The organism is Prosthecodimorpha hirschii, from assembly GCF_001305515.1.
GTDB lineage: Bacteria > Pseudomonadota > Alphaproteobacteria > Rhizobiales > Ancalomicrobiaceae > Prosthecodimorpha > Prosthecodimorpha hirschii.
This window is the reverse complement of record NZ_LJYW01000001.1, coordinates 4597156-4652676: the sequence shown is the minus strand read 5'-3', so window position 1 is coordinate 4652676 and position 55521 is coordinate 4597156. Positions and strand designations below refer to the sequence as shown.

The window sequence follows — 55521 nt, the reverse complement described above, 5'->3', positions numbered from 1 at the left end:
TCACGGCGCCGGCGATCACGCCATGGACGGCCATGCCGGTGCGGGCGATTCCAGCCCAGGCAATGACGGCCAGGGCGATCACGGCCTGGGCGATGCGGGCGGATATCATGCCCCGCATGGCGATGCCGGGGGCCAGCACGAGGCCGGGCCGGCCACTCATGGCCCGGAGCCGGCCGGAGACGCCGGGCCGGGCGGCGACAGCGACGGAGGCGAGCACCATGGCACGGACACCCACGGATCGTCGGCGCCGGACTTCGCCGGCTTCCACGGCGGAGACGCAGGCGGCGGCCCCATCGATTCCGGCGCCGGATCGCCCGGCGGCTGGTGAGGACGGGGACGACGGCCACCTGCAGAACCGGGTCGACCCGCTCGGCGCGCTGTTCCGCAGCGCCGCCCGCGGCCTGTTCATGGGCAATCGCGGCGGCCGCATCCACGATCCCGGGACCCGCGAACTGGTGCCGGCGCGGCGCTGGGTCTCGAAAGCCTGGATCTGCTGCGAGATCGCCTTTCGCGAGCGCCGCCGCACGGTCTGGGGCGAGAGCTATACCGAACTCTTCTTCCTCGACGAGGTGACGGCGCTCGCCGCCGGCCACCGCCCGTGCTTCGAATGCCGGCGGCAGGCGGCGCAGGATTTCGCTGCCGCCTTCGCGCATGGCAACGGCCTCGCCGCGCCGCCCGCCGCCGGCCACATGGACGCCATCCTGCATCAGGAACGCGTCGGCACCGAGCCGGGCGACCGCCGCGAGAAGCGGCTCTACGTCGCCTTCATCGACACGCTGCCGGACGGGGCGGCGATCGCCTCGGACGGCCCCGACCGTCAGATCTTCGCGGTGCGCGGCCCCTATATGCTGCCCTGGTCGCCGCATGGCTGGGGTCCGCCGCTGCCGCGGCAGAAAAGTCGCCTCGTCACGCTGGTCACGCCGCCCTCGACCGTGATGGCCCTGAAGGCCGGCTACCGGCCGGTCTGGCATCCGAGCGCGGCGACCGAGGCCTTCGACCGCCACCATCCCGGCAGCGCCGCGGCCTGAGCGGGTCGATGGGATCGGACCTGCGCCGGAGCGATTCCGCCGGCGCTTCGGGGGCCGACCGGGGCCGTCTCGGGCCGGACGGGGCCGGATGGGGCTCGGCGCGCACGAGATTCGCGGCCGGGGAATGCCCAATCCCGCGTTTCGGCGTTTCCGTCCGGGCCGAGTGGCGCTAGAAGGGCCTCGACCCCATTCCCCTTGCCGACCCGGATCGCCTTTTCATGACATCGAACCAGACCACCGGTGCCCGCCTGCTCGTCCAGGCGCTCGAAGCCAATGCCGTCGAGCGCGTCTTCTGCGTGCCGGGCGAAAGCTACCTGGCGGTCCTCGATGCCCTGCACGACAGTCCGATCGACACCGTGGTCTGCCGGCACGAATCCGGCGCCGCCTTCATGGCGGACGCGACCGGGCGGCTGACCGGGCGGCCCGGCATCGCCTTCGTCACGCGCGGCCCCGGCGCCACCAACGCCTCGGCGGGCCTGCATGTGGCGCGGCAGGATTCGATCCCGCTGATCCTGTTCGTCGGCCAGATCGAGCGCAGCTTCCGGCACCGCGAGGCCTTCCAGGAACTCGACTACGGCGCCGTGTTCGGCTCGATCGCCAAATGGGTCGCCGAGATCGACAGCCCCGACCGCGTCCCCGAGATGGTCAGCCGCGCCTTCCACCAGGCGACCTCCGGCCGGCCCGGCCCGGTCGTGCTGGTGCTGCCCGAGGACATGCTGGTCGAGACCGCCGCCGCGGTGGCGGCCGAGCCGTGGGTCCAGGTCGAGACCCATCCGGGCCTCAATCTGATGTGGGACCTGCAGAAGCGGCTCTGGGCGGCCGAGCGGCCGCTCGCCATCCTGGGCGGTTCGCGCTGGAGCGAGAAGGCGGTGCGCCAGTTCGCCCGCTTCGCCGAGCGCTTCGACCTGCCGGTCGCCTGCTCGTTCCGCCGCCAGATGCTGTTCGATCATCTCGACCCGCATTATGCCGGCGATGTCGGCATCGGCCTCAACCCGAAGCTCAAGGCGCGCATCGACGAGAGCGACCTGCTGCTGATCGTCGGCGGGCGCATGTCGGAGATGCCGAGCCAGGGCTACACGCTGCTCGGCATCCCGGAGACCGGCAAGACCCTGGTCCATGTCCATGCCGACGCCGACGAACTCGGCCGCGTCTACCGGCCGACGCTCGCCATCAACGCCAGTCCGGCCGCCTTCGCCGGGGCGGCCGAGAGCCTGCAGCCGCCGCATGGCGAGATCGCCTGGTCGGGCTGGACGCGCGCCGCCCATGCCGACTACCGGGCGTGGTCGGAAACCCTGCCGGCCATTCCGGGCCCGGTCCAGACCGGCGCCGCGATCGCGCATCTGCGCGCGGTGCTCCCGGACGACGCGATCTTCTGCAACGGCGCCGGCAATTTCGCCACCTGGGTGCACCGCTTCTGGCGCTTCCGCCGCTACGCCACCCAGGCCGCGCCGACCTCCGGCTCGATGGGCTACGGCCTGCCGGCGGCCGTCGGCGCCAAGCTGCAGTTCCCCGACCGCCCGGTGATCTGCTTCGCCGGCGACGGCGACTTCCAGATGTCGATGCAGGAATTCGGCACCGCCGTGCAGTATGGCGCCAACATCGTCGTGGTGCTGGTCGACAACGGCATCTACGGCACCATCCGCATGCATCAGGAGCGCGAGTATCCGCGCCGGGTCCATGGCACCGATCTGGTCAATCCGGATTTCGCCGCGCTGGCCCGCTCCTACGGCGCGCTCGGCTTCACCATCGAGACGACCGACCAGATCGCCCCGGCGCTCGATGCCGCACTCGCCGCCGACCGCCCGGCGCTCCTGCACCTGAAGGTCGACCCGGAAGGCATCACGCCGACCACCACCATCGAGAAGCTGCGCGGCAGCCGCTGACGACCCGCATCGCGAGGCCGTGACGTCCACGGCGTGACGACTGCCGCCGCGACATTGCGGTCTCTGCAAAGACTGTCATGATGCCTCCCGGTCCGCAGCCCGGGGGGCTCTTCGATGATCGGCCGATCGTCCCGCTGCCGTCTTTCCGCCGCCGTTTTGGCCCCCGCCGTCCTGGCCGCCGCGCTGGCGCTGACCGGTCCGGCCCTGTCGGCGACGGAACCGGAGCCGGCGCCAACGCCCGCCGCTGCCGGAAGTCCGGCACCAGCGCCGACTCCGGCCCCCGCCCCGGCCCCAACACCGACCTTCGGTCCGGAGGAGATCATCAAGCGCGATCGCGCCACATGCCAGCGCGCCAGCGAACCGAACGCGTCGCGGATGCGGACCTGCGAGCTGGTGCTCGACAACCGCTCCGCCACTGACTACCAGCGCATCGACGCCGGCGAGGTCCTCCTGACGCTGCTGACCGAGCCGGCCGCCCAGCTACCGGTGATCAAGCAGATGCTGGAGATCTTGCCGGACAACAGCGACCTCCTGTGGCGCCAGTATCGCGCCCTGCTGGCGCTCGACCGGCCGCGCGAGACCTATACGATCCTCGACACGCTCGAAACCAACGAGCATCAGAAATACGCCGCCCGATTTGGACGGGCGCGTGCCCAGGCCTGGGCGGGAGAGTTCGACGCTTCCGTGGAGACCGTCCGGGCGCTGCGCTCGGCGTCGCCGGCCTATGCCTTCCCGCGCAACCTCCACGCCGCCATGGCGGCGGAGAATCTCGGCGTCTGCTGCGGTGACAAAGCCTGGACGGCGAGCGAACCGAAGACCATCGACGACTACATCGCCGCCGCGCCGGACAAGCGTCCGCACGAGACCGTCATGCTCTACGCCCTCCTGACCGGCAATGCGGCGCTGATCCAGCAGGAACGGGCCGACTTCGAAACGGAACTCGCCAAGGAGAAGGTCCCGACGGGCGCCATCCGGGCGATCTTCGACGGCGTGCAGGCCACGGCCGTGAACGACTGGGCGAAGGCGATCGAGGCGCTCGACCGCTACGATGCGGAATTGCTGAAGAACCCCGATTACAAGGCCGAAGCGATGAACGGGCCGGAGGGGAGGGAGGAGCAATATCACGACTGGCTACGGCTGTTGGTCGAGCTCGAGGCCGGCAAGGTGCCGCCGGGGGCCGACCTGGTCATCGCCGCGGCCGAAGGCATGGTCGGTATCGACAACCCGATCGGACGCCGGTCGCTCGGCTACACCCGCACCCTGCTGAAGCATGCGCAGGGCGACGGCGCCGGGGCCATGGCGGCCGCCGAGGCGATGATCCGCGACTCGGTCGGCAACCCGGCTTCACCAGATGCCACGCTCAACGTTCATCTCTACGAACTGGCCGCCCGCGTGGCGCTCGCCGCCGGCGCGCCCGGCGACGCGATCCGGTGGGCCGACTTGGCGCTGCGCGAGGATCCCCGCTGCGCGCCCTGCTATCTCGCCAAGGCGCGCGCCCTGCGCGCCCGCGGCGACATGGGCTCGGTCATCACCGAGGCCGGCCGTGCGGCGCGGCTCGAAGAGACGCCGGAGGCCTACCGGCTCGCCGCCGAGGCGCACCGGCGCACCGCGGCACTCGACCCGGCCGACCCGATCGCCCATCTCGCCCAGGCGATGCTCGAAATCCGCAAGGCGCAGACGCTCGCGCCGGCCGATCCGGCGGTGCGGGCCGAATTCGAGGCGATCGAGGCGGCCTTCCGCGCCGGTGGTGCGCCCGCCGCTGCCCCGGCACCGGCGCCGCCAACAGTCCCTTCGCCACCGCGCTCGCCAAGACCATGAGCAAGCCGGTCGTGGAGGTCCGCAAGCTGTTCGGCCTCGTCCGCGACGATGTGCTGGCCCTGACCGCCAACGGCCAGGAACCCCATGTCTACGGCACCCTCGGCGGCGCCGACTACTATCTCAACCGCGTCGAGAAGTGAGCGCGCCGTCCGGATCGACGGCCCGGCCCGCCGGAGGCCCCGGACGGCCCTGCCGGCTCAAGTCCTGAAGCGCCGCCGTCGGGTCGGCGGACGCGCCGACCTCCGGCTCGATGGGCTACGGCCTGCCGGCCGCCGTCGGCGCCAAGCTGCAGTTCCCCGACCGCCCGGTGATCTGCTTCGCCGGCGACGGCGACTTCCAGATGTCGATGCAGGAATTCGGCACTGCCGTGCAGTATGGCGCCAACATCGTCGTGGTGCTGGTCGACAACGGCATCTACGGCACCATCCGCATGCACCAGGAGCGCGAATATCCGCGCCGGGTCCATGGCACCGACCTCGTCAACCCGGATTTCGCCGCGCTGGCCCGCTCCTACGGCGCACTCGGCTTCACCATCGAGACGACCGACCAGATCGCCCCGGCGCTCGATGCCGCGCTCGCCGCCGACCGCCCGGCGCTGCTGCATCTGAAGGTCGATCCGGAAGGCATCACGCCGACCACCACCATCGAAAAGCTGCGCGGCAGCCGCTGACGCCCGCATCGCGAGGCGCGTGAGGTCCGCCGACGGCGCGCCGCCTGACGAGGCCACATTGCGGTTTATACATAGACTGTCATGATACCGCCCGGTCCGCAGCCCCGGGGGGTCTTCGATGATCGGCCGATCGTCCCGCTTCCGTCGTTTCTTCGCCGTTTTGGCCGCCGCCGTTTTGGCCCCCACTGTCCTGGCCCCCGCCGTCCTGGCCGCCGTGCTGGCGCTGGCCGGTCCGGCCCTGGCGGCGACGAAGCCGAAGCCCGCGCCGGCGCCCGCCGCCGCGGCAACCCCGGCGCCGACTCCGGCCCCTGCCCCGGCCCCGGCCCCGACACCGACCTTCGGTCCGAAGGAGATCATCGAGCGCGATCTCGCCACGTGCCAGCGCGCCAGCGAACCGAACGCGTCGCGGATGCGGACCTGCGAGCTGATGCTCGACAACCGCTCGGCCACCTACGACCAGCGCATCAAGGCCGGCGAAGCGCTCCTGTCCCTGCTGCCCGACCCGGCCGCCCAGCTTCCTGTGATCAAGCAGATGCTGGAGATCTGGCCGGACAACAGCGACCTCCTGTGGCGCCAGTATCGCGCCCTGCTGGCGCTCGACCGGCCGCGCGAGACCTATCCGATCCTCGACACGCTCGAAGCCAACGAGCATCAGAAATATGCCGCGCGAATGGGACGGGCGCGTGCCCAGGCCTGGGCGGGAGAGTTCGACGCTTCCGTGGAGACCGTCCGGGCGCTGCGCTCGGCATCACCCGCCTACACCTTTCCGCGCAACATCTACGCGGCCATGACCGTCCAGGGGACCGATGTCTGCTGCGGCATCCTGGCGTCGGTGGCGCGCGATCCGAAGGAGATCGCCGATTTCATCGCCACCGAATCGGACAAGCGTCCGCACGAACTGGTGACGGTGTTTGCGCTCCTGACCGGCAACACCGCCGTGATCCAGCAGGAGCGGGCCGACTTAGAAAAGGATCTGGCCAAGGACAAGATCCCGCCCTCGATCGTCCGCGCCGTCTTCGACGGGCTTCAGGCCACCGCCGAAAACGACTGGCCCAAAGCGGTCGCGGCCATCGACCGCTTCGATGCCGAACTGCAGAAGGTGCCCGATCTGAAGACCGAACTGATGGGGCGGGCGGAGGACGAGCAGTTCTATGCGGCGATCCGGCTGATGGCCTCGCTGGAGGCCGGCAAGGTGCTGCCCGGGGCCGAGCTCATCATCTCCACGATGGAGGCCTCGCTGACCACGGGCGATTCGCTCGGCCGCAGCCTGCTGGGCTATGGCCGCACCTTGCTGAAGCACGCGAGCGGCGATCGCGCCGGCGCTCTGGCCGCCGCCTCCACGATGATCCGCGACGCGACCGGCAAGGATCCGGCGTCACCGGATGCCGCGATCGAGGTCTATCTCTACGAACTGGCCGCTCGCGTCGCGCTGGCCGCCGGCGCGCCCGGCGATGCGATCCGGTGGGCCGATCGCGCCTTGCGCGAGGACCCGCGCTGCGCACCCTGCTACCTCGCCAAGGCCCAAGCGCTGCGGGCCCGCGGCGATGTCGGTTCGGTGATCACCGAGGCCGGCCGTGCGGCGCGGCTCGAAGAGACGCCGGAGGCCTACCGGCTCGCCGCCGAAGCGCATCGGCGCACCGCGGCACTCGACCCGGCCGACCCGATCGCCCATCTCGCCCAGGCGACGCTCGAAATCCGCAAGGCGCAGAAACTGGCCCCGGCGGACCCGGCCGTGCGGGCCGAGTTGGAGGCGATCGAAGCGGCCTTCCGCGCCGGTGGTGCGCCCGCCGCTGCCCCGGCACCGGCCCCGACACCGGCGCCCACCCCCGCCCCGGTCGTCGTGGCGGTCGCCCCGCCGCCGCCCCCGCCCGCCCCGGTCTCGCTGCTGCCGGCCTCGGTCGCCAAGGAGCGTCGCGTCGCTCTGGTGATCGCCAACGGCGCCTATACCCGCGTGCCGGGGCTCGAAAACCCGGCCAAGGACGCGAAGCTCGTCGCCGACAGCCTGAAGGCTGCCGGCTTCGACCTCGTGCAGACGGTCTCGGATGCCGACCGGTCGAAATTCCTGGCGGCCCTGACCGCCTTCGAGGACGAGGCCGACAAGGCCGACTGGGCGCTGGTCTATTATGCCGGCCACGGCATCGAGGTCGACGGGACCAACTGGCTGGTGCCCGTCGATGCCGGCTTGAAGAGCGACCGCAGCATCGGCGACGAGGCGGTCAGCCTGAACCGGGTGCTGGATACGGTGCAGAACGCCCGGCTGATGCGGATCGTGATCCTGGACGCCTGCCGGGACAATCCCTTCGCCCAGTCGATGAAACGTGTCGCGACCCGCTCGGTCGGCACCCGCGGTCTCGCCCGCCAGATCGAGCCGCCCGGCGGCACGCTGGTGGTCTATGCCGCCAAGGGCGGCCAGACCGCGCAGGACGGCGCCGGCGCCGCCAACAGTCCCTTCGCGACCGCGCTCGCCAAGACCATGAGCAAGCCGGTCGTCGAAGTCCGCAAGCTGTTCGGCCTCGTCCGCGACGACGTGCTGGCCCTGACCGCCAACGGCCAGGAGCCCCATGTCTACGGCACCCTCGGCGGCGCCGACTACTATCTCAACCGCGTCGAGAAGTGAGCGCGCCGTCCGGATCGACGGCCCGGCCCGCCGGAAGCCCCGGACGGCGCTGCCGGCTTAAGCCCTGAGGGGCCGCCGCCGGTTCGGCGGAGGCGCCGTCGGCCGCGCTATTCCGCCGCCAGCTGGTCGGCGACATCGACCGGCAGGGTGACGACCGCGATGCTCTCGTCGTCCGGCGAGCTCTTCACCGAGAAGCCGAGCGCGGTGCACATGGCCAGCATGGTGGTGTTCTCGCGCAGCACCTCGCCCTTGACCGTCTCCAGGCCGTCGGCACGCGCCCATTCGATCATCAGCTTCATCAGCTTCCAGCCGAGCCCCTGCCCCTTCAGGTCGGAGCGCAGCATGATGGCATATTCGCCGGTGCGGTGATCCGGATCGGCATGCAGGCGGACGACGCCGAGCAATTGCCCGGTCTCCTTCAGGATCGCCGCGAAGGCGATGGCGCGGCCGTAGTCGAGCTGGGTCAGCCGGGCCAGGAAGGCATGGGTGAATTCCTTGATCGGCGCGAAGAAGCGCAAGCGAAGGTCGCGCGCCGTGACATGCTCGAAGAAGTCCGGATAGAGCGCCTCGTCCTCGGGCCGGACCGGACGCACCAGCACCGGGCTGCCGTCCTTCAGCGCCATGTCCCGCTCCCATTCCTTCGGATAGGGGCGGATGGCCAGGCGCGGATGGCCGAGCCGGCCGGCCCGGGTCGGCAACGGCTCGACCCGGATGCGCGCGTCGAGCACGACGACGCCGTCCTGGTCGGCCAGGATCGGATTGAGATCGAGCTCGCGGATCTCCGGGATGTCGGCGGCGAGCTGGCTGAGCTTGACCAGCGTCAGCGCGATGGCGTCGACATCGGCGGCGGGCCGGTTGCGATAGCCGGCGAGCAGTCGCGCGACGCGGGTCTCGGCGATCATCCCGCGGGCGAGGTTCATGTCGAGCGGCACCAGATCGAGCGCGCGGTCGGCCAGCACCTCCACGGCGGTCCCGCCGCGGCCGAACACCGCGACTGGGCCGAAGACCGGATCGTCGGCGATGCCCATGATGAGTTCGAGCGCACCGGACCGCTCGACCATCGGCATCACCACGACGCCGTCGACGCGCTTGTCGGGATGGGCCTCGGCGATGCGCGTCATCATCTGGAAGGCGGCGCGGCGCACGCTGTCCTCGTCGGCGAGGCCGAGCCGGACGCCGTCGACATCGGATTTGAAGGCGATGTCCGGCGAGGCGATCTTGATCGCCACCTTGTCGCCGCGGGCGAGATGGGCGCGCGCCGCGCCGACCGCCGCATCGGCGTCGCGCGCCAGCACGGTCGGGGCGACCGGCACGCGGTAGGCGGCCAGCAGCGTCGCGACCTCGACGGCGGTCAGCCAGTGGCGCCCTTCGCCCAGCACCTTGGCGACCAGCCGGCGGGCGGCGTCGGGATCGGGCGTGAAATCGGCCGGCAGGCTCGGCGGCGTCGCCATCAGGCTTTCCTGGGCGGCGGCGTGGCGCATCAGGTGGACGGTCGAGAGGACCGCCTCTTCGGGCGTCGGATGGTAGGGCAGCCCGGCGCCGGTCACGATCTGGCGGGTCTCGGGATTCTCGTCCAGGAAGGCGGTCACGATCGCCTTCTTGCGGCCGAGCTTCTTGGCCTGCGCGGCCGCCGCGCCGACCACCGCGCGGGCGACCGCGGAGGACGGAACGAAGGCGTTCGGCGCATGGATCGGGATCACGGTGTCGATCGCCGGATCGGCCAGCAGCGCCGCGATCGCCGCCCCGAAAGTCTCCGGTGCGGCGTCGTCGGCGAGCACGATCGGGTCGGTCGCCAATGTGCCCGGCCGGATATGGGCGCCGAGCGCCGCCACGGTGGCCTCGCCGAGCGCGGCCAGACGGCCGCCCTGGCGGTCGAGCTCGTCGGCCGCGACGGTGGCGATCGAGCGGCCGTTGGCGACCAGGGCGACGCCCCGGCAGGCGGCGTTGCGCACCTTGGTCAGGGTCTCGACGGCGTCGAACAGTTCGTCGATCGAGGTCACCCTCAGCAGGCCGGCCCGGCGCAGGGCGGCATCGTAGACCGCGTCCGTGGTGGCGAGGCGGGCCGAATGGGTGCGGCCCTCCGGCCGGCGCTGCCGGCTCTTGCCCGAGCGGATCACCACGACCGGCTTGGTGCGGGCGCAGGCGCGCGCAGCGGACATGAACTTGGCCGGGCTGGAGATGGTTTCCAGATGCACCAGCACGGCGCGGGTGCGCGGGTCCTGGGTGAAGAAATCGAGCAGGTCGCCGCCGTCGACATCGGCCTTCTGGCCGAGCGAGACGACCGACGAGAAGCCGACCCCGTGCGCCGCTCCCCACGCCAACGTGGCGTTGACCATCGCGGCCGAGCGCGAGATCACGGCGAGATCGCCCTTGGCGACCGTGCGGGCGGCGAGGCTGGCATCGAGCCCGGCATGCGGCGCGATCACCCCCAGACTGCCGGGGCCGACGACGCGGATGGTGAAGGGTCGCGCGGCCTCGAGCGTGCGCCGGAGCAGGTCGGCCGGCCATTCGTCGTAGCCGCGGCCGAGAAACAGCACCGCGCGCGTGCCGAGCGCGCCGAGCCGCTCGACCGTTTCCGGTGCGCCTTCGGAGCCCGCGGCGATCACGGCGAGGTCGGCCGGGCCGGCAAAGTCGGCGAGCGAGGCCGCCGTCACGGAACTGCCCGGGAAGGGCGCGCCCTCCGGCTCCAGCCCGACCAGCGCGACCGGACCCCGGAACCCGCCGGCCGTCAGCCGCTCGACCAGCAGGCGTGCGGCATCGGCACCGATCCGGGCCGGGCCGATCACGGCGATGGATTTCGGGGTGAAGAGGCCTTCGAGATTGCGGACCGTCATGGCGCCCACGGGGGATCGAGGAACGGGAAGGCGCCGGAATGCCCCGGCACGCGGCCCGGAGGCCCAGCGTTGCCGACGATCTCCGGCATTCACCCTCCGGCCCGGGCCTCGCCGCCGGCATCGGCCGACAGGCGCGGACGGGCGGCATCCATCATGGACCGGACGCTTCGTTCCCGGAACCTCCCATCGGTAGCCGGACCGACCCGGACGGGCCGGCCGGCCCCGTGGGGCTGCCTTGTCGGCTTTTGGCGGCGGGCGCGTCCGGCCGGAGCCGGACCCGTCCACCGCAGGGGCTATTGACGGCGGGCGCGCGTCCGGACGGGCCGGTCGCGTCCGCCGCAGGGGATCAATGGGCCATCAGGACCGGCACGGTCATGTTGGCGAGGATGCCGCGGGTCGCGCCGCCGAACAGGAATTCGCGCACCCGGCTGTGGCCGTAGCCGCCCATGACCAGGAGGTCGAAGCCGCGGTCGGCGGCATGGTTGAGGAGCGCGTCGGAGACGCCGGTGGCCGGCGCCGGGATGGTCTCGACATCGACCGAGAAGCCGTGCCGGGCCAGGTAGGTGGCGAGATCGGCGCCGGGCTCGCCGGGCTGGTCGAGCGCGGTGCCGACCATCACGACGGTGATCGACTGGGCGATCGCCAGGAACGGCAGGGCATGGTGGACCGCACGGGCCGCGGTGCGGCTGCCGTCCCAGGCGATCATCACCTTGCCGGTCGGGATCGAGCCGCCGCGGGTGATGTAGGGCAGGATCAGGAGCGGCGCGGTGCCTTCGAACAGGGCGGCCTCGATCAGTTCCTCGCGCATCGCTTCGGGAGCGGAGGAATCCTGCTGGCCGACCACGACGAGGTCGGTCAGACGGCAATTGGCGAGCAGGCTGTCGGGCGCGCCGCCCATCAGCACCTCGACGATGCGGGTCTCGCGCGAGACGCCGGTCCGCTCGGCCAGCGCCTCGAAGCCGGCGGCCGCGCCCTGCGCCGTCCGGATCGCCTCGTCGCGCGCGGCCTCGATCAGCTCGACCGGGATCGGCGCGGCGACGAAGCCGGGCACGATCGGGTCGATGGCGAGCGCCACGCCGGTGACATGCGCCTGGAAGCGGGCGGCGAGGTCGACGGCGACCGCCGCGGAGGGACCGGCTTCGCGTCCGAGATCGAGCAGAAGCAGGATATCCTTGATGGCCATGGAAATTCTCCTCGTGTCGGGAAGCCGTTGGGACCGTCCGTCCGGGATCTGCCCCGACGCCGCGCACCATAGGCGCACCCACATGACGGTCGTTGATGCGCGTCAAATCTAAGGCCGCGGCACGCGCATCCAGCCCCGTCTTTTCCGATCGGCGCTATGCACGGAGTGCAGAGCCGCGGGGTACGGCACCGGGATACGGCACCGGCCCCGCCGTCAGACCGGCGCGAAGGCGCGGACGGCTTCGGCGATCGCCTCGTTGGGCTCGCGCGTCAGATCCTTGTCGAGCGTGCCGACCACCTTCTGCTGCAGCGCCTCCGGCGCCAGCGCCCGGAAGGCGCCGAGCGCGTGCGGCGCGGCGACGAAGACCAGACGGTCGAACTGCCCGGCCTTCTTGGCCTCGACCAGCCGGTCGATCACCGCCTCGATGAAGGCACGCTCCAGGCTTTCGCGCACCGGCGTATGCGGCTCGACGGCATGATGCTGGCCGCCGACGCTCTCGTAGGACCGTCCGGGCCGGTCGCTGCCGATCTCGGAGGCGAGGTCCCGGCTGCCGGCCATGGTGCCGTTTTCGATCTGCCGCAGCCCGGCACCGACCCCGAGCGCTTCCAGAATGCGCGCCCGCGCACCGTCGGCGACCACAACCCAAGTCGTTTCGCGTCGCATGATGTCCTCCTGCATGGTTGCAGGAAGATTATCCGGTCGCCGGCCGCCGCGCGTTGATCCCGCTCAAATGCTGAGCACTTGCCCAAACGTCAACCAGAACACCGGCACAAGCAGCACAATTCTGCCGCTCCCGGTAACGCCGGCGTCCAGGCAGGAACGGCAGCCGGCTCTTCATGAGCGCTACAAGACCCGCACCGCTTCCCGCTCGATGCGGGCGCGCAGGCGTGGGTGCAAGGCGTCCCGGGTGCTCAACTGCACCTCAATCTGCAATGCAGACTTCAGCAGATCCTCGAGCCGGACGAGTTCGACAAGACCGAAGCGCTCCGGCGCCACGTCGACGTAGGCGTCAAGGTCGCTGTCGTCCCGCGCCTCGTCGCGGGCGCGGGAACCAAAGATGTAGAGCGCAGTCGCCCCGAGAGCCCGAATGGCGTCGGCTTCGGCCAGAATGCCCTCGATCAGTTCGTCGCGTCGCATGGTGACCCCCTGCGACCCGCAGACTAGCGCAGGACGCGGCGGGACGACACCGCCAAACCGCGTCCGCGGACGATCGCACCGGCGTGGGTTCTCGACCCGTCAGAAGGTGCCCGGATAGCGGGCGCCGTCGATCAGGATGTTCTGGCCGGCGATGAAGCCGGCCTGGGCGGAGCACAGGAAGGCGCAGGCCTCGCCGAACTCTTCCGCGGTGCCGAAGCGGCCGGCCGGGTTGGCGGCGAGCATCGCCTCGCGCGTGGCCTCGACGGTGCGCCCCGAACGGGCGGCGTTGCCGGCGATGTTGGCGGTCAGCCGGTCGGTGTCGATATGACCGGGCAGCATGTTGTTGATGGTCACGTTGTGGCGGACCATCTGCCGGGCGATGCCGGCGACGAAGCCGGTCAGGCCGGCGCGGGCGCCGTTGGAGAGGCCGAGTTCGGGGATCGGCGCCTTCACGGCCGAGGAGGTGACGTTGACGATGCGGCCGAACTTGCGCGCCGCCATGCCGTCGACCACGGCGCGGATCAGCATGATCGGGGTGATCATGTTGGCCTCGACGGCCTTGGTCCAGGTCGCCTCGTCCCAGTCGTGGAAGTCGCCCGCGGGCGGGCCGCCGGCATTGTTGATGAGGATGTCGGGGTCGGGCATCGCCGCCAGGATGGCGGCGCGGCCCTCCTTGGTGGTCACGTCGCCGGCGACCGTATGGACGATCGCGCCGGTCGCCGCGCGGATGTCGGCGGCCGTCGCCTCCAGCGCCTCGACGCCGCGCGCGGTGATCAGCACTTCGACGCCCTCGCGCGCCAGCGACATCGCGCAGGCCCGTCCGATACCCTTCGACGCGGCGCAGACGATCGCCTTGCGGCCCTTGATGCCGAGATCCATGCTTGCCGTTCCTCTTCGCGTGTCCGTCCCGACGGAAGTCCTGCCGCCCGCACCGCCGGGGGCGGCGGGCGGACGGTCCCCGGCTCGCCTGCGCATGCCGCCCCGGGGGGGCGGCCGGTCCGGGCGTCCGGGCCGGAGCGGTATAGCACTGCGGCTCGGACCTGCGGAACCCGATGCCCGTGCAGTTCAGCCGACCGCCTTCAGCACCTCGCGGGCGATGACCAGGCGCTGGATCTCGCTGGTGCCCTCGTAGATGGTCGTGATGCGCGCATCGCGGGCGTGGCGCTCGAGCGGCAGGTCGCGGATGTAGCCGGCGCCGCCATGCAGCTGCAGCGCCGTATAGGTGGCGCGCTGCGCCGCCTCGGTGGCGAAGAGCTTGGCCATGGAGGCCTCGCGCGCGAAGGGCCGGCCGTTCTCCTTCAGCCAGGCCGCCTGCAGGATCAGGAGCCGGGCGGCCTCCAGCTCGGTCTCCCGGTCGGCGATCATCCACTGCACGCCCTGCATGTCGGCGATGGTGCGGTCGAACTGGCGGCGCTCCTTGACGTAGCGCTCGGCCGCCGTCATCGCCGCCCGGGCGATGCCGTAGGCGAGCGAGGCGACGCCGATGCGCCCGCCCGCCAACTCGCCGACCGCGGTGCGGAAGCCGTCATTGAGCCGGCCCATCAGGGCGGAGGCCGGCACCCGGCAGGCCTCGAAGCGGATCTCGTTGGTGGCCGAGCCGGTCTGGCCCATCTTGGTCTCGGCCTTGCCGACGACCAGCCCCGGCGTGCCGGCCTCGACCAGGAAGCAGGAGATGCCCTTGCCCTTCGGCGCCTCAGGATCGGTCACCGCCCAGACGATGTAGAGCCCGGCATATTCGCCGGACGTAATGTAGAGCTTGGCCCCGTCGAGCACCCATTCGTTGCCCTCCATGCGGGCGCGCGCAACCATCCCGGCCGGGTCGGAGCCGGCGCCGGCCTCGGTCAGGCAGAAGGCCGCGGCCGGATAGGTGCCGTCGCAGATCCGCGGCAGATAGGTCGCCCGCTGCTCCTCGGAGCCGACGGCCTGGATGACCTCGGCCGCCATGTTGGTCACCGAGGTGGTCACCGCCGTCGCCGCGCAGCCCGCCGCCAGTTCCTGGATGGCGAGCGCGAAGGCGATCGTGCCGGCTTCCGAGCCGCCGTAGTCGGCCCGGACATTGAGCCCCATGAAGCCCTGCGCGGCCAGTTCGCTGAGGTTGCCGAGGAACTCGGCGCGGCCCTCGCCGCGATCGAGCCGGGCGGCGAGCGGCTCCAGCCGATCGGCGGCGATGCGCCGGGCGGTTTCGGCGATCAGGGTCTGCTCTTCGGTCGGGGCGAAATCCATGGCTCGGCGGCTCCGCTCAGAACTCGTAGCCCATCAGGGCGATCTCGCGTGCGCAGTGGCGGCCGATCAGGCTGCGGGTGGCGTCGTCATAGTGCCGGCGATAGTCCCCATCCGGGCGCAACCCGCCCTTGGACCGCGGCAGGTCGACGGGCGCATCGATGCCGACGCGGGCGAGAATGTCGGCGAGATCGGCTTCGAGCGTCTCGTAGCGGCCGATCTTGTCGACCGCGACGGTGCCGTCGATCGAATAGATCGGGAAGCCGCGCACGCGCCGCCCCTCCACCGCCGTGAAGGTCTTGAAGTCGGGCCGCGTCGCCTCCGACTGGTGCCGGGTCGCCCAGTACCAGGAGGAGACCTGCCGGTCCCACGGATTGCGCTCGAAGGCGAACTTGAAATAGCCCGTCCAGACGTCGTGGCCGACATATTGGCGGACCAGCCGGGCCGGGATGTGGTTGAAGTAGTCGAAGCGCCGGTCCGGTCGGCCGATCCAGCGCCCGACGGGTCCGGGCAGTCGCGCACCCCAGCGCTTCCAGCCGAGCGGACCCGGCTCGCGCAGGTAGTTGGTGGGGCGGAGTGGCGCCCGCTTCGGCTCGTCTTCCGCACTGACCGGCGTCGCAATGTCGTCAGGGCCGAGAAACCGCGAGAGAAACAACTCGATCGAGGTGCCGGCCGCCTTGCCGGTCTTGAGGAAGATGAACCGATGCCGATGGGAGATGATCATGGAACCTGACCGCCGCGCGTTTCCCGAATGTCTAACCGATCGGGCTGCGGCACGATAGGGATTCGGGCGCTGCCGACCCATCAGCCGGCGTGATGGGACGGCTGCAAAACATGAACTGGACAGCGGGTCACCGCCGTTGCACTGATCCGGGCTTCGCCAGAGCCTGTCCCGATCGGGTGGGTGCGCCCGCACATGGGGGCAGGCTCCCATTTCAAGAGCCTGAACCGGTTTCCGCGCGACGGATCGCGCCGAACCGCTCCGGCTGCCGCCATCCGGGACGAAACCAGTGTCCGTGACCTCCGCCGCCGTTCCGATGCCGCGCGCCGCTGCCGAGCGCCGCCCCTTCGGCCGCATCGAACTGGCCCTCTATGCGGTGACGGTGTTCGCCTGGTCGACCAGTTGGATCGCGCTGCGCAACCAGCTCGGTGTCGTGGCGCCGGAAGTCTCCCTGGTCTGGCGCTTCCTGCTCGCGGCCGTCCTGATGTTCGGCTGGGTCGCCGCGCGCGGCCTGCCGCTCGCCTTCCCGGTCCGCATCCACGGCCGTTTCGCCCTGATGGGCCTGTTGATGTTCTCGACCAATTTCGCGCTCTTCTACCATGGCGGCCAGCATCTCGCCTCCGGGCTCCTGTCCGTGGTGTTCTCGCTGACCTCCGTCTTCAACCTGCTGCTCGGCTTCGCGATCGACGGCACCCGGCCCGGTCCGCGCGCGCTCGCCGGCGCGCTGCTCGGCTCCGCCGGCGTGGCGCTCCTGTTCTGGCCCGAGATCCACGGCCAGACCTTCGATCCGGAAGCCGCGCTCGGGCTCGGCCTCTGCGCGGCCGGAACGCTCTGCTTCTGCCTGGGCAATCAGGTCTCGGGCCGTGTCCAGGCGGCCGGCGTGCCGGTCCTCTCGGCCAATGCCTGGGGGATGGCCTACGGCACCTTGTTCCTGACCGTCGCGGCGGTCGCGCGCGGCGCCACCTTCACGGTCGAACCGAATGCGACCTATCTGGTCTCGCTGGTCTGGCTGTCGGTGGTCTCTTCGGTCGTCGCCTTCTGGGCCTATCTGAACCTGCTCGGCCGCATCGGCGCCGGGCGCGCCGGCTATGCGACGGTCCTGTTCCCGGTCTTCGCCCTGATCATCTCGACGCTGTTCGAGGGCTATCGGTGGAGCCTGCCGGCGCTGGCCGGGCTGGCGCTGGTCGCCTGCGGCAATGTCCTGGTGCTGCGCCGCCGCTGAGCGGAGGCGGCGGACCGGGTTCGGCGGTCCCTCCGATCGGACCCGACGGATCGCTTCGTCAGAACAGACTGCCCTGCTCGCCCGACCGGCTTTCGCGCCGGCGCGGCCGGGCTGCGGCGGCGGGTCTCGCCGGCGCTCCCGGCTCGGGGGCGGCGCCGACCGGGCCCGGCGGGCCGCCGGCATCGGCGCCGTCGACCGTCGCCCGGACCCGGCCGTCGGCGAATTCCAGCGCCACGCCGTCGCCCGGCGCCAGCGCGGCGGCCGAGCGCACCGGCCGGCCGTCCGGGCCGGCGACCAGGACGAAGCCGCGCGCCAGCACCGCCTTGTAGGAGAGCGTCGCCAGCAGGCGCCCGGCCGCGTCGAGCCGGTCGCGGCGGCGCTCGACCTGGCGCAGGAAGGCCGCATCGAGCCGCCGGCCGAGCCCGTCGGCCCGCTCCGCGCCGCGTTCGAGACGGGCGAACAGCGGCTCGGCCCGGAGCCGGCCGGAGAGCCGCGCCAGCGCCGCACTGCGCCGCTCGCCGAGCACCGCGACCGCCCGCAGGCTCCGGTCGCCGAGCCGGTCGAGCCGTTCCCGGCCGAGGCGCAGGGCGCGCGCCAGGAGATCGGGCGACAGGCGCGCCGAGGCGCGCGCGAAGCGGGTCGCGTGGATGCGCGTCGCCTCGCCCAGGGCCTGCGACAGACGGCCGGCCGCGAGGTCGAGCCGCTGGCGCCGGGTCGACAGGAAGGATTCGGGCGAGCCGAGCGCGCGGACGGCCGACCGCAGGGCATTGCGGCGCGCCTCCATCGAGCGGACGGTGGTCTGCCAGAGCCGGCCGTCGAGCGAGGCGATCTTGCCGATCAGCTCCGAGCGGACCGGCACGACCATCTCGGCCGCGCCGGTCGGGGTCGGCGCGCGCAGATCGGCGGCATGGTCGATCAGGGTCCAGTCGGTCTCGTGGCCGACCGCAGAGACGAGCGGGATGCGGCTCGCCGCGGCCGCGCGCACCACGATCTCCTCGTTGAAGCCCCACAGATCCTCCAGGCTGCCGCCGCCGCGCGCCACGATCAGCACGTCGGGGCGCGGGATGCGGCCGTCCGGGGCGAGCGCGTTGAAGCCCTCGATCGCCGCCGCCACCTCGCGCGCCGAGGTCTCGCCCTGCACGCGCACCGGCCAGACCAGGACGCGGGTCGGGAAGCGGTCGGCGAGGCGGTGCAGGATGTCGCGGATCACCGCGCCGGTCGGCGAGGTGACGACCCCGATGACGCGCGGCAGGAAGGGCAGCTTCTTCTTGCGGCCGGTATCGAACAGGCCTTCGGCGCCGAGCTTGCGGCGCCGTTCCTCCAAGAGCGCCATCAGGGCGCCGACGCCGGCCGGCTCCAGGCTGTCGATCACGATCTGGTATTTCGAACCGCCCGGGAAGGTCGTCACCCGGCCGGTCGCGATCACCTCCAGCCCCTCCTCGGGCTTGAAGCGCAGCCGCGCCATCGCCTGTCGCCAGATCACCGCCTCGATCTTGGCGCCCTCGTCCTTCAGCGCGAAATAGGCATGGCCGGAGGAATGCGGGCCGCGATAGCCGGAGATCTCGCCGCGCACGCGCACCTGGCCGAAGCCGTCCTCGATCGTCCGACGAATCGAGTAGCTGAGCTCGGAGACGGTGAATTCGGGGGTGTTCGGCAGCGGTTCGGCCAAGGGCGGGCTCCTTCCGGCCGAGGGTTGCCGGCTGGCCGGCCGTCCGTCAACCCGGAACCGCGGCAAACAGGGCCGGCGCCGCGCGCAGGCATGCGAGAACGGCCCGAACCGGTCCCGAGCGCATCAGGTCGCTATGCGCCACGAACCAGACCTCGCGCTCGATGATCGGCCGATCCGGCGGGACGGCGATCAGCCCGGCATCTGCCCGCCCCAGGAAATCGGGAAGGACCGCGATGCCGCCGCCCGCGCGCGCGGCGGCCTGCTGGATCTCCAGGCTGCTGGCCATGAACGCCATCGGGCGTCCGGCCGCAAAGGCTTCCAACGCGGCCTGCTGGGGCGGCGGAGCCGGCGTGCCGTCGTAGCCGATGAAGCGCCATTCGGCCGGCAGGCAGGCGGCGAGATAGCCTGGGCTCGCATAGAGGCGGAAGCCGATCCGGCCGAGCCGGGTGATGGTCAGGTCGCCGCTTTCGGGCCGCGTGAGCCGGATGGCCACGTCGGCCTCGCCGCGGTCGAGCGACGCGGTCCGCGCCTCGCCCACAATGCGGATCGTCAGACCGGGATGGCGCGCCTGCAGGCCGACCAGTGGAGCCGCCAGGATCGCCGCCGCCAAGGCTGGCGGTGCGCTCACCGTCACGGTGCCCTGCAGGTCGGTGCGCGTGGCCTCCGCCAGGCGCCGCGCCGCCTGCGCCTCCCCCTCCATGCGTGCGGCAATGGCGGCCAGGCGCAATCCCGCCTCGGTCAGGGTCCAGCGCCGGCCGCGCCGGTCGACCAGCGGCACCGCGAGGGTGCGCTCCAAGGACAGGATCCGGCGCGCCACCGTCGCATGTTCGATGCCCAGGCGCCGAGCCGCAGCCGAGAGCGAGCCGGCTTCGGCCAGGGCGGCGAAATGGCGAAGGTCATCCCAATCCATCGGGGAATTTTCTCACGGATCACGGGAAGCCATAGGGGATTTCCTCTCGGGTCGCCAGTTGCGAGACAGGGTCCGAGGAGGACCCGACCATGGACCGGAAAGTGGAATTGATATCCTTCGGCGGCATCGAGACCCTGCGTATGGCCGAATTCGAACCGCCCACCCCGGCTGCCGGCGAGATCCTGATCCGCCAGGACGCGATCGGCGTGAATTTCATCGACATCTATCAACGCACCGGGCTCTATCCCCTGCCCCTGCCGGCGGTGCTCGGCGTCGAAGCCACCGGCATCGTCGAAGCCGTGGGCGAGGCCGTGCACGGTCTCAGGGTCGGCGACCGCATCGCCTATGCGGGCCTTCCGGGGGGCTATGCGACGCGGCGGGTGCTGCCGGGCTGGCGCGCCGTGCCGCTGCCCGACGACATCGACGCGAAAGCGGCGGCGGGCGGGTTCCTGCGCGCCCTGACGGCTCACATGCTCCTCACCCGCGTTTTTGCCGCCGGCCCGGGCAAGACCCTGTTGGTCCATGCGGCGGCAGGCGGCCTCGGCAGCATCCTGACCCGCTGGGCAAGGCGCAGCGGCTGCATCGTGATCGGCACGGCAGGGTCGCCCGACAAGGCCGAGATCGCGCGGGCAAACGGCGCCGATCATGTCATCGTCGGCCGCGACGCCGATCTCGTCGGCGAGACGCGGCGGCTGACCGGCGGGACGGGCGTCGATTTCGCGATCGACGGCATCGGCGGAACCATGCTGGCCCGAACCTTGGACTGCGTCCGCAAGTTCGGCACGGTCGCGTCGGTCGGCCAGGCCGCCGGTCCCATTCCGCCGATCAGAGCGGAGGATCTGGGACCGATCCGATCCATCGCGCTGGCGCGGCCGAGCGTCATGGCCTACGCGGCCGAGCCGGAGACCTACCGCGCCGCCTCCGAGGCCGTCATCGGCGCCCTCCGGGACGGGACGATCGACGGCCGCATCGGGCGGGAATACCGGCTCGAGGACGCGCCGCGTGCGCAACGCGACCTGGAAACCGGCGCCACGGCGGGCTGTTCCATCCTGGTCCCGTGATCGCCGGGCCGGGTCCGGCAACCCGGCGAGGTCCGGTTCCGGACCGTCCGCGACCTCCATGCCTGCGACCGGCCCAGACTGGGCAGACATGCCCGGAAAGGCGCCAGTGGCCTGCCGGGCCGAACCCGGCTAAGACAAGCCGCGTTGCAAGTTTGAAGTCGAATCAGTCGCGTCATGCCGCCTCGCCAGGACTACCGCCTCCAACGCCTGTTCATCCGCCTGCCGCTCCGGGCCGGCGGACGGATCGACCTGACGCGCGAACAGGCGAACTACCTCCTGAACGTGCTGCGGCTCGATGTCGGCGCCGAGCTGCTGGTCTTCAACGGCCAGGACGGCGAATGGCGCGCACGGATCGTCGAGACCGGCCGGCGCCAGGGCGTGCTGGAATTCGTCGAGCAGACGCGGCCGCAGACCCAGTCGGCCGACCTGCACTATCTGTTCGCCCCGCTCAAGATGGCGCGGCTCGACTACATGGTGCAGAAGGCGGTCGAGATGGGCTGCGGCATGCTGCGCCCGGTCATCACCCGCCACACCCAGGTCTCCCGGATCAATCTGGAGCGGATGGAAGCCAACGTCATCGAGGCGGCCGAGCAGTGCGGCATCCTGGCGATCCCGCGCATCGCAGAACCGGTCGAGTTCAAGGCGCTGGTCGACACCTGGCCGGGGGCGGAGGCCGGACGGCGCATCCTGTTCTGCGACGAGGGCGAGGAGAATTCCGCCCCGGCGCCGGTCCTGGCGCGGCTGGCGCGCGGTCCCGTCGCGGTGCTGGTCGGCCCGGAAGGCGGCTTCTCCGAGGAGGAGCGGCTGGTGCTGCGCTCGAAGAGCTTCGTCACCCCGATCCCGCTCGGGCCGCGCATCCTGCGCGCCGATACCGCCGCGGTCGCCGCCATGGCGCTGGTCCAGGCCGCGATCGGCGACTGGGCGGAATAAACCCGCTTACACGCCGGCGGCGGAGCATCCGAAGTGAGGGCCGGTCGGCCGGCCGGCAGTCTCAGTTCGTGCCGCGGCCGAGGCTCGTGCGCACGGCCTCCAGACGGCGCTCGAAATCGGCCGATCGCGCCGGATAGTCCGGATGCCAGCCCTCGGGATAGACGGTGCGCAGATCGGCCCGGAGCGCCTCGATGGCGGCATGGTCGGCCGGGCTGTTCGCCTTGGCGCCGAGTTCCTTCAGGACGCGCACCACGTTGGCGATGCTGCGTTCGCGATGTTCGCGCCACAGGACGGCGCCCAGCCTCGTATCGAGGCGGGCTGGATCGGCCTCCGGCATCAGGCGCTCGATGCGCGGCTCGGACAGGACGGCCGCATCGATCAGCATGGCGACGATGAATATGTCGACCATGACCAGATAGACGGCGGAGAACAGCACGGTGGCCAGCCGCCAGGTCGGGCGCCGGGCGGCCAGGAAGGTCTTGCGCTTGTCGTTGCGGGCCGGCGCCTCGCGATCGGCCGTCTCGATCAGGTCGGTGACGTTCAGGACCTCGAGCCGCTGCGCATTCGCGGCGAGCAGCGTGCGGCCGGCCAGGATCACGGCGACCAGGCCTATGAACAGCGGCCCGTTGCCGCCCGGATGGCGCGGATCGACCGCCATCGACATGGCGACGGCGAGGAGGACCGAAAGGCCCGCCGCCCACAGCATGTAGCGGTTGCGGCCGGCCCACCAGACCGGCAGGAAGAAGGCGAGCGGCGAGAAGGACAGGACCAACCGGCCCGCCCGCTGGGCGCGGCGGTAGTAGCGCACCAGGGGATGATCCAGGTTGCCGAGAAAGGCTTCGAGATCGAAGGGTTCGAGCAGCGGGAACCCGGTCTCGTCGCGGCGCGGCGTCGGCGGCGGCCCGGTCAGCGCCTCGATGACCGCGACCAGCGGGCCGACCTCCGAGGCCCCGCCGACGATCCGGGCCAGACGGCGCACGTCGCGATCCCAGCCGAACGCCTCCGAGGCAAGGCGCAGCAGGACCCGGGTCCGTTCGGGCAGGACCGGGGCTGCATCGCCGCTGTTGCGGCCGCGGCCGAGATGGCGGTCGAAGCCGCGCGCCAGCTGGGTCTCGAAGGCGAGACGCTGGGCGATGTCGAGATCCTCCGCCGCCCCGATCAGCGCCTCCCAGGCCAGCGCATGCCCACCGCCCTGTCCGAACCACGGATCGTTCAACAGCCGGTCGGCCTCGGCGGTCAGCGCGGCAAACCGATCCGCGCTCGTATCGGGCTCCGGATCGAATTCGGGTTCGGGGTCGTCGTCGCCATCGGGGTCGCGGCCGGCCGGCTCGGGCACGGCGCGCGACGGCTTGGGTGGAGCCGCCGGGGATTCCGCTTCGGCCATGCGCAGAACGATGGTGTCGATCCGGTCTTCCAGCCGGGACGGTTCCGGCAGGGGAGGATCGACATCGTCACCAAGCCGGGAGATCAGCGTGCCCTCGGCCTCGGGCATGCGGCGGCCGTCCGGGTGGTCACTCTTCTGGTCCGCCAGCGGCGGACTGCCGCCCTCCCGGTCCGCCGCAGCCGGCCTGGCGCCCTCCCGGTCCGCCAGAGGCGGCCTGGCGCCCTCCCGGTCCGCCAGAGGCGGCCTGTCGCCGTCCGGGGCCGCCAGAGGCGGTCTGTCGTCTTCCGGGGCCGCCAGAGGCGGTCTGTCGTCTTCCGGGGCCGCCAGAGGCGGCCCGGCGACCCGGCCGTGGCTCACCGGTTCGGCCGGTGGCGTCAGGCCCGGATCGGATGCAGCGGCGGTTTCCATCGCCTCGATCGCATCCCCGTCGTCGTCATCGTCGTCGGGATCGGGATCGGGATCGGGACGGCCCCAGCCGTTGCGCGCCCATTGCAGGGCCACGTCGCGCGCCTCGACCAGACGCTGGAAGGCGGCCGGATCGTCGTCCGGGCGCGTCACCTTGAGCCGCGCCGCATAGGCGCGCTTCACGGCACGTTCGTCCGCGTCCACCGGAAGACCGAGCAGGTCGTGGGCCCACATGGATCAGTCGATGTCCCGGAACACGTCGGTCTCGAAGCGGTCGAGCAGCTTGGCGAAAGCCTCGCGATCGCGGTCCGGATGGGCGTTGGTCGGATCCTGGATCGCCATCATGAATTCGCGCAAGGCGCCGGAGACCAGTTCGCGCCGTTCGCCGAGCGATTCGGCGTAGATCCGCTCGGCCCGCTCGATCAGGAGCCGGTTCGGCGCCTGATCGCGCGGCGGCAGCTTCAGGGCGGCCAGTTCGGAGAAGCGCTTGTCGATCTCCGCGTCGCTGAGGCCGGTCCGGTTCTGGAACACCCGGCGCCAGACCTTGCCGGTCGACTGCACGGTCGCCTCCAGTTCCAGCGCGCCGTTGAGGTCGTAGGTGAAGCGGACCTCGACCGTCTCGTGCCCGGCCTTGGCGCGCGTCACCTCGACCTCGAGCGCGCCGAGATTGACGTTGTTCTCCGGCTTCAGGTTCTCGCCCTGATAGACCTCCAGCCGGATCTGGGTCTGGTTGTCCTGGACGGTGGTGAAGGGATGCGACCGGCTGATCGGCACCACCGAATTGCGCTCGATGATCGGCACCGTGACCGGCTCGCCGCCGGACCCGCGCTGGGACGACAGGGCGGCGATGCCGAGCGTGTAGGGACAGACATCGGTCATCACCACGTCGTCGAGCGCGGCGTGGCGCGCCTTCAGCCCGGCCTGGACGGCGGCACCGAGCGCGACCAGATGGTCGGGATTGAGATGGGTCAGCGGCAGGCGCGCGAACAGGCGGCCGACCAGGGACCGCACCGCCGGCATCCGCGTCGCGCCGCCGACCATGACCACCTGGGCGATCTCGCGCGGATCGAGCCGGGCATCCGAGATGGCCCGTTCGAGCGGCGTGCGCAGGCGGCGCAGCAGCGGGCGCACCACCTCCTCGTATTCGGACCGCTCGATGCGGCCCTCGACCACCTGGCCGGGCAGCTCGAACGTGTAGGCGACCGTGGTCTTGGCGCTGAGCTCGATCTTCAGGCTCTCGGCGAAGCGGGTGAAGCGCGACAGATCCCCGGCCGCCAGCTTCGTCCGGTCGAGCCCGTGCCGCTCGGCGAGATGCGCCATCAGGAGATCGCGGAAGTCGTCGCCGCCGAGATAGTTGTCGCCGGCGGTGGCGCGCACCTCCATGACTTGGTCGTATTTGTCGAGGATCGAGACGTCGAAGGTGCCGCCGCCGAGATCGAAGACCAGGAACTGCGCCTCCTCGACCTCGCCGAGCCCATAGGCGAGTGCGGCGGCGGTCGGCTCGTTGACCAGCCGCTCGACATGCAGTCCGGCGAGGCGGGCCGCCGTCATGGTCGCCTTGCGCTGCAGGTCGTTGAAATAGGCCGGCACCGAAATCACCGCCTCGATGATCGCCTCGCCGAGATGGGCCTCCGCATCACGTTTCAGCGAGCCGAGCACCAGGGCCGACAACTCCTCGGCCCGGAACGGCCGGCCGTCGAGCCGGGTCAGCTTGTCGGTGCCCATCCAGCGCTTGAAGGCGGCGACGGTCGCCTGCGGCCGGGTGATCAGCCGCTCGGCGGCCGCCCGGCCGACCAGCGCCTCGCCGTCGACCACGCTGACCACCGAGGGCGTCAGCAGATCGCCATGGGCGTTCGGTATCAGTTCGGGTCCCGACGCGGTCCAGACCGCGACCAGGGAATTGGTGGTCCCGAGATCGATGCCGACGATGGCCATGCGTGATCCGTCCATTCCGTCCAGGCCGCTCGAAGCTCCCGATGCCGGCCGGCGGCGGGAGCGCTCTATCTCTTCACAACCGAAGCCGCGCGCCTTCGACGGGTCGGGCCGATCCGTCGGCAGGCGGGCGGCCCCAGGCGGCCATCCGTCCGCCACTCTAAGGGGCTCCTCCGCGAAGCTCCAGCGCCGAGGCTGCCAAGCCGCTTGGAAGACCATCGCGGCAGCCGCCCGGCCCCGTCGCATCCGGCCCGATACTGCAGCGTTGCGAAACGGGGCGTTGAGGAAAACGCGTTTGTCGGCTCCCGGCCCTGTCGCTATGGTGCCGCCCCCGACCGTCCGGCGTCCGCCGGATTCCAGCATCAGGACCGCCGGCCTTGAACCGGCCGTCGTCCAGGAGCCGACCCATGGCGCGTGACACCGTCGACGCTGTCCCGATCGAGAACCGCGACCAGCTCTACGCCTGGTTCGAGAAGGGCTCGAAGCCGAAGGATCGCTGGCGGATCGGCACGGAACACGAGAAATTCGGCTTTCATACGGACGATCTGTCGCCCGTCGCCTACGAGGGGCCGCGCGGCGTGCGCAAGCTGCTCGAGGGCATGGAGGGGCTGCTCGGCTGGGAACCGATCATGGATCGCGACGCGATCATCGGTCTCGCCGATCCGGTCGGCGGCGGCGCCATCAGCCTGGAGCCCGGCGGCCAGTTCGAACTGTCCGGCGCGCCGCTGGAGACGCTGCACCATACCTGCCGGGAGACCTTCTCGCATCTCGCCCAGGTGCGCGAGATCGGCGATCCGCTCGGCATCGGCTTCCTCGGCGTCGGCGCCAGCCCGAAATGGTCGCGCGCCGAGACCCCGGTCATGCCCAAGTCGCGCTACGGCATCATGAGCGCCTACATGCCGAAGGTCGGCGGCAAGGGGCTCGACATGATGTTCCGCACCTCGACCGTGCAGGTCAATCTCGACTACGGCTCCGAGGCCGACATGCGCAACAAGATGCGCGTTTCGCTGGCCCTGCAGCCGGTCGCGACGGCGCTGTTCGCCTCCTCGCCGTTCCTCGACGGCAAGCCGAACGGCTTCCTCTCCTACCGCTCGGAAGTCTGGCGCGATACCGATGCGGCGCGCACCGGCATGCTGCCCTTCGCCTTCGAGGACGGCTTCGGCTTCGAGGCCTATGCGGACTGGGCGCTCGACGTGCCCATGTATCTGATCAAGCGCGAGGACACCTACCACGACGCGACCGACGTGACCTTCCGGCAGTTCCTGGAAGGCGCGCTGCGCAACCGCCTGCCCGGCGTGGTCCCGGAGATCGGCGACTGGGTCAATCATCTCGGTTCGCTGTTCCCCGAAGTCCGGCTGAAGCGCTACATCGAGCAGCGCGGCGCCGATGCCGGCCCCTGGCGGCGGCTGCTGGCGCTGCCGGCCTTCTGGGTCGGCCTGCTCTACGACGAGGGCGTGCTTGACGAGGCGCTGGCCCTGGTCGCCGACTGGAGCGCCGAGGAACGGCAATATCTGCGCGACACCGCGCCCCGCCTGGCGCTGAAGACGCCGTTCCGCGGCGGCACGCTGCTCGACGTGGCGCGCGAGGCGGTTGCCCTGTCGCGCAAGGGCCTTGCCCGCCGCAACCGCCTCGGCCCCTGCGCGCCGGTCGACATGTCCGAGAACGAGACCGTCTATCTCGCGCCCCTGGAGGAGATCGTCGCCACCGGCGAGACGCTCGCCGAACGCATGCTGCGCCAGTACGAAAAGGACTGGAACGGCGACGTGAACCAAGTCTTCGCCGAATACGCCTATTGAGGCGGCGGGCGGGGTCGATCGCCGTCCGCCGGGCTGCGATCCAGGCCGCACGGTTCCGGATTTCATCCTTTCGCTGGATTTGACGGGACCCGCGGCCGGGCCGATGATCACGTCCGGCGTCAGGGGGGCGAATCCATGTTCGATTTCACGAAGATCCTGCTCGAAGCCCAGGGCGGCGAGGCGATGCGCAACCTGGCGCGGCAGTTCGGCATCTCGCCGGACCAGTCGCGGGCAGCCGTGGACGCCATGATGCCGGCCTTCGCCGCGGCCATGCAGCGCCAGATGACCGATCCGAAGGCGATTCAGGCTCTGTTCGGCCTGATGACCGGGCAGGCCGCCCAGCCGCGCAACCCCTATCTCGACGCCATGCAGGCCTTCACGCCCGAAGCCATGAAGGCCGGCAACGATGCGCTCATGGCCATGTTCGGGTCCAACGAGGTGACCAAGGCGGTCGCCGAACGGATCGCGGCGATGAGCGGGGTCGGCCAGCAGGTGCTGCAATCGATGATGCCGGCCGTCGCCGCCATGCTGATGGGCGGCCTCGGCACCTCGCTGCCGAAGGATCCGGTCGCCCGGATGGTCGCCGCCTTCTTCGATCCGTCCCGTGCCCAGGACGGCTATGCCGGCTTCGGCGACATGATGCAGAAGTGGATGCGCGACGGCGCCGCCAACGGCACCGAGGCCTTTGCCAGCCTGGTCCAGCAATTCGCCAAGGCGGTGCCGCGGCCGACCGGCGAGACCGAGACCATGGAGGATTTCCTCAAGCGCGCGCCCAACCCGGCCGGGCCGCACACGCTGATGGAGGAGGCCTTCGGTGCCTTCGTGCGCGGCTTCAACCGCGGCCGCCCCGAGAAGAAGCCGGAGCCGGAGGCCGCCCCCGACGAACTCGGCGCCTTCATCGGCCAGATGTTCCAGGCCGGCCAGGAGGCGCAGGCGAGCCAGATCCAGGCCTTCGAGCAGATCTTCGACCAGTTCTGGAGCCAGAAGCGCTGATCCCAGAGCGCCGGGGCCGCCGCATGGCACCGTGAGGCCGCGTCCGCACCGTTGCCGTCGGGCAGGCCGATGGCCGTCGGGCAGGTCCGTCGCGGCGGGCTCGCCAGGGGCGACCGGGAATGCCCACCATCCGCCCTGCCCGCCCACCCCCGTCGACGCGCCCCTGTCGACCCGCCCCCGTCGATCCGCCCATCGGCCCCCTGCCGCGCGATTGCCGCCCGCGGGCTGCCGCTCACGGGCCTGTCCCCCGTCCGAAAAGGTCCCATGCTCAAGCTCGTCCTGGTTCCGGCCACGCTGCTCGTCGTCTCGTGGGTCGGGATACGATTCGGACCGCGCGCGTCGGGCTGGCTCGCCGGCCTCCCGGTGATGGCCGGCCCGATCCTGTTCCTGCTCGCCCTCGAGCGCGGACCCGCCTTCGGCGCGGCCTCGGCGACGGCCTCGCTGCCGGCCCTGGCCGGGACGGTCGCCTTCAACACCGTCTATAGCCGCCTGGCGCTGGCCGGTCGCGGCCCGGCCACGGCCTTGACCGGCGCGGTCGTGGTCTGGGTTGCGATCGCCTTTCTGGTCTCCGGCCTGCCCCACTTTGTGCCGCTCGGTCTCGCCATCGCGCTCGGCGCTCTGTTTCTGGGGCCGCATGCGATCCCGAAGCCGGACGTGCCGCTCTCGGTGCCGCCGCTGACGGCCGGTGCGCTGGCCTTCCGGATGATCGCCGGGGCGGCGCTGACGGTCGCGGTGACCGGGATCGCGGCGCCGCTCGGGCCGGCCTGGAGCGGACCGATGACGCTCTTTCCCGTGGTCAGCGCGATCCTGGGCGTCTCGTCCCATCTCTGGCAGGGCGGCGCCGTGGCGGCCGTGCTGCTGCGCGCCCTGATCATCGGCATGGTCTCGCTCGCCGCCTTCCTGGCGGCGGCCGCGCTGCTCCTGGAGCCGCTCGGTCTCGCCTGGGGGTTCCTGGCCGCGATCGCCGCGGCGCTCGCCGCACAGGCGGCGACCTGGTATGCCGGCGCCGGCAGGCCGGCGGCACGCAGCGACGGGCGGTCCGTCTCGTGACACCCCGCAGGCGCGGGCGGCCGCGAAGCGACGCAAGGCGGCCCGTCCTACGGACAGGCCTCAATCCCTTTTAGAAGCAATAGAGGCCCGTCCGAGGAGCGGACGGGCCCCAATCCCTCTTGGAAACAATAGAGGCCCGTCCGGGGAGCGGACGGGCCTCTGGCGCGGGTCGGCGGGATGCGGGGGAACGACCCGCGCGTATCAGGATCACTCGACCGATTCGCCGGTCAGCCGGGCGGCGCGCAGCGCCTCGCGTTCGAGCGCCTGGGCGCGAAGACCCGCACGCCGCTCGACCGCAAAGATGCGCAGCCGGGTGCTCGGGTCGGTGCCGGACGGCGACGACAGGGCTGCGGTCACGTCGCCGCGCATCAGGCCGATATCGGCGAGCATGCGATCGTCGAACTCGAGCAGGTCGCCGACGACCCGACGGTTTCGCCAGGACCGCACCAGGCTCTTGATCACGGCCCCGGCCCCGCGGACGACAGCCGCGGCGCCGCCGCCGAGCCGGTGAAGGGGACGGGTTGCGATTTCTGCCATATGCATAGTGCGCTCCTTTCGAGATCGCGAGACGACTCCGGCCCCGGCGGCGACATCCGCGCGGGGGTCTGGTTTGGGGGTGGCGTTAAGGGTGACGGGCGGACAATGCGGAAGGTGCATTGATTAGTCCAACGAATGTTTCTAATCTCAAACTTCACCGGACTTGATGGATAGACAGAGCCATGAGCGGCATCCTGGATCTCGACCAGTTGAAGACCTTCGTGGCCATCTGCGAGAGCGGCAGCTTCACCAAGGCGGCCGACGTGATCCACAAGACCCAGTCGGCGGTCTCGATGCAGATCCGCCGGCTGGAGGAGCGGATCGGCAAGCCGCTGTTCGCCCGCGACGGTCGCCAGTCGCGCCTGACGCCGGACGGGGAGCGGCTGCTCGCCTATGCCCGCCGCATGGTCAAGCTCAACGACGAGACGCTCGCCGCCTTCGCCGAGGCGGAGTTGACCGGCCGCGTCCGCCTCGGCACCCCGGACGACTATGCCGACCGCTTCCTGCCGGAGATCCTGGTCCGCTTCGCCCGCTCGCATCCGCGCGCCGAGGTGACCGTCATCTGCGCGCCGACGACCGACCTCGTCACCATGATGCGCGAGGATGAACTGGACGTGGCGATCATCACCCATGTGCGCGCGCTCGGACCGGCCGAGGTGGTCCGGCGCGAGCCGCTGCTCTGGGTCACCTCGCAGCGCCACGCCACCCACGAGGCCGATCCGCTGCCGCTCGCGCTCGGCCGGCCGATCTGCACCTGGCGCCGCGCCGCCCTGGAGGCCCTGGAGACGGTCGGCCGGCGTCACCGGCTGGTGCTGGTCAGCTGGAACGCGACCGCCTACGGCGCGGCCGTGCTGGCCGGTCTCGCGGTCTCGGTGGTGCCGGAATCGGCCCTCAGGCCCGGCATGCGCGTCCTGACCGAGGCCGACGGCTTCCCGCGCCTCGCCCCGATCGAGATCGGGCTGTTGCGCTCCTGGCACCACACCTCGCCGGTCATGGACGCGCTCGCCGGCCATATCGTGCAGTCGCTCGACAACCTCTCCCCGGCCGCCATGATGGCGGCGGAGTAGCGGCCCGGGCGCGCGCCCCGATGTCGTTTGGTGATGGATCACGCCTGCCTCGCCGGTCCCGCCGGGCGGTTCATCCGGCCCGGCCGGCGAACCCTTGCGCGGCGGCGGCCGGCAGTGCTTCGGTCCTGCCCGAAGCATCGCGCCGCGTCCGGGGCTAGGATCGGGACATGAGAGAAGGACCCGACATCGCAACCCTGGCCGCGGCGATCGGCGATACCGCCCGCGCCGGCATGCTCGACGCGCTGATGTCGGGGCTGGCCCTGTCGGCCGGAGAACTCGCCCGCGAAGCCGGCATCACCCCGCCGACGGCCAGCACCCATCTCGCGCATCTGCGCGATCTCGGCATCGTCGTCATGGCCGTGCAGGGCCGGCACCGCTATTTCCGGCTGGCCGGCGCCCCGGTGGCCGAGGCGATCGAGAGCCTGATGGGCACCGCCGCGCGGCTCGGGCGGCTCAGGACCCGGCCCGGTCCGCGCGATGCGGCCCTGCGGCGGGCGCGCATCTGCTACGACCATCTGGCCGGCAAGGCCGGCACCGACCTCTTCGACACCCTGGCGTCGGCCGCGCATCTGGCCTTCGGCCCGGACGGACTGGTGCTGACACCGTCCGGCTTCGGCGCCTTCGCGGCGGAGGGTGTCGATGTCGCAGGGCTCGACACACGCAGCCGTCCGGTCTGCCGGGCCTGCCTGGACTGGAGCGAGCGGCGCGATCATCTCGCCGGGGCCCTGGGCGCGGCCGTGCTCCGGATGGTCGTCGCGCGCGACTGGGCGCGGCGCGAGCCGGACAGCCGCGCGATCGGCTTCACACCGAACGGGCAGCGCCTGTGGTCCGGCTTCCTCGACCGGCTGGCGCAGCCGGCCGGAAACATCGCCGCAGTCCGCAGCACCGGATAGCGGCCGATCGGAACCGGTCCCTCAGCCCGGCTGCTTCTCCACCACCGCCAGCGACACGGTCGCGTGGCTGACCAGGCGCTCGCGGCCTGATTCGACCGCATAGACCTTGGCCTCGGCGAAGCTGACGCGGCTGCCGGCCTTCAGCACCTCGCCGCGGCAGATCAGCTTCTCGCCGCGCGCGGCGACCATCAGGCTGAGCTTCAGTTCGATGCTGAGGATGATCTGGCTGGGGGTCGTCAGCGTGATGCAGGCGGTGCCGGCGGTGTGGTCGGCGATCGCCGCCTGGACGCCGGCATGGACATAGCCGTTCTGCTGCAGATGGCGCCCGGCGAGATCGAGCTCGGTGACGACGCGGCCGGGCTCGATATCGATCAGGCGGCAGCCGAGATCGCGGATGTAGGCGGCCGAGTTGAAGGTCTGCAGCGTCTTCTGGATCCAGTTCGGATCGCGCGTTTCCAGTCCGGCCATGGCCATCCTCCCCTTCGCACGCCGCCGCGGATGACGGTGTCCGAAGGGGTTCCTAGCCGTTTGCCGGCCGCCGGACCATGGGCCGTTCGGGCAAACCTGTCCGGCGGCCGCGGCCGGGGCGTCAGACCGACTGGACGGTGACGACCTGGAAGGTGTGCAGGTCGCCGTCCTCGTCGCGGATCGAGACATACTCGCCGACATTGAAGGCATGGGCGCCGAAGCGGTAGCCGGCCTCGTCGTCCTCGTCACCGGCAATGTCGTAACGGAAGGCCCAGCTGCCGCCCGGGCGGTGCACGAGGTGGCCGATATCCTCCTCCTCGCCGCCCCAGAACCGGCGCACGCGACACTTCTCGCGCGCCTTCTTCCAGCCGTCGGCGTCGATATGGCCGTCGGCATCGAGCGGCGCGACGAACTCGTAGCCGTGCCGGGCCGAACCGTTCGGATGCTCCTTGGTGCGCGCCAGATTGAGGCGGATCTTCTTCAAACTCATGGGTGTCTCCTCTGTCCCGTCGCCTCCGGGATAGAATACCGGCTGGCGACGGCATTGATGTCCGTCAACGGATCCGCATACGTCCGGGGCAGAATGCGCGGCAGCGAGGGAACCGGACCATGACACCCGTCGACCAGGATGCGATCAGAGCCTTTCTGAGCGATCCCGCCAGCCATGCCGCCGACGGTCCGGTCGACGTGATCGAGACCCACGCCAACACGATCTTCCTCGCCGGCCCCCTCGCCTACAAGATGAAACGCGCCGTGCGGTTCCCGTTCCTCGACTATTCGACGCTCGCTCTGCGCGAGGCGGCCTGCCGGCGCGAGATCGCGGTCAACCGCGGGCCGTCGTCGGCGATCTATCGCGGTGTGCTGCCGGTCACCCGGGACGCCGCCGGACGCCTCGCGCTCGGCGGCTCCGGCGGACCGGTCGAATGGCTGGTGGTCATGACCCGGTTCGACGAGACCATGACGCTCGACCGCCGCCTGCGCGCCGGCCCGCTGCCGGCGGCGCTGGTCGAGGACCTGGCGGCGACGATCGCCGCCCTGGAGGCGGAGGCGCCGCATCGGGCCGCCGCGCCCTGGATCGCCGACCTCGCCGCCTATGTCGAGCAGAACGATGCCGCCTTCCGGGCCACCCCGGATCTCTTCCCGCCCGCCGCCGTCGCGGCCCTGACCGCCGCGGCCCGGCAATGGCATGGCCGGCTCGCCGATCTCCTCGCCGAGCGCGGCCGGCTCGGCCGCATCCGGCTGCTGCATGGCGACCTGCATGCCGGCAATGTGGCGCTGATCGACGGGCGGCCGGTGCCGTTCGACGCGATCGAGTTCGACGACGCCATCGCGACCGCCGATCTCCTCTACGATGCCGGCTTCCTGGTGATGGACCTGGACGAGGCCGGCCATCGCGCCGAGGCCAACCTGCTCCTCAACCGACTGCTGGTCGAGACCGTGCGGCGCGAGGCGGCTGCCGATCCGTCGGCCGACCCGGCCGGACTGATCGCCTCGCATGCCGAAGGCCTCGCCGCCCTGCCCTTCTTCCTGATGATGCGTGCGGCGATCCGCGCCAAGGTGACCCACGCCAAGGCCGCCCATCTCGCCCCCGTCGACCGGGCCGCGGCCGAGGCCGAGGCGCGCCGCTATTTCGACTATGCGCGGGCCCGGCTCGATCCGGCCGGGCCGGTGCTGGTCGCGGTCGGCGGCCTGTCGGGCACCGGCAAGTCGACGCTCGCCCGCGCGCTCGCACCCTGGCTCGGCCGCCGGCCCGGCGCGCTGCATCTCAGATCCGACGTGATCCGCAAGCTGGTCGCGCGCGTCGAGGAGACGGCGCCGCTGCCGCCGGAGCGCTACACCCGCGCGGAGAGCGACCGCGTCTACGAGGCGGTGCGGTCGGCGGCCCGCGCCGGGCTGGCGGCCGGATCGGCGGTGATCGTCGATGCCGTGGCGGCCCGGCCGGAGGAGCGCGCCGCCCTGGCGCGGATCGCGGCTGCGGCCGAGACGCCGTTCTTCGGGCTGTGGCTGGAGGCACCGGCGGCCCGGCGGCTGGACCGGGTCGAAGGACGCCGGGGCGACGCCTCCGACGCCGGCGCCGCCGTGGTCCGGATGCAGGCCGACTACGATCCCGGCCCGATCGACTGGATCCGCGTCGATGCCTCCGCAGGCGTCGCGGCGACCGCCGACGCGGCCCGGCAGGCCCTGGCGCACGCCGGCCTGGCGCTGTCAGAACCCGTATGAGCGGAGCAGGGCCGCGGCGCCGACGCCGAGCAGGACCGCGACCAGATCCTTGCGGATCACCGCCATCGCCACCGCCGCCACGGACAGTCCGACGATCGCGACGATGCCGCCGCGCAGGGCGACCGGCAGAATGGTGGCGATGATGATCGCGCCCGGCAGGGCCTCGAGCCCGCGCCGGACCCGGCCGGTGAGCGGAATCCGGCCCATGATCAGGTAGCCGCCGGTGCGCAGCAGCAGGGTGACCAGCGCCATGCCGGCAATGGCCACCAGGGGCGTATAGCCGTCCTCCATCAGGCCCCCTTGCCGGGCTGGTCGCCCGGATTGCCAGGCCGGTCGCCCGGATTGCCGGGCTGGTCGCCCCGGCGGCCGGGTTCGTCACCCAGATTGCCGGGTTCGTCACCCGGGCAGGGTTCGGCGCCGTGACCGGCGGGCCCGATGATCCGCGCGGCCGGATCCGCGGGCGGCATCAGGGCGCCGGCGAAGGATCCGGCGATCGCGCCGGTCAGGATGAACCAGTAGCCCGGCAGGAGCTGCGACGTGGCCGTGGCGACGAGGCCGGAGACCAGCCAGGGCACGGCCTGGCGGAGGCCCTTCCACATCGGCACCAGCATGGCGACGAAGAAGATCGGCATGACCAGATCGAGCGCGATCGCGCGCGGATCGCGCAGGAGCGCACCGAACAGATGCGCCGGCACGGTCGCGGCCGTCCAGACGACCCAGAGCAGCAGTCCGGAGCCGAGGAAGATGCCGCGATCGTTGCCGCCCTCGGCATGGTAGCGCAGCGCAATCACCCAGTTGGCGTCGGTCATCAGGCCGAGCGAGGGATAGACGGTCCGTGCCGAGGACGACCCGAACCAGGGCCGGAGCGCCGCGCCCATCAGCACGAGGCGCAGATTGATGGCGCCGCACACGCCGCAGATCGCGACAACCACCGGCAGGGTCAGCGGCTCGTGCCAGATCTCCATGGCGACCATCTGGGCGGCACCGGCGAAGACCAGCCCGCTCATCAGCATCGTATCGCCGAGCGACAGGCCCTTCTGCATGGCGAGCGCCCCGAAGGCCATCGAGAAGGCGGTGATGCCCGGCAGCACCGGCAGCGTCAGCCGCATGCCGATGAGACATCCGGCCCAGGTGATCGGAGGAGGATCGGCGGACATGCGGACAGGAGCCTCGATGCGACAGCGACAACCCCGGTTATCACGGGAATCGATGGTTGCCGCCGGCAAAGAAGCGCCGTCGTCCGCATAACAGGTCATCGATTTGGTCCGGACGGGCTTCAGCTCGGCAGGATCAGCAGGGCACGGAAATCGTTGACATTGGTCAGCGTCGGGCCGGTCACCAGCCGGTCGCCGAGCGCTTCGAAATAGCCGTGGCCATCATTGTCGGCGAGGCTCGCGGCACTGTCGATGCCGAGCGCGCGGGCACGGGCGAGCGTGTCGGGGGTGACGAAGGCACCCGCCACCTCCTCGGCCCCGTCGACCCCGTCGGTGTCGCCGGCCACCGCCCAGACACCCGGCAGGCCGCGCAGCGCGACCGCAAGGCCGAGCAGGAACTCGACATTGCGCCCGCCGCGCCCTTGGCCCCGCACCGTCACGGTGGTCTCGCCGCCGGAGATGATCGCCGCGGGTGCCGGCACGGGCTGGCCATAGGCCTTCGCCTGGCGGGCGATGCCGCAGAGCACGCGGGCGACCTCGCGCGCCTCGCCCTCGATGCAGTCCGACAGGATCAGCGGCGTCACGCCGGCGGCCCGCGCCACCGCCGCCGCCGCTTCCAGCGAGCGCTGCGGCGTCGCGATCATATGCACCTCGTGGCCGGCGAAGAGCGGATCGCCGGGCTTCGGCGTCTCGTCGGCGGCCCGTTCGAGATGCGCGATCACGGCGGGCGGACCGACGATGCCGTAGCGGGCGAGGATCGCGCGGGCGTCGGCGAAGGTGGTCGGATCGGGCACGGTCGGGCCGGAGGCGATCACGCCGGGCTCGTCGCCGGGCACGTCGGAAATCAGCAGAGTGGCGATGCGCGCCGGCGCGGCGGCAGCGGCCAGGCGCCCGCCTTTCACGGCGGAGAGATGCTTGCGCACCGTGTTCATCTCGCCGATATCGGCGCCCGACCGGAGCAGCGACCGGTTGATCGCCTGCTTGTCCTCGAGGGTCAGTCCGTCGGCGGGCGCGGCGAGCAGGGCCGAGCCGCCGCCCGAGATCAGGGCGACGACGAGATCGTCCGCCGTCAGGCCGCGCACCATGGCGAGGATGCGCCCGGCCGCGGCCCGGCCGGCCGCATCCGGCACCGGATGGGCGGCCTCGACGATCTCGATCCTGTCGCAGGGCACGCCATGGCCGTAGCGGGTGACGACCAGGCCTTCGAGCGGGCCGTCCCAGGCCAGTTCGAAGGCGCGGGCCATGGCGGCTGAGCCCTTGCCGGCGCCGATCACGACGGTGCGGCCCTTCGGCCGGGCGGGCAGGAAGCGGGGTACCAGGAGCGCCGGGTCGGCGGCCGCCACGGCGGCGCGGAACATGCGGTCGAGCAGGTCGCGAGGATCGGCGATCACGAGCGGGCTTCCTCCCTGGCGCAGGGGCGTCCGGAAATGGCACGGCACCCGGTCCTGCAGCGCATCGTATTGAACATGCGTCACCCGAAGCGTGTCACCCGAACGCCGCCCCCGGTCAAGCCGCCGGACGATAGTGCGCCCCCGCCCCGCACGCGATGCGACATGGTCGGCGCCCGCGACGGGACGGCCTGCAGGCGCCATGGTGCTTGTCGCCAGGAGCCTTGTTCCCGAGCGGGAACATTTTCTCCAGACGATGCCGGCATGCCAATCCATGTTCCCGCTCGGGATCTCCTTATCGCTCGGACTCGCCGGATGCGTGGGTCAGGAGGCCGTCGCGGTACTGGCTTTCGAGGGATTGGGCCTGCGGGTCGCCGTCCAGGCTGCCGGCGGCGACCAGGTCGGCGAAGCGGCCGCCGCGGGCGACCAACTCGTCGAAGGTGCCGCGCTCGGCGATCCGGCCGGCCTCCATGAACAGGATCTGGTCGGCGGAGCGGATGGTCGACAGGCGATGGGCGATGACGAAGGAGGTGCGGCCCTCGGACAGGCGCTCCAGGGCGCGCTTGATGCGGGCCTCGGTCTCGGTGTCGAGCGCGCTGGTCGCCTCGTCGAGGATCAGGATCGGTGCGTTCTTCAGGATGGCGCGCGCGATGGCGAGGCGCTGGCGCTCGCCGCCGGACAGCGACCGGCCGCGCTCGCCGGCACGGAAGTCGTAGCTGCCGGGCTTGCCGGTGACGAAGTGGTCGCATTCGGCCAGCCGGGCCGCCTCGCGGATCTCCGCTTCGGTCGCATCCGGCTTGCCGATGCGCAGGTTCTCCGCGATCGAGCGGTCGAACAGGCCCGGATCCTGGAACACCACGCCGATCGCGCGGCGCACCGAATCGACCTTCACGTCCGCGATGTCCTGGCCGTCGATCAGGATGCGGCCGCGATCGGGATCGCGCACCCGCTGCAGCAGCGCGACGGTGGTCGACTTGCCCGAGCCGGTCGGCCCGACGATGGCGACGGTCTCGCCGGGCCTGGCCTCGAAAGAGATGTCGGTGATGCCGGTGTCGGAGCCCGGGTAGCGGAAGCTGACCTGGTCGAAGACGACATGGCCGGCGGTGACCGCGAGATCGGTCGCGCCCGGCTTCTCGACGATGGTCGAGCTCTGGTCGAGCACGTCGAAGAACTGGCGCATCGCCGCCGCCTCGAAGACCAGGCGGGACAGGAAGAAGGTCAGCTGGTCGAGGCGGCCGATCAGCGCGGTGGCGAAGCCGATGAAGCTGACGATCTCGCCGACGGTGATCGCGCCCTGCTGGTGCAGCGAGGTGCCGAGCGCGAACAGCGACACGATCGTGATGGTCGCCGCGCCGCGCGTCATCACGGTGGTCAGGGCCCACCAGGTCAGCACCGGCAATTGCGCCCGGAGGAGGTTGTTCATCACGCCCTGCAGCGCGCGCGTCTCCTCGGCCAGGCGGACGAAGCTCTGCACCACCGTGACGTTGCCGATCACGTCGCCGACCCGGCCGGAGAATTCGGCATGGTGGCGCGAGGCTTCGGCCTGGCCGTAGTGGGTCTTGGTGACCACGAGCGCGCTCAGCCCGACATAGATCACCATCAGGGCGGCGAGCAGCAGGCCCATGTGGAGGTTGATCCACAGCGCGGTCGGCAGCAGCACGATCAGCATCACGATCGAGGTCAGGTGCTCGCGGAACATGGCGAGCCAGAAGGCGAACAGGTTGTCGGCGCCCGACAGCATGATCGAGATCAGGCGGCCGGACTGGGCCTGCGAATGGAACGCGGCCGGCAGCGCGACGACATGCTCGAAGAACTGCTTCATGACGCCGACCCGGCGGGTATGGGCGATGCGGTCGGCATGCAGCGCGACGAAGATGTTGGCGGCCACGCCCGCGAAGCCGAAGCCGGCCCACAGGCCGACCAATTCCATGGCCGGCTTGCCGGTCGACAGCGCGTCGATGACGCGGCCGAACAGCAGCGGCTCGGCCAGTTGCAGGAAGGCGAGCGCGATGCCGGTCGCCGTCAGCGCGAAGGCGAAGCCGCGCTCCGGGCCGAGCAGCTGGATGGCACGGGCATAGATCTTCAGGAAGGGCATTTCGACCGCCGTCTCTCGGGGGCGCGGCGATCCGGCCGGCCCTTCCGTTCCTATACGCAATTCGCAGCGCGCCGGCACCGGTCGACGGCACCGGCCGGCCGCCGGCGTTCACGGGATGTGAAGGCCGCCATGCCAGGATCGCCACGATCCACGGCGAGCGGCAGGGTTCCATGACCGACAGTTCCCTTCATCTCGGCAACGGCGGCGGGCTCGTCGAGCGCTCGCCGGTGCTGGCCTGGGCGAAGCGCGCCCTCACCATGGCGCCCGCTTCGGCCCGCCGGGTACCGCCGCGCTTCTTCGGCACGCTGGTCTTCTTCGTCGCCCTGATCGTGCTGACCGTGCGCGGCGCGGCGCTCCTGAAGGATGCCGACACGCTCTGGCACGTCTTCGTCGGCACCGGCATCCTGGAGACCGGCCGCTTCCCGACCGTCGACACCGCATCCTGGACGCTGGCCGGATCGCCCTGGATCGCCAAGGAGTGGCTGTCGCAGGTGATCCTGGCGGCCGCCCACCGCGCCGGCGGCTGGCCACTGGTCGCGCTGACCGCCGCCGCAGCCGCCGCCCTCGCGCTGGCGCTGATCGCGCGCGAGGCGGCGACGCGCCTTTCGCCGGCGATCGCCGCGCTGATCGCCGCCGCCGCCTTCACGCTGGTCGCCGGCCACACGCTCGCCCGGCCGCATGTGCTGGCCTGGCCGGTGATGATCGGCTGGACCATCCTGTTGATGCGCGCCGCCGAGGACGGCCGCGCGCCGAGCCCCTTCGCCGCCATCCTGATGGCGCTGTGGGCCAACCTGCACGGCTCCTACCTGCTCGGCCTCGCCCTCATCCCGGCCTTCGGCCTGGAGGCGCTGTTGCGCGCGCCCGCCAGCCGGCGCACCGAGACGGCGCTCGGCTGGGTCTTGATCCTGGTGCTCGCCCCGGCCGCCACCATGGTGCATGCCTACGGACCGGGCGCGCTGTTCGCCGCCGGCAAGGTGCTCGGGCTCGGCAGTGCCGCCGCCTTCGTGGCCGAATGGGCACCGACCGACCTCGGCAAGCTTAGCGGCGGCAAGATCGCCATCCTGGCCGGCATCGCCGCCCTGGTGCTGTCGCCCGGCCGGCTGCCGCCGATCCGCGTCGCGCTGCTGATCGGCCTCCTCGATATGGCGGTTTCGCACGAGCGCCATCTCGCCATGCTCGGCCTGATCGCCCCGCTGATCCTGATCGAGCCGATCGCGGAGCGCGCCGGCGCGGGACGCATGGACGGGGATCGGATGGGCGGGGATCGGATGGGCGGGGATCGGATGGATGGCGCCGAGACCGGCGGGCGGGCTTCCGGCTTCGGCCTGTTGGCGACCGGCGCGGCCGCGCTCGCCGCGCTCGCCTTCGCCGGCATGGCCGCGCTCGGCGCCCTGACGACGCGGCCGGATCTCCTGCCGATCGCCGCCCTCGACGCCGCCAAGGCGGCCGGCGTCACCGGCCAGGTCTTCAACGAATACGAGTTCGGTGGGACGCTGATCACGCGCGGCATCCCGACCTATATCGACGGCCGCACCGAGCTCTACGGCCCGGACCGGCTGACCACCTATGTCGCGGCGACCGGCGTCTCAACGCCGGGCACGCTCGAAAAGGTGCTCTCCGACAGCCGGATCGGCTGGACCCTGCTGCGCCCGGACCAGCCGGCGGCGGCGCTGCTCGACCACCTGCCCGGCTGGCAGCGCATCTTTGCCGACGAGGTCGCCGTGGTGCACAAGCGCATCCCATAGAGCAAGGTCCGATTAGAGCGACCCGCTCTGATCGGAGAAAGCTTGCGCAAACAAAAACATGCTAAGCATCATCCGATCCCTACAGATCGGATGATGCTTAGCGGCGCGAGCGCCGGCGCGCAGACCCGGTCGTTTGCGCGCCGTTCACTTTCGCACCCTGCGGGGACTTGTCGGACGGGCGGCCTATTCGGCCGCCTCCGCCGCCGTCCACGGCTTCGGCTTCTCCCAGCGGAGCTTCGGCGAGCGGGCCGCGCGGGTCTCGTCGAGGCGGCGGCGCGGGGCGAAGCGCGGCGCCTGGGTGAAGCGCTCGGTTTCGCCGCGCTTGGCGGACAGGACGAGGTCGCGCAGCGTGGCCACGAACAGATCGAGGCTCGCCTTGGACTCGCTCTCGGTCGGCTCGATCAGCATGGCGCCATGGACGACCAGCGGGAAATACATGGTCATCGGATGGTAGCCCTCGTCGATCATCGCCTTGGCGAAATCGAGCGTGGTGATCCCGGTCTCCTTGAGGAAGCCGTCGTCGAACAGCACCTCGTGCATCGACGGATGGTCCGGGAAGGGCAGCGTCATCAGGTCGGCGAGGCCGGCGCGCACGTAGTTGGCGGCCAGCACCGCATCCTCCGAGGCCTGCCGCAGGCCGTCCGTGCCGTGGCTGAGCATGTAGGCGAGCGCCCGGGTGAACATGCCCATCTGGCCGTGGAACGCGGTCATGCGACCGAACGGGGTCTCGCCCGGCGCGGTCCCGGCTTCGGTCTCGACCAGCACCGGCCGGCCGGCGTCCAGGCGGATGAAGGGCAGCGGCGCGAAGGGGGCGAGGCGCGACGACAGCACCACCGGCCCGGCGCCCGGCCCGCCGCCGCCATGCGGCGTCGAGAAGGTCTTGTGCAGGTTGATGTGCATGGCGTCGACGCCGAGATCGCCCGGCCGGACCTTGCCGACGATGGCGTTGAAATTCGCGCCGTCGGCATAGAAATAGGCCCCGGCCGCATGCACGGCCTCGGCGATCGCCGCCACCTCCGGCTCGAAGATGCCGCAGGTGTTCGGGTTGGTCAGCATGATCGCCGCCACGTCCGGCCCGAGCAGGGCCTTGACGGCCTCGACATCGACCGTGCCGTCGGCGCGCGCCGGCACGTCGCGCACCGTCATGCCGATCAGCGCGGCCGTGGCCGGGTTGGTGCCGTGGGCCGATTCCGGCACCAGCACCACGTTGCGGGTCTCGCCGCGGGCGCGGATGGCGGCCTTGATGGCCATCATGCCGCAGAGTTCGCCATGGGCGCCGGCCTTCGGGCTCATCGCGACCGCGTCCATGCCGGTCAGCCGACACAGCCAGCCGCCCAGATCGGCGATCACGTCGAGCGCACCCGGCACGGTCGAGACCGGCTGCAGCGGATGCACGTCGGAAAAGCCCGGCAGCCGCGCCATCTTCTCGTTGAGGCGCGGATTGTGCTTCATCGTGCAGGAGCCGAGCGGATAGAGCCCGGTATCGATCGAATAGTTGGAGCGCGACAGGCGCACATAGTGGCGCATCGCCTCCGGCTCGGTCAGGCCGGGCAGGTCGGGCGCGGCCTTGCGGGCGAGCCGGCCGAGCCGCGGCGCAAGGCCGTCGGGCGCGGGCAGGTCGACGCCGGTCGTCTCGGCGCGGCCGATCTCGAAGATCAGCGGCTCCTCGACGCGCAGCGCGCGGTTGCCGGTGAAGGTCCACGGCGTGGCCGCCGGGGTGCCTTCGGCAGGAGCGGCGCCCTCGGGACGGGTGGGGCGACCCTGGTCGTTCAGCATGGTGTTCGTCCTCTCCCGGCTCAGATCACGGCCGCCAGGGCCTCGGCATAGGCCGCACGGTCCTCGTCGGTGTTCACTTCCGTCGCGGCGACCACGATCAGGTCGTCGAGACCGCGGCCCGGCTCCAGGCGCGAGACCGCGAGCCCGCCGAGGATGCCGCGTTCGGCCAGCCGCTCGATCACGGCGGCCGCATCGCCCGGTACGCGCAGGGTGAATTCGTTGAAGAAGCCGTCGTTCAGCACCTGGACGCCCGGCACGCGACCGAGCGCGTCGGCAAGCTTGATCGCGGCCTCGTGGTTGAGCCGCGCCAGCCGCTCCAGTCCGGCGCTGCCGAGGAGCGTCATGTGGATCGTGAAGGCGAGGCAGCACAGGCCCGAATTGGTGCAGATGTTCGAGGTCGCCTTGTCGCGGCGGATATGCTGCTCGCGGGTCGACAGCGTCAGCACGAAGCCGCGCCGGTTCTCCGCGTCGACCGTCTCGCCGCACAACCGGCCGGGCATCTGGCGCAGGAACTTCTGCCGCGTCGCCATCAGGCCGACATAGGGGCCGCCGAAGCCGAGCGCGTTGCCGATCGACTGGCCCTCGCCGACGACGATGTCGGCGCCCTGCCGGCCGGGCGGCTCGATCAGGCCGAGGCTGACCACCTCGGTGAAGACCGCGATCAGCAGCGCCCCGCAGGCATGCGCCTTCTCGGCGATCGGGGCGAGATCGATCAGGTGCCCGTAGAAGGAGGGCGACTGCACGACGACGCAGGAGGTATCGCGGTCGATCGCCGCCAGAATGTCCTCGGTGCCGAGCGGATCGGGCGGCAGGGCCTGGACGCGATCCTCGGCCATATCGGACAGCGTCTCGACCACGGCCCGGTATTGCGGATGCAGCCCGCCCGACACCACCGCCTTGTTGCGGCGGGTCAGCCGGTGAGCCATCAGCACGGCCTCGCCGGTCGCCGTCGAGCCGTCATACATCGAGGCGTTGGCGACCTCCATGCCGGTCAGTTCCGCGACCTGGGTCTGGAACTCGAACAGATATTGCAGCGTGCCCTGCGTGATTTCCGGCTGATAGGGCGTGTAGCTGGTCAGGAATTCCGAGCGCTGGATGAGGTGATCGACCGTCGCCGGGACATGGTGCTTGTAGGCGCCGGCGCCGACGAAAAAGGGCACCGACGAGGCCGGCACATTCTTCGCGGCCATGCGGCCCATCAGCCGCTCGACCTCCAGTTCGCCGCGCATCCGCGGCAGGTCGATCAGGTCGGTCAGCAGCTTGTCGGCCGGCACGTCGGCGAACAGCGCGTCGATGGCGGGGACGCCGATGCGGGCGAGCATCTCGGCCCGGTCGGTCGCGGTCAGGGGATGATAGCGCATCGCGGCCTCACAGCGTCTCGAGGAAGGCCTTGTAGGTCGCCTCGTCCATCAGGTCGCCGGTATCGGTGCCCTGCGGGACGTGCAGCCGGACGAACCAGCCCTCGCCTTCCGGATCCTCGTTGACGAGGGCCGGATTGTCGGTCAGCGCGGCATTGACCTCGAAGACGGTGCCGGCGATCGGGGCATAGACCTCGGAGGCCGCCTTGACGGACTCCACCACCGCCGCTTCCTTGCCCTTGTCGATCGCCTTGCCGGTCTCGGGCAGCTCGACATAGACGACATCGCCCAACTGGGCCTGGGCATACTGGCTGATGCCGATCGTGGCCATGTTGCCGTCGATGCGAATCCACTCATGGTCTTTGGTGTAGAGGGTCATGGGACGGCTCCGTCAGCGCTTGAAGCGGTTGGGGACGAAAGGCAGGGCGGCGACGCGCGCGGCGAGCGGCTTGCCGCGCACGATCAAGGCGAGTTCCGTGCCGGGCATGGCGAAGGCGGGTTCGACGAAGCCCATGGCGACCGGGGCGTTCAGGCTCGGTCCGAAGCCGCCGGAGGTGACGATGCCGACCGGACGGCCGTCCGGGGTCGTGATGGCGGTGCCCTCGCGGGCCGGGGCGCGGCCCTCGGGCAGGAGACCGACGCGGACCCGCTTCGGGCCGTCGGCGATCTCGGCGCGGATGCGCGCGAAACCGGGGAAGCCGCCGCCTTCGCGCCGGCGCTTCTGGATCGACCAGACGAGGCCGGCCTCGACCGGGCTGACCGTCTCGTCGAGTTCGTGGCCGTAGAGGCAGAGGCCGCCTTCGAGCCGCAGGCTGTCGCGCGCGCCGAGCCCGATCGGCTTGACTGAAGGGTCGGCCAGCAGCGCGTCCCAGAGCACGCCGGCGTCGCCCGCCGGCACCGAGATCTCGTAGCCGTCCTCGCCGGTATAGCCCGAACGCGTCACCTCGACGGCGATGCCGGCGAGCGTCGCCGTGCCGACCGCCATGAAGGCCATCCCGGCGGCGCTCGCCGCGCCGAGCCGGACCATGACGGCTTCCGCCTCCGGTCCCTGCAGGGCGAGGAGCGCGCGCTCCGGATAGGTCTCCAGCCGCACATTCCCCGGCAGGCGCGCGGCGATATGGGCATAGTCGACCGACTTGCGCCCGGCATTGACGACGAGACCGAGGCGGCCGTCGTCGGCCGCATCCGGGCCGCGCTGGACCATCAGGTCGTCGATGCAGCCGCCGTCGTCGGTGAGAAGCTGCGAATAGCGCTGGCGGCCGAGACCGAGATTGAGGATGTCGGCGGGGATCAGCGCCTCGAGGGCGGCCGCGGTGGTCGCGTGGTCGGGGCCGATCAGCGCGGCCTGGCCCATATGCGACACGTCGAACAGTCCCGCATGCTCGCGGGTCCATTTGTGCTCGGCGATGATGCCGGCGGGATACTGCACCGGCATCGCGTAGCCGGCGAAGGGCACCATGCGGGCGCCGAGCGCGACATGGCGATCATGCAGGGGCGTGACGAGCGGAAGGGTGGCGAGAGACTCGCGCGAATCGACAGATTGTTCGGTGCTCATTCCAGGGTCCGGACCGGCGCGTTGGGCCGCGCGGCCGCAAGCGGAGCTATGCCGCCGACAACCGTCGCGCCCCCTCTGTCCGATGACCTGAGAGATTTCCCGGCCGGCGCGCGCTCTCCAATCAGCCACGCGTCAGTCGGTTACTCCTTCGGTGAGCCGACGACCGGTTGCCGGCGGCTGCTTTCCAGAGCGTCGCTCGCCCCCCGCGGTCCTCGGGACCTGAGAGTTTCCGGGGCGGTTTCTCCTTCGGTGCCGGTCTTCCGATGCGGACTTCCATCCACGGCGGATTTCCGGGCTCTCCCGCGGGGGCGTGGGCTCAAGCGGGGGTGCCGCTCCAGCCGTCGAGTCGCGTCATGCCCGACGGCCTTGACCTTAGGTCGGAACCGCCGGTGCGTCAATTCGCCATAGGGACGAACTTTTCGGCAGGGCGCCGCCAAGCGCCTGAATTTCAAGCGCGCTTGGGCGGCGACCCCGCATCGGCGGGGCGCGTCCTCCGCCCGGATCGCGCCGAAGCGGCCCGCGGCCGCACGGCGCCGGAGGTCTCCCGGCCGTCGGGCACGCCGGTCCGCAGTCCCGTCGGCTCGCCGGCCCGGCCCTCAGCCCGCCTTCGGCTTCTTGCCCTTCGGGGCCGGCTTTTCCGGCTTGTCGTCGAGGCCGACATAGATGGTCACGCCGGAGGTGATGTTGGCCGGCAGCGTCATCGCCTCGTCGACCGCCGACCACAGCGCCGAATAGTCCGGAGCGCCGACATCGACCGAGACGGTGTTCAGGCGGGAATAGAGCACCTGGTCGCCCTTGACGGCGGCGATCCGGACCGGGACCTGCACCTTGCCGGTGGCGCCCTTCGGCCCGGCGGCGACGCGGCCGGCCGCGCCGACGCGCACCGACATGGTCTCGCCATTGATGTCGCATTCGCGCGCCACGCGCTGGACGCTGATCTGGAAGCGCAGGAAGTCGGCATTGCCCTGCTTGCCGGTCTCGTAGAGCGGCAGCGTCTCGGTGCCGCTGCGGATCTCGACCAGCGGACAGACCGGGCGGGCCTTGATCGCCTCGCCGTCGAGTTCGGCGCCGTCGGTCTTGGTCCCGCTCAGCAGCGTCGTGCCGATCGAGTCCATCGTGCCGCCGCATCCGGCGAGAAGCAGCGCGGTCGCAAGCCCGGCGGCGATAGGCGCGAAACGGATGGGAGTCGACATCGAACCTCTCGCGGGTGGATCAGTCGCCGAGACCTATAGCCCCGCCCGGTGCAGCCGTCACGGGGGTCAGGGCCTCGGAGTTCTTCAGGGCCGCCGGGCGGCCGCGACCCGGCGGGCGCGGCGGGCGGCCCGACGCGGACCCCGCTTGTCCCCAAGGCGTGGCGAAATCGAGGCAGCCTGCCGATCGTGGGCAGCCGACCGTCGATCCCGCCGCCCCCCGGGGTGCGGCCCGGTGCGGTGCCGGACCGGGTGCGCACGCCGCCCGGCACCCTTGACTTGCCGCCCCCGTCTCCCTCTATTCCGCAGAACCAGCGGTCGGGGCGCGTCCGGTCCCGATCGGCCGGGGCGCGCGCGCCCCGAAGGCCGGCCCGCGAATCGAACCACGCTCCGAGACCCATGGCCGACGCGAAACCGCCGCTCACGATCCTGCTCGCCGCGCCGCGCGGCTTCTGCGCCGGCGTCGACCGGGCGATCCAGATCGTCGAACTGGCGCTGGAGCGTTACGGCGCGCCGGTCTATGTGCGCCACGAGATCGTCCACAACCGCTATGTCGTCGACAGCCTGAAACAGAAGGGCGCGGTCTTCGTCGAGGAACTGGACGAGATCCCGGCGACCGGTCAGCCGGTGATCTTCTCCGCCCATGGCGTGCCGAAATCCGTGCCGGCCGACGCCCGGGCGCGCAACCTGTTCCATCTCGACGCCACCTGCCCGCTGGTCACCAAGGTGCATCGCGAGGCCGAGGTGCATCACCGGCGCGGCTTCCACGTCCTGCTGATCGGCCATGCCGGCCATCCGGAGGTGATCGGCACCATGGGACAGCTGCCGGAGGGGGCGGTCACGCTGATCGAGACGATCGCCGACGTGGCCGCGCTGACCCCGCCGCCCGGCCAGCCGCTCGCCTACACCACTCAGACGACCCTTTCGCTCGACGACACCCATGGCATCGTCGAGGCCCTGCAGGCGCGTTTCCCGGACATTCGCGCGCCCCACAAGGAAGACATCTGCTACGCCACCACCAACCGGCAGATGGCGGTCAAGCGGATCGCCCCGGAGGTCGACGGGCTGGTGGTGGTCGGCGCGCCGAACTCATCGAACTCGCAGCGCCTGCGCGAGGTCGCCGAGCGGGCCGGCTGCCCGATCGCGGTCCTGATCCAGCGCGCCACCGAACTCGACTGGACGCGCTTCGCCGGCCTCAGGCGCGTCGGCATCACGGCCGGCGCCTCGGCGCCGGATCTGCTGGTCGACGAGGTCATCGCCGCCTTCGCCGAACGCTACGCCATCACCGTCGAGACGGTGCGCACCGCCGACGAATCGATCACCTTCAACCTGCCGCGCGGCCTGCGGGACACTGCCGACGCACCGTCCGAGACCGGACGCCGCCCGCTTCCCCCCGCGGCCGAGTAGCACCATGGCCGTCTATACCGAAGTTGCCGACGAGGATCTCGCGCGGTTCGTCGCCGCCTACGACATCGGCCGCGTGCTCGCCTGCAAGGGCATCGCGGAAGGCGTCGAGAACTCGAACTTCCTGCTCCACACGGAGCGGGGGTTCTACATCCTGACGCTCTACGAGAAGCGCGTCGATCCGGGCGACCTGCCCTTCTTCCTCGGCTTGATGGAGCATCTCGCCCGGGGTGGCGTGACCTGCCCGCTGCCGGTGCGCAACCGCGCCGGCGCGGCGCTCGGCACGCTCGCCGGCCGGCCGGCGGCGATCATCACCTTCCTGGACGGCGTCTGGGTGCGCCGGCCGACCGCCGAGCATTGCGGCGCGGTCGGCGCGGCGCTCGCCCGCTTCCACCTGGCCGGGGCCGATTTCGCCCTGACGCGCCGCAATGCGCTGACGGTCGATGCCTGGCGTCCCCTCTACGAACGCTCCAAGCCGAAGGCCGACACGGTGTTCGGCGGCCTCGCCGGCGAGATCGAGCGCGAGCTCGATGCGCTCGAGGCCGCCTGGCCGACCGACCTGCCGCGCGGGGTGATCCATGCCGATCTCTTCCCCGACAACGTCTTCTTTCTCGAGGATCGGCTGTCGGGGCTGATCGACTTCTACTTCGCCTGCAATGACTTTCTCGCCTACGATCTGGCCGTGTGCCTGAATTCCTGGTGCTTCGAGACCGACGGCAGCTTCAACCTGACCAAGGGCCGGGCGATGCTGAACGGCTATACCGGCCTGCGCGCGTTGACCGACGCGGAATGCGCCGCCTTGCCGCTGCTCTGCCGCGGCTCGGCCCTGCGCTTCCTGCTGACCCGGCTCTACGACTGGCTGAACGTGCCGCCCGGCGCCCTGGTCCGGCCCAAGGACCCGCTCGAATATCTGCGCAAGCTGCGCTTCCACCGCACGGTCGCGGACCCCTCCGGCTATGGGCTCGAAGCATGAGCGACGCAGATGCGGAGACGGCCGGCCAGGGCGTCGTGATCTACACGGACGGCGCCTGCTCGGGCAATCCGGGTCCCGGCGGCTGGGGCGCCATCCTGCGCTGGAACGGGCGCGAGAAGGAACTGAAGGGCGGCGAGGCCGACACCACCAACAACCGCATGGAGATGATGGCGGCGATCTCGGCGATCGAGGCGCTGCGCCGGCCGTGCCGGATCGACATCTACACGGACTCGGCCTATCTGCGCGGCGGCATCACCGGCTGGATCCACGGCTGGAAGCGCAACGGCTGGAAGACCGCCGACAAGAAGCCGGTCAAGAATGCCGATTTGTGGCAGCGCCTCGACGCCGCGCTCGGCAGCCACGAGATCGTCTGGCACTGGGTCAAGGGCCATGCCGGCCATCCCGAGAACGAGCGCGCCGATGCGCTCGCCCGCGAGGGCATGCAGCCCTTCCTGCCGGCGCGGCGCCGGGCACCGGACGGCGCGCGATGAAACGAAGCGAGATGGCGGCCATGGGCGAGGCCTTGGGGCGGACCGGGCGGCAGCGCGCCCTCCTGGTCGCCAATCCGGCCGCCGGCGGCTACCGGGCGGGCCGCATCGCCGCCGTCGCGCAAGCGCTGCGGGCGCGCGGCATCGAGACCGAGACGCGCCTGACCGCGGCGCCCGGCGATCTGGAGCGCATTGCCGCCGATCCCGCCACGACCGCCGACGTGATCCTGGCGGCGGGTGGCGACGGCACCATCAACGAGGCGGTCGCGGGTCTGCTGGCGCGGCCCGGCACGCGGCCGCATCTGGCGCTGGTCCCGGCCGGCACCGCCAATGTGCTCGCCTACGAACTCGGCCTCTCAGCCCGCCCGGCCCGCATCGCCGCCGCGGTCGCGACCGGCCGCACGGCGCCGCTCCATACCGGGCGGGCCAACGGCCGGGCCTTCATGCTGATGGTCTCGGCCGGCTTCGACGCCGACGTGGTGCACGCGGTCGATCCGGCGGCCAAGCGCCGCTGGAAGCAACTGGCCTTCGTGGCGACCGCGTTCCGGCGCGGCTTCGCCCGGCGCAACCAGCCCGACCTGACGGTCGTCGCCGACGGCCGCGCGATCCGCTGCCGCCTCGCCGTGGTCGCCAAGGCGATCCACTATGGCGGCCCGTTCCGGATCGCGCCCGGCGCGGGCACGACGCGGCCGGGGCTGCATCTGGTCGCGCTCCTGAAGGACGATCCCTGGTCGCTGATTCGCGCCGGCGCGGCGCTGATCCTGGGCCGGCTCGACCGCTCGCCGATCGCCCTGGTGATCCCAGTCACCGAATGCCGCATCGATGCCGCGGCGCCGGTCCCGGTGCAGATCGACGGCGAGGCCTTCGGCTTCACGCCGGTCGCGGTCGAGACCGTGGCGGAGATCCTGCGCGTGGTGGTGCCGGAGGCCGGACCCCGGACGTGAGGGCCGCAGAGGCCGGGCGGCGGCGACGGTCAGCCGGAGTCCGGACCGGGAGCCTGTTCCAATCGGATCGAACAGATCCGACCGAAGTGGACCGGCTCAAGCCATTGAATCGGGAGCATTTGCCTATCGATTGGACGCTTGCATCCAATCGGGAAAATGCTCCAGCGTCATTTGTCGCAGAGATGCGGTAGGCTACACTGAGTGACCATGTCTCGCACGCAGGAAGGCCGCAACCCATGACCGGTCGAGCCATCGCAACCGCCCTGCTGGCCGCTCTTGCCGCCACGCCGGCCCTCGCCGCCTCCAAGACCATCGAGTACGGCACGGGCGCCTGCTCCTACAAGCTGCGCTTCGACCCCGCCAAGGTGAACGAGACCCAGCTGCGCGACACGCTCCGTCTGCTGTTCGATGCCCCGGTCCCCGACCTCTTCGACCAGCCCGATCCGGCCAGACTCCAAAAGCAGATCGCCGCCGCCGAGCAGAGCTGCAAGGCGAAGCTCGACGAGATCGGTCGCCTGAAACTCCTGGCCGTCCCGGGGGTCGAGGCCGCGCGCGACCAGCTTCGCGCAGAGACCGAGCTGTCCTGCCGGATGAGCCTCGCCGAACTGCGCGGCTTCACCGATCCGGCGCAGTTGAACGGCTTCACGACCGAACCGAAATGCACCTTCTATATCGACGCCCTGGCGGGACGGGTGCCGAAGGCCAAGGCGCTGGAAACGCTCTCGGCCGCCTCGTGCGCCGACAATGCCTCGCCGGCCCGCTGCCGCAAGGAATTCGCCGACCGCGCCGGCGACGATACGAAATACCGGATCGATCTCTTGAGCTACGGCTGGCGGAACTGCGTCCTGCATGCGCCGGACCAGCCCGCGTCCGATGGCAACGCAGCCCGCAACGAAATCGGCGAGAAGATCATCGCCCGCTACAAGATCAAGGAATCCTGCGAGGACTGACGGCGGCGCGGGTCGGGCCACAGGTCCGGGCCGAACGCGGCGGCCTGAGCCGCAGCGCAGGGGCACGCCCCCGGCGGGACGCGCGGTCCGGCCGGAGGCATGCGGGATTTGGGCTCAGAGCTGCTGCAGCAGGCGGGCGGCGCCGGAGGCCTCGGCCGTGCCGGGGCTGTCCTCGACATTGAGGGCGGTCACGACGCCGTCCTCGACGATCATCGAGAAGCGCTTGGAGCGCAGGCCCATCACGCCGAGTTCGATCTCGAGACCGAGCTTCTTGGTGAAATCGGCATTGCCGTCGGCGAGGAACAGGATCTTGTCCTTCGCCCCGGTATGGCGCGCCCAGGCGGCCATGACGAACGGATCGTTGACGGCGACCACCGCGATCTCGTCGACGCCCTTGGCCTTGAAGTGATCGAGATTGTCGAGGAAGCCCGGCAGGTGGTTCATCGAGCAGGTCGGCGTGAAGGCGCCCGGCACGCCGAACAGGACGACCTTCCGGCCCTTGAAGATTTCGTCGCTGGTGCGGTCGACCGCGCCCTCGTCGGTCATGATGCGGAACTTGGCTTCGGGCAGCGCCGAGCCGACGGCGATGGTCATGCGGATGGTCCCCCTGATGATGGTCGTCCGCACGCAGGCGGCCGCGGGAAATCACTTAGGGCGCCGCGCCGGTGGCGTCGAGTGCAGAGCGGCGCTGCAGGACGCGCGGGGCCGGTCAATCCAGCCGCCAGGCCTGCTCGACGGCACGGTCCGGCGTCACCACGGTGAACCGCAAGGCGGCCCCCTTCGGCGACGCGCCCGGCGGCAGGCCTTCGAGGGCGACACGCCATCGGGTCCGGCCGCCCTCGCGGTCGAGCCGGACCGGCAGCGGCAGCGCCCAGCCCTCGGGGCCTTCGGCGAACAGATCCTGCTGCTCTTCCGGCCGGTCGCTGACGACGGTCACGACCAGGGTCTCAGGCCCGTTTCCGGTCTTCGGCGCCGCCTCGCGGGCGACCGATGCCACCGCAAGCGGCGCCGTTCCTTCGACGCGCACCGGCACCTGCCGCAGCGCCTCCTCGATCGCCGCGACCTGGCCGGGGGCCGGCCGGGCCTTGGGATCGATCCGCGCCTCCACCTCGACTTCCACCGGCAGGCAGATGTCGCGGCACACGCCGATCATCACCTTGGCGACCAGGCGCGCCGGACGGCCGGGATCGGCCAGGCGGACGGCGAGCGGCAGCACGACCGGCGCGGTATAGCCGACGCTCTGGCCGAGCCCCTCGCCGAAGCGCTCCGGCGCCGGAAAGGCGATCTCGACGCCGGCGATGTTCTGCGAGCCGCCGGTCTCGATGGTCGGCGGAATGCCGGCATCGCCGGGCGAGCGCCAATAGGTCTTCCAGCCCGGCAGCAGGGCGATCTCCAGCCCCATTTGGGCCGCAGCACCTTGAATGGGTCCGGTCAGGAGGCGGATTTCGGCACCGTTCGGCGCCTCGTTTCCGGCCCGCGCCGGCGCGCTGGCGAAGAGCAGGGAAAGGAGTCCGGCCAGGATCGCGGTCTTCATGGATCGGTCTTACGCAATGATCCCGCCCCTGTCGCGGCCCCGCCGCTCATAATCACGTGAGACCGATCGGCGCGGCCCGCGATTGCCGTCGGGACCGGCTCTGCTATTCTTATGGCAAGAGAGGCGCCCGCCGGGAACCGCAACGGGACCGTCGTGCCGGGCGCCGATGCATTCGAGCCGGCCCCGCCTCGGGCGGAGACTTCGGTTCGCGAAACGAGGGTGCAAGCATGGCCTCCGCAAACCGGAGGGAATATCTGGACGGACAGATCCTGATCGCCATGCCGGGCATGGACGACCAGCGGTTCTCCCGCGCCCTGGTCTATTTGTGCGCGCACTCCTCGGAGGGCGCGATGGGCATCATCCTCAATCAGCTCGCCCCGCCGCCGGTCAATTTCGGCGAACTCCTCGTGCAGCTCGACGTGATTCCCGCGGCCGACCAGATCCGGCTGCCGGCCCTCGCACGACGCATGCGCGTGCATCACGGCGGCCCGGTCGAGTCCGGCCGCGGCTTCGTCCTGCATTCGGCCGACTACTTCATCGAGAATGCGACCCTGACGATCGACGACGCCGTTTCGCTGACCACGACGCTCGAGATCCTGAAGGCCATCGCGGAAGGCCGAGGACCGTCGGACGCCATGCTGGCGCTCGGCTATGCCGGGTGGCAGCCCGGCCAGCTGGAGACCGAGATCCAATCCAATGTCTGGCTGAACTGCGAGGCCGATGCCGACCTGATCTTCGATCTCGATCTGGAAACCAAATACGACCGCGCCCTGCGCAAGATCGGCATCAATATCGGCATGCTGTCGCGCGAAGCCGGCCACGCCTGAGGCGGCGATCGGGCCGGACCGTCCGGGTCCGTGCCACAGATCGGGCGTGCCCGGCAGCCGATCGGAGGCCTTTCGCTCAGAAGAGCGTCGCCCGGTAGCGCTCCAGCATCTCGGCCTGGGTTTCGGCCGTGGCGAGGCCGATCTGGTCGCGCATCATCTCGCCCATGGACGGCAGCGTCGACCGGTCGATCTGGACCGCCGGGTCCCACAGGCGCGAGCGCATCAGCGCCTTGGCGCAATGCAGATAGGCTTCGCGCACGGCGACGCGCAGCACCGTCTTCGGAAGTTTGCCGGCGATCGCGAAACGGGCGGTCAGGTCCGCATCGTCGAGGATCTCCGCCGTGCCGTTGACCCGCAACGTCTCGTCCATGCCGGGGATCAGGAACAGGAGCCCGATCCCGGGATGGGCCAGGATGTTGGTCAGGCTGTCGAGCCGGTTGTTGCCGGGCCGGTCCGGGATCAGCAGCGTCCGATCGTCCTCGACCGTCACGAAGCCCGGCGCGTCGCCGCGCGGCGTCACGTCGCCGAGCCCGTCCGGCCCGGTCGTCGCCAGAACCATGAACGGCGACAGGCCGATCAGCCGGCGGCAATGCGCGTCGAGCCGGTCGAGCTGCTTCTTCGCGCTGCGCTCGCGGGTCGGCCCATACAGGGCGCGCAGGCTGTCGACGGAGGTGATGCGGGCCATGGCGATCCCTGAAGGTTCGGACGGATGCGGCAGCGGCCGGAGCCGCGCCGGACGAGGGCGGCCATCCAAGCCCGTTCCGGCGCAGGCGTCGATCCGCCTCGCCTGCAGATCAGGGCAGCGATTCGAAGCCCGGACCGAAGCCGGCGAGGCTGATCGGGATGCCGATGCCCTCCTCCGGGGTCTGGAAGACGATGAAGGTCGCCTGCTTGCCGGTGCGCAACTGCTCGACCAGCTTGTCGTCCATCAGCACCTCTGCGATGCAGCCGTTCGGCAGGCAGCGGACGAAGGCGGTGCGGCCGACATCGACCTGATCGACCTTGAGGCCGAGCCCGGACGGCAGCAGGACGCCGAGCGGGGCCAGGACGCGCAGGATGCGCGACTTCTTGTCGGCCGTCTTCAGCACGATCACCGACAGGCCCACATTCGGCCGGTCCTCGGCGGTCACGTTCTGGATCAGGGCGCATTGCTCGGCCTTGGCGCCGGGCGGGGTATCGCAGCGGATCTGCCAGTCGCCATGCTGACCCTTGACGGCGCCCTGGGCGGCGGCCGGCGCGCCCCAGCCGGCGGCCCCGAGCATCAGCGCGGCGACGGCAAGCGCGCGGCGCATCGGCGCGGTCCGGGCGGATCGGCCAGAGACGTTCGACCGAACTTCGATCACGGAATTCCCTCCACTCTTGCCGGCATCCCGGGATGCCGCGCCGCATCCCGGCGGTCCGGTCGATCCGGTGCCTTCCGATGCCGCCGATTCTTGCGGCGTCGCACAGCCGTCCGCGCCGAAGATTCGCAATGGTCGCCAAATTGCCTCAG

Annotated in this window: 49 protein-coding genes, 1 pseudogene and 1 riboswitch (1 of these 51 only partly in view); of the genes and pseudogenes, 23 read left to right on the top strand and 27 right to left on the bottom strand. The window is 71.2% G+C overall.

The window, feature by feature from the left end; all coding sequences use genetic code 11:
• The 7 genes and pseudogenes from ABB55_RS20455 to ABB55_RS20430 all read left to right on the top strand — a co-directional run.
• Positions 1–328: the 3' portion of a hypothetical protein gene (locus ABB55_RS20455; protein WP_152982120.1), read on the top strand. The gene continues 317 nt to the left of window position 1, outside the view; the window shows 328 of its 645 coding nt (coding positions 318–645); the start codon falls outside the window, past its left edge; it ends in the stop codon at positions 326–328.
• Positions 219–1028, top strand: coding sequence for a hypothetical protein (locus ABB55_RS20450; RefSeq protein WP_244472085.1), 810 nt, complete (start codon positions 219–221; stop codon positions 1026–1028). The genes ABB55_RS20455 and ABB55_RS20450 overlap by 110 nt, the downstream gene beginning before the upstream one ends.
• Before the next feature lie 218 nt (positions 1029–1246).
• On the top strand, positions 1247–2911 hold the full coding sequence (locus ABB55_RS20445) for a thiamine pyrophosphate-binding protein (RefSeq protein ID WP_054360459.1): 1665 nt from the start codon (positions 1247–1249) through the stop codon (positions 2909–2911).
• A gap of 375 nt (positions 2912–3286) precedes the next feature.
• Positions 3287–4729, top strand: coding sequence for a hypothetical protein (locus tag ABB55_RS20440; RefSeq protein WP_054360458.1), 1443 nt, complete (start codon positions 3287–3289; stop codon positions 4727–4729).
• Positions 4726–4869: a hypothetical protein gene (locus ABB55_RS30460; RefSeq protein WP_160321279.1), complete on the top strand. Its 144-nt coding sequence runs from the start codon at positions 4726–4728 to the stop codon at positions 4867–4869. Before ABB55_RS20440 ends, ABB55_RS30460 begins: the two co-directional genes overlap by 4 nt.
• Before the next feature lie 92 nt (positions 4870–4961).
• A pseudogene (locus ABB55_RS20435) lies at positions 4962–5399 on the top strand (thiamine pyrophosphate-dependent enzyme); the annotation flags it as partial.
• Between the two features lie 175 nt (positions 5400–5574).
• On the top strand, positions 5575–8016 hold the full coding sequence (locus ABB55_RS20430; RefSeq protein ID WP_152982118.1) for a caspase family protein: 2442 nt from the start codon (positions 5575–5577) through the stop codon (positions 8014–8016).
• Positions 8017–8123: 107 nt separating this feature from the next.
• Here ABB55_RS20430 and ABB55_RS20425 read toward each other — a convergent pair whose 3' ends face one another.
• From ABB55_RS20425 to ABB55_RS20395, 7 genes are all read right to left on the bottom strand, one after another.
• The gene (locus ABB55_RS20425; RefSeq protein WP_054362198.1) at positions 8124–10850 is read right to left on the bottom strand and encodes a bifunctional acetate--CoA ligase family protein/GNAT family N-acetyltransferase; all 2727 of its coding nucleotides are present in this window, start codon (positions 10848–10850) and stop codon (positions 8124–8126) included.
• A gap of 346 nt (positions 10851–11196) precedes the next feature.
• Entirely contained in the window at positions 11197–12033 is an 837-nt protein-coding gene (locus ABB55_RS20420) for a universal stress protein (protein WP_054360455.1), read from the bottom strand.
• Positions 12034–12246: 213 nt separating this feature from the next.
• Complete coding sequence (locus ABB55_RS20415; protein WP_160321278.1) at positions 12247–12696, bottom strand: host attachment protein; 450 nt, start codon at positions 12694–12696, stop codon at positions 12247–12249.
• Between the two features lie 180 nt (positions 12697–12876).
• Positions 12877–13170, bottom strand: a complete 294-nt coding sequence (locus ABB55_RS20410) for a nucleotidyltransferase family protein (RefSeq protein ID WP_054360453.1) — start codon at positions 13168–13170, stop codon at positions 12877–12879.
• Positions 13171–13269: 99 nt separating this feature from the next.
• Positions 13270–14049 carry an SDR family oxidoreductase gene (locus ABB55_RS20405; protein ID WP_054360452.1) on the bottom strand — a complete coding sequence of 260 codons (780 nt, stop codon included), beginning with the start codon at positions 14047–14049 and terminating at the stop codon, positions 13270–13272.
• A 186-nt stretch (positions 14050–14235) separates the two neighbouring features.
• Positions 14236–15393, bottom strand: a complete 1158-nt coding sequence (locus ABB55_RS20400) for an acyl-CoA dehydrogenase family protein (RefSeq protein WP_054360451.1) — start codon at positions 15391–15393, stop codon at positions 14236–14238.
• A gap of 16 nt (positions 15394–15409) precedes the next feature.
• Complete coding sequence (locus ABB55_RS20395) at positions 15410–16114, bottom strand: sulfotransferase family 2 domain-containing protein (protein WP_054360450.1); 705 nt, start codon at positions 16112–16114, stop codon at positions 15410–15412.
• Between the two features lie 292 nt (positions 16115–16406).
• Here ABB55_RS20395 and ABB55_RS20390 point away from each other — a divergent pair, with 292 nt between their 5' ends.
• Entirely contained in the window at positions 16407–17333 is a 927-nt protein-coding gene (locus tag ABB55_RS20390) for a DMT family transporter (RefSeq protein WP_244472084.1), read from the top strand.
• A gap of 58 nt (positions 17334–17391) precedes the next feature.
• On the opposite strand, the gene xseA is transcribed toward ABB55_RS20390, so the two are convergent.
• Complete coding sequence (gene xseA / locus ABB55_RS20385; protein ID WP_054360449.1) at positions 17392–19002, bottom strand: exodeoxyribonuclease VII large subunit; 1611 nt, start codon at positions 19000–19002, stop codon at positions 17392–17394.
• A 46-nt stretch (positions 19003–19048) separates the two neighbouring features.
• On the bottom strand, positions 19049–19912 hold the full coding sequence (locus ABB55_RS20380) for a LysR family transcriptional regulator (protein WP_054360448.1): 864 nt from the start codon (positions 19910–19912) through the stop codon (positions 19049–19051).
• 89 nt (positions 19913–20001) lie between these two features.
• Here ABB55_RS20380 and ABB55_RS20375 point away from each other — a divergent pair, with 89 nt between their 5' ends.
• Positions 20002–20973 carry a quinone oxidoreductase family protein gene (locus ABB55_RS20375; protein ID WP_054360447.1) on the top strand — a complete coding sequence of 324 codons (972 nt, stop codon included), beginning with the start codon at positions 20002–20004 and terminating at the stop codon, positions 20971–20973.
• Between the two features lie 174 nt (positions 20974–21147).
• Entirely contained in the window at positions 21148–21903 is a 756-nt protein-coding gene (locus ABB55_RS20370; protein ID WP_054360446.1) for a 16S rRNA (uracil(1498)-N(3))-methyltransferase, read from the top strand.
• 61 nt (positions 21904–21964) lie between these two features.
• Here ABB55_RS20370 and ABB55_RS20365 read toward each other — a convergent pair whose 3' ends face one another.
• A complete protein-coding gene (locus ABB55_RS20365; RefSeq protein WP_054360445.1) occupies positions 21965–23926 on the bottom strand; it encodes a J domain-containing protein in 1962 nt (653 codons plus the stop codon).
• A 3-nt stretch (positions 23927–23929) separates the two neighbouring features.
• On the bottom strand, positions 23930–25627 hold the full coding sequence (locus tag ABB55_RS20360; RefSeq protein WP_054360444.1) for a molecular chaperone HscC: 1698 nt from the start codon (positions 25625–25627) through the stop codon (positions 23930–23932).
• 404 nt (positions 25628–26031) lie between these two features.
• Here ABB55_RS20360 and ABB55_RS20355 point away from each other — a divergent pair, with 404 nt between their 5' ends.
• From ABB55_RS20355 to ABB55_RS20345, 3 genes are all read left to right on the top strand, one after another.
• Complete coding sequence (locus ABB55_RS20355) at positions 26032–27420, top strand: glutamate--cysteine ligase (RefSeq protein ID WP_054360443.1); 1389 nt, start codon at positions 26032–26034, stop codon at positions 27418–27420.
• Between the two features lie 135 nt (positions 27421–27555).
• On the top strand, positions 27556–28413 hold the full coding sequence (locus tag ABB55_RS20350) for a DUF937 domain-containing protein (RefSeq protein WP_054360442.1): 858 nt from the start codon (positions 27556–27558) through the stop codon (positions 28411–28413).
• A 264-nt stretch (positions 28414–28677) separates the two neighbouring features.
• Complete coding sequence (locus ABB55_RS20345; protein ID WP_054360441.1) at positions 28678–29463, top strand: hypothetical protein; 786 nt, start codon at positions 28678–28680, stop codon at positions 29461–29463.
• 207 nt (positions 29464–29670) lie between these two features.
• Here ABB55_RS20345 and ABB55_RS20340 read toward each other — a convergent pair whose 3' ends face one another.
• The gene (locus ABB55_RS20340) at positions 29671–30000 is read right to left on the bottom strand and encodes a YjiS-like domain-containing protein (protein WP_160321277.1); all 330 of its coding nucleotides are present in this window, start codon (positions 29998–30000) and stop codon (positions 29671–29673) included.
• 182 nt (positions 30001–30182) lie between these two features.
• Here ABB55_RS20340 and ABB55_RS20335 point away from each other — a divergent pair, with 182 nt between their 5' ends.
• Complete coding sequence (locus ABB55_RS20335; protein ID WP_054360439.1) at positions 30183–31067, top strand: LysR family transcriptional regulator; 885 nt, start codon at positions 30183–30185, stop codon at positions 31065–31067.
• Positions 31068–31234: 167 nt separating this feature from the next.
• Positions 31235–31960, top strand: coding sequence for an ArsR/SmtB family transcription factor (locus tag ABB55_RS20330; RefSeq protein WP_054360438.1), 726 nt, complete (start codon positions 31235–31237; stop codon positions 31958–31960).
• A gap of 21 nt (positions 31961–31981) precedes the next feature.
• On the opposite strand, the gene ABB55_RS20325 is transcribed toward ABB55_RS20330, so the two are convergent.
• Positions 31982–32428 carry a PaaI family thioesterase gene (locus ABB55_RS20325; protein ID WP_054360437.1) on the bottom strand — a complete coding sequence of 149 codons (447 nt, stop codon included), beginning with the start codon at positions 32426–32428 and terminating at the stop codon, positions 31982–31984.
• A gap of 121 nt (positions 32429–32549) precedes the next feature.
• Entirely contained in the window at positions 32550–32918 is a 369-nt protein-coding gene (locus ABB55_RS20320) for a hypothetical protein (RefSeq protein WP_054360436.1), read from the bottom strand.
• A gap of 119 nt (positions 32919–33037) precedes the next feature.
• Here ABB55_RS20320 and ABB55_RS20315 point away from each other — a divergent pair, with 119 nt between their 5' ends.
• Complete coding sequence (locus tag ABB55_RS20315; protein ID WP_054360435.1) at positions 33038–34648, top strand: bifunctional aminoglycoside phosphotransferase/ATP-binding protein; 1611 nt, start codon at positions 33038–33040, stop codon at positions 34646–34648.
• Here the strand turns inward: ABB55_RS20315 and ABB55_RS20310 are convergent.
• The 4 genes from ABB55_RS20310 to ABB55_RS20295 all read right to left on the bottom strand — a co-directional run bounded on the left by ABB55_RS20310 (position 34634) and on the right by ABB55_RS20295 (position 39285).
• Positions 34634–34939, bottom strand: coding sequence for an AzlD family protein (locus tag ABB55_RS20310; protein WP_054360434.1), 306 nt, complete (start codon positions 34937–34939; stop codon positions 34634–34636). The two genes, ABB55_RS20315 and ABB55_RS20310, sit on opposite strands and share 15 nt — an antisense overlap.
• Positions 34939–35757: an AzlC family ABC transporter permease gene (locus tag ABB55_RS20305; RefSeq protein WP_244472083.1), complete on the bottom strand. Its 819-nt coding sequence runs from the start codon at positions 35755–35757 to the stop codon at positions 34939–34941. Before ABB55_RS20305 ends, ABB55_RS20310 begins: the two co-directional genes overlap by 1 nt.
• Before the next feature lie 167 nt (positions 35758–35924).
• A complete protein-coding gene (locus tag ABB55_RS20300; protein WP_200912125.1) occupies positions 35925–37190 on the bottom strand; it encodes a glycerate kinase type-2 family protein in 1266 nt (421 codons plus the stop codon).
• A 295-nt stretch (positions 37191–37485) separates the two neighbouring features.
• Positions 37486–39285 carry a glucan ABC transporter ATP-binding protein/ permease gene (locus ABB55_RS20295; protein ID WP_083463793.1) on the bottom strand — a complete coding sequence of 600 codons (1800 nt, stop codon included), beginning with the start codon at positions 39283–39285 and terminating at the stop codon, positions 37486–37488.
• A gap of 170 nt (positions 39286–39455) precedes the next feature.
• Between ABB55_RS20295 and ABB55_RS20290 the strand changes: the two genes are divergently transcribed.
• Positions 39456–41030, top strand: coding sequence for a hypothetical protein (locus ABB55_RS20290; protein ID WP_083463792.1), 1575 nt, complete (start codon positions 39456–39458; stop codon positions 41028–41030).
• 183 nt (positions 41031–41213) lie between these two features.
• Here ABB55_RS20290 and gcvPB read toward each other — a convergent pair whose 3' ends face one another.
• The 5 genes from gcvPB to ABB55_RS20265 all read right to left on the bottom strand — a co-directional run bounded on the left by gcvPB (position 41214) and on the right by ABB55_RS20265 (position 46912).
• Positions 41214–42806: an aminomethyl-transferring glycine dehydrogenase subunit GcvPB gene (gcvPB, locus tag ABB55_RS20285; RefSeq protein WP_054360433.1), complete on the bottom strand. Its 1593-nt coding sequence runs from the start codon at positions 42804–42806 to the stop codon at positions 41214–41216.
• Positions 42807–42826: 20 nt separating this feature from the next.
• Positions 42827–44167 carry an aminomethyl-transferring glycine dehydrogenase subunit GcvPA gene (gene gcvPA, locus ABB55_RS20280; protein ID WP_054360432.1) on the bottom strand — a complete coding sequence of 447 codons (1341 nt, stop codon included), beginning with the start codon at positions 44165–44167 and terminating at the stop codon, positions 42827–42829.
• A 7-nt stretch (positions 44168–44174) separates the two neighbouring features.
• The gene (gene gcvH / locus ABB55_RS20275) at positions 44175–44543 is read right to left on the bottom strand and encodes a glycine cleavage system protein GcvH (RefSeq protein ID WP_054360431.1); all 369 of its coding nucleotides are present in this window, start codon (positions 44541–44543) and stop codon (positions 44175–44177) included.
• Positions 44544–44555: 12 nt separating this feature from the next.
• Positions 44556–45719: a glycine cleavage system aminomethyltransferase GcvT gene (gene gcvT, locus ABB55_RS20270; RefSeq protein ID WP_054360430.1), complete on the bottom strand. Its 1164-nt coding sequence runs from the start codon at positions 45717–45719 to the stop codon at positions 44556–44558.
• A gap of 196 nt (positions 45720–45915) precedes the next feature.
• A riboswitch (glycine riboswitch) is annotated at positions 45916–46032 on the bottom strand.
• Between the two features lie 283 nt (positions 46033–46315).
• Positions 46316–46912 (bottom strand): hypothetical protein, encoded by a 597-nt coding sequence (locus ABB55_RS20265; RefSeq protein ID WP_054360429.1) that lies wholly within the window; start codon positions 46910–46912, stop codon positions 46316–46318.
• Positions 46913–47308: 396 nt separating this feature from the next.
• Between ABB55_RS20265 and ispH the strand changes: the two genes are divergently transcribed.
• The 5 genes from ispH to ABB55_RS20240 all read left to right on the top strand — a co-directional run bounded on the left by ispH (position 47309) and on the right by ABB55_RS20240 (position 51668).
• On the top strand, positions 47309–48316 hold the full coding sequence (gene ispH, locus ABB55_RS20260; protein WP_054360428.1) for a 4-hydroxy-3-methylbut-2-enyl diphosphate reductase: 1008 nt from the start codon (positions 47309–47311) through the stop codon (positions 48314–48316).
• A 4-nt stretch (positions 48317–48320) separates the two neighbouring features.
• The gene (locus tag ABB55_RS20255; protein WP_054360427.1) at positions 48321–49286 is read left to right on the top strand and encodes a homoserine kinase; all 966 of its coding nucleotides are present in this window, start codon (positions 48321–48323) and stop codon (positions 49284–49286) included.
• Positions 49283–49777 (top strand): ribonuclease HI, encoded by a 495-nt coding sequence (gene rnhA, locus ABB55_RS20250; RefSeq protein WP_054360426.1) that lies wholly within the window; start codon positions 49283–49285, stop codon positions 49775–49777. Before ABB55_RS20255 ends, rnhA begins: the two co-directional genes overlap by 4 nt.
• Positions 49774–50718 (top strand): diacylglycerol/lipid kinase family protein, encoded by a 945-nt coding sequence (locus tag ABB55_RS20245; protein WP_083463791.1) that lies wholly within the window; start codon positions 49774–49776, stop codon positions 50716–50718. The genes rnhA and ABB55_RS20245 overlap by 4 nt, the downstream gene beginning before the upstream one ends.
• Before the next feature lie 236 nt (positions 50719–50954).
• Positions 50955–51668: a hypothetical protein gene (locus ABB55_RS20240; RefSeq protein WP_054360424.1), complete on the top strand. Its 714-nt coding sequence runs from the start codon at positions 50955–50957 to the stop codon at positions 51666–51668.
• A gap of 114 nt (positions 51669–51782) precedes the next feature.
• On the opposite strand, the gene ABB55_RS20235 is transcribed toward ABB55_RS20240, so the two are convergent.
• Both ABB55_RS20235 and ABB55_RS20230 read right to left on the bottom strand, forming a co-directional pair.
• Positions 51783–52262, bottom strand: coding sequence for a peroxiredoxin (locus ABB55_RS20235; RefSeq protein ID WP_054360423.1), 480 nt, complete (start codon positions 52260–52262; stop codon positions 51783–51785).
• 115 nt (positions 52263–52377) lie between these two features.
• Positions 52378–53202, bottom strand: a complete 825-nt coding sequence (locus tag ABB55_RS20230) for a protein-disulfide reductase DsbD domain-containing protein (RefSeq protein ID WP_054360422.1) — start codon at positions 53200–53202, stop codon at positions 52378–52380.
• Positions 53203–53429: 227 nt separating this feature from the next.
• Between ABB55_RS20230 and ABB55_RS20225 the strand changes: the two genes are divergently transcribed.
• Complete coding sequence (locus tag ABB55_RS20225) at positions 53430–54029, top strand: YqgE/AlgH family protein (RefSeq protein ID WP_054360421.1); 600 nt, start codon at positions 53430–53432, stop codon at positions 54027–54029.
• Between the two features lie 76 nt (positions 54030–54105).
• Here the strand turns inward: ABB55_RS20225 and ABB55_RS20220 are convergent, their stop codons facing one another.
• Together ABB55_RS20220 and ABB55_RS20215 are read right to left on the bottom strand one after the other, a co-directional pair.
• Entirely contained in the window at positions 54106–54714 is a 609-nt protein-coding gene (locus ABB55_RS20220; RefSeq protein WP_054360420.1) for a pyridoxamine 5'-phosphate oxidase family protein, read from the bottom strand.
• Between the two features lie 109 nt (positions 54715–54823).
• A complete protein-coding gene (locus tag ABB55_RS20215; RefSeq protein ID WP_054360419.1) occupies positions 54824–55321 on the bottom strand; it encodes an invasion associated locus B family protein in 498 nt (165 codons plus the stop codon).
• Between the last annotated feature and the right edge of the window lie 200 nt (positions 55322–55521).

Excerpts from the sequence above, each read along its gene's own strand:
- ABB55_RS20450 (WP_244472085.1), top strand. The coding sequence starts at position 219 with ATGGCACGGACACCCACGGATCGTCGGCGCCGGACTTCGCCGGCTTCC.
- ABB55_RS20445 (WP_054360459.1), top strand. The coding sequence starts at position 1,247 with ATGACATCGAACCAGACCACCGGTGCCCGCCTGCTCGTCCAGGCGCTC.
- ABB55_RS20440 (WP_054360458.1), top strand. The coding sequence starts at position 3,287 with ATGCGGACCTGCGAGCTGGTGCTCGACAACCGCTCCGCCACTGACTAC.
- ABB55_RS30460 (WP_160321279.1), top strand. The coding sequence starts at position 4,726 with ATGAGCAAGCCGGTCGTGGAGGTCCGCAAGCTGTTCGGCCTCGTCCGC.
- ABB55_RS20425 (WP_054362198.1), bottom strand. The coding sequence starts at position 10,850 with ATGACGGTCCGCAATCTCGAAGGCCTCTTCACCCCGAAATCCATCGCC.
- ABB55_RS20420 (WP_054360455.1), bottom strand. The coding sequence starts at position 12,033 with ATGGCCATCAAGGATATCCTGCTTCTGCTCGATCTCGGACGCGAAGCC.
- ABB55_RS20415 (WP_160321278.1), bottom strand. The coding sequence starts at position 12,696 with ATGCGACGCGAAACGACTTGGGTTGTGGTCGCCGACGGTGCGCGGGCG.
- ABB55_RS20410 (WP_054360453.1), bottom strand. The coding sequence starts at position 13,170 with ATGCGACGCGACGAACTGATCGAGGGCATTCTGGCCGAAGCCGACGCC.
- ABB55_RS20405 (WP_054360452.1), bottom strand. The coding sequence starts at position 14,049 with ATGGATCTCGGCATCAAGGGCCGCAAGGCGATCGTCTGCGCCGCGTCG.
- ABB55_RS20400 (WP_054360451.1), bottom strand. The coding sequence starts at position 15,393 with ATGGATTTCGCCCCGACCGAAGAGCAGACCCTGATCGCCGAAACCGCC.
- ABB55_RS20395 (WP_054360450.1), bottom strand. The coding sequence starts at position 16,114 with ATGATCATCTCCCATCGGCATCGGTTCATCTTCCTCAAGACCGGCAAG.
- ABB55_RS20380 (WP_054360448.1), bottom strand. The coding sequence starts at position 19,912 with ATGGATTGGGATGACCTTCGCCATTTCGCCGCCCTGGCCGAAGCCGGC.
- ABB55_RS20375 (WP_054360447.1), top strand. The coding sequence starts at position 20,002 with ATGGACCGGAAAGTGGAATTGATATCCTTCGGCGGCATCGAGACCCTG.
- ABB55_RS20370 (WP_054360446.1), top strand. The coding sequence starts at position 21,148 with ATGCCGCCTCGCCAGGACTACCGCCTCCAACGCCTGTTCATCCGCCTG.
- ABB55_RS20365 (WP_054360445.1), bottom strand. The coding sequence starts at position 23,926 with ATGTGGGCCCACGACCTGCTCGGTCTTCCGGTGGACGCGGACGAACGT.
- ABB55_RS20360 (WP_054360444.1), bottom strand. The coding sequence starts at position 25,627 with ATGGCCATCGTCGGCATCGATCTCGGGACCACCAATTCCCTGGTCGCG.
- ABB55_RS20355 (WP_054360443.1), top strand. The coding sequence starts at position 26,032 with ATGGCGCGTGACACCGTCGACGCTGTCCCGATCGAGAACCGCGACCAG.
- ABB55_RS20350 (WP_054360442.1), top strand. The coding sequence starts at position 27,556 with ATGTTCGATTTCACGAAGATCCTGCTCGAAGCCCAGGGCGGCGAGGCG.
- ABB55_RS20345 (WP_054360441.1), top strand. The coding sequence starts at position 28,678 with ATGCTCAAGCTCGTCCTGGTTCCGGCCACGCTGCTCGTCGTCTCGTGG.
- ABB55_RS20340 (WP_160321277.1), bottom strand. The coding sequence starts at position 30,000 with ATGGCAGAAATCGCAACCCGTCCCCTTCACCGGCTCGGCGGCGGCGCC.
- ABB55_RS20335 (WP_054360439.1), top strand. The coding sequence starts at position 30,183 with ATGAGCGGCATCCTGGATCTCGACCAGTTGAAGACCTTCGTGGCCATC.
- ABB55_RS20330 (WP_054360438.1), top strand. The coding sequence starts at position 31,235 with ATGAGAGAAGGACCCGACATCGCAACCCTGGCCGCGGCGATCGGCGAT.
- ABB55_RS20325 (WP_054360437.1), bottom strand. The coding sequence starts at position 32,428 with ATGGCCGGACTGGAAACGCGCGATCCGAACTGGATCCAGAAGACGCTG.
- ABB55_RS20320 (WP_054360436.1), bottom strand. The coding sequence starts at position 32,918 with ATGAGTTTGAAGAAGATCCGCCTCAATCTGGCGCGCACCAAGGAGCAT.
- ABB55_RS20315 (WP_054360435.1), top strand. The coding sequence starts at position 33,038 with ATGACACCCGTCGACCAGGATGCGATCAGAGCCTTTCTGAGCGATCCC.
- ABB55_RS20310 (WP_054360434.1), bottom strand. The coding sequence starts at position 34,939 with ATGGAGGACGGCTATACGCCCCTGGTGGCCATTGCCGGCATGGCGCTG.
- ABB55_RS20305 (WP_244472083.1), bottom strand. The coding sequence starts at position 35,757 with ATGCGGCTGACGCTGCCGGTGCTGCCGGGCATCACCGCCTTCTCGATG.
- ABB55_RS20295 (WP_083463793.1), bottom strand. The coding sequence starts at position 39,285 with ATGCCCTTCCTGAAGATCTATGCCCGTGCCATCCAGCTGCTCGGCCCG.
- ABB55_RS20290 (WP_083463792.1), top strand. The coding sequence starts at position 39,456 with ATGACCGACAGTTCCCTTCATCTCGGCAACGGCGGCGGGCTCGTCGAG.
- gcvPB (WP_054360433.1), bottom strand. The coding sequence starts at position 42,806 with ATGCTGAACGACCAGGGTCGCCCCACCCGTCCCGAGGGCGCCGCTCCT.
- gcvPA (WP_054360432.1), bottom strand. The coding sequence starts at position 44,167 with ATGCGCTATCATCCCCTGACCGCGACCGACCGGGCCGAGATGCTCGCC.
- gcvH (WP_054360431.1), bottom strand. The coding sequence starts at position 44,543 with ATGACCCTCTACACCAAAGACCATGAGTGGATTCGCATCGACGGCAAC.
- gcvT (WP_054360430.1), bottom strand. The coding sequence starts at position 45,719 with ATGAGCACCGAACAATCTGTCGATTCGCGCGAGTCTCTCGCCACCCTT.
- ABB55_RS20265 (WP_054360429.1), bottom strand. The coding sequence starts at position 46,912 with ATGTCGACTCCCATCCGTTTCGCGCCTATCGCCGCCGGGCTTGCGACC.
- ispH (WP_054360428.1), top strand. The coding sequence starts at position 47,309 with ATGGCCGACGCGAAACCGCCGCTCACGATCCTGCTCGCCGCGCCGCGC.
- ABB55_RS20255 (WP_054360427.1), top strand. The coding sequence starts at position 48,321 with ATGGCCGTCTATACCGAAGTTGCCGACGAGGATCTCGCGCGGTTCGTC.
- rnhA (WP_054360426.1), top strand. The coding sequence starts at position 49,283 with ATGAGCGACGCAGATGCGGAGACGGCCGGCCAGGGCGTCGTGATCTAC.
- ABB55_RS20245 (WP_083463791.1), top strand. The coding sequence starts at position 49,774 with ATGAAACGAAGCGAGATGGCGGCCATGGGCGAGGCCTTGGGGCGGACC.
- ABB55_RS20240 (WP_054360424.1), top strand. The coding sequence starts at position 50,955 with ATGACCGGTCGAGCCATCGCAACCGCCCTGCTGGCCGCTCTTGCCGCC.
- ABB55_RS20235 (WP_054360423.1), bottom strand. The coding sequence starts at position 52,262 with ATGACCATCGCCGTCGGCTCGGCGCTGCCCGAAGCCAAGTTCCGCATC.
- ABB55_RS20230 (WP_054360422.1), bottom strand. The coding sequence starts at position 53,202 with ATGAAGACCGCGATCCTGGCCGGACTCCTTTCCCTGCTCTTCGCCAGC.
- ABB55_RS20225 (WP_054360421.1), top strand. The coding sequence starts at position 53,430 with ATGGCCTCCGCAAACCGGAGGGAATATCTGGACGGACAGATCCTGATC.
- ABB55_RS20220 (WP_054360420.1), bottom strand. The coding sequence starts at position 54,714 with ATGGCCCGCATCACCTCCGTCGACAGCCTGCGCGCCCTGTATGGGCCG.
- ABB55_RS20215 (WP_054360419.1), bottom strand. The coding sequence starts at position 55,321 with ATGCGCCGCGCGCTTGCCGTCGCCGCGCTGATGCTCGGGGCCGCCGGC.